46 protein-coding genes and 4 pseudogenes (1 of these 50 only partly in view) are annotated in these 57,671 nt (G+C 63.6%); 21 read left to right on the forward strand and 29 right to left on the reverse strand.

The window, feature by feature from the left end:
* Nucleotides 1–231: the 5' end (the start) of a hypothetical protein gene (locus IFR14_RS15175; protein ID WP_191941579.1), read on the reverse strand. 282 nt of this gene lie to the left of the window's left edge; 231 of the gene's 513 nt are visible here — the first part of the coding sequence; it begins with the start codon at nt 229–231; its stop codon lies beyond the left edge, outside the window.
* Nucleotides 232–346: 115 nt separating this feature from the next.
* Between IFR14_RS15175 and IFR14_RS15180 the strand changes: the two genes are divergently transcribed.
* On the forward strand, nt 347–901 hold the full coding sequence (locus IFR14_RS15180) for a GNAT family N-acetyltransferase (protein ID WP_342365715.1): 555 nt from the start codon (nt 347–349) through the stop codon (nt 899–901).
* Between the two features lie 18 nt (nt 902–919).
* Here IFR14_RS15180 and IFR14_RS15185 read toward each other — a convergent pair whose 3' ends face one another.
* Nucleotides 920–1,621: a suppressor of fused domain protein gene (locus IFR14_RS15185; protein WP_191941581.1), complete on the reverse strand. Its 702-nt coding sequence runs from the start codon at nt 1,619–1,621 to the stop codon at nt 920–922.
* Between the two features lie 158 nt (nt 1,622–1,779).
* Between IFR14_RS15185 and IFR14_RS15190 the strand changes: the two genes are divergently transcribed.
* Entirely contained in the window at nt 1,780–3,429 is a 1,650-nt protein-coding gene (locus IFR14_RS15190) for a PAS domain-containing sensor histidine kinase (RefSeq protein ID WP_191941582.1), read from the forward strand.
* 38 nt (nt 3,430–3,467) lie between these two features.
* Here the strand turns inward: IFR14_RS15190 and IFR14_RS15195 are convergent, their stop codons facing one another.
* Both IFR14_RS15195 and IFR14_RS15200 read right to left on the reverse strand, forming a co-directional pair.
* Entirely contained in the window at nt 3,468–4,436 is a 969-nt protein-coding gene (locus tag IFR14_RS15195; RefSeq protein ID WP_191941583.1) for an aldo/keto reductase, read from the reverse strand.
* 17 nt (nt 4,437–4,453) lie between these two features.
* A pseudogene (locus tag IFR14_RS15200) lies at nt 4,454–5,322 on the reverse strand (helix-turn-helix transcriptional regulator).
* Nucleotides 5,323–5,495: 173 nt separating this feature from the next.
* Here IFR14_RS15200 and IFR14_RS15205 point away from each other — a divergent pair.
* Nucleotides 5,496–6,920, forward strand: a complete 1,425-nt coding sequence (locus IFR14_RS15205) for an MFS transporter (RefSeq protein ID WP_191941584.1) — start codon at nt 5,496–5,498, stop codon at nt 6,918–6,920.
* A 22-nt stretch (nt 6,921–6,942) separates the two neighbouring features.
* Here the strand turns inward: IFR14_RS15205 and IFR14_RS15210 are convergent, their stop codons facing one another.
* Nucleotides 6,943–7,449, reverse strand: a complete 507-nt coding sequence (locus IFR14_RS15210) for a DUF6301 family protein (RefSeq protein WP_191941585.1) — start codon at nt 7,447–7,449, stop codon at nt 6,943–6,945.
* A gap of 722 nt (nt 7,450–8,171) precedes the next feature.
* Nucleotides 8,172–8,762: a hypothetical protein gene (locus IFR14_RS15215; RefSeq protein ID WP_137243528.1), complete on the reverse strand. Its 591-nt coding sequence runs from the start codon at nt 8,760–8,762 to the stop codon at nt 8,172–8,174.
* A 252-nt stretch (nt 8,763–9,014) separates the two neighbouring features.
* Here IFR14_RS15215 and IFR14_RS15220 point away from each other — a divergent pair, with 252 nt between their 5' ends.
* Nucleotides 9,015–9,227, forward strand: coding sequence for a hypothetical protein (locus tag IFR14_RS15220; protein WP_137243529.1), 213 nt, complete (start codon nt 9,015–9,017; stop codon nt 9,225–9,227).
* 290 nt (nt 9,228–9,517) lie between these two features.
* On the opposite strand, the gene IFR14_RS15225 is transcribed toward IFR14_RS15220, so the two are convergent.
* A complete protein-coding gene (locus tag IFR14_RS15225; protein WP_137243530.1) occupies nt 9,518–10,177 on the reverse strand; it encodes a DUF6338 family protein in 660 nt (219 codons plus the stop codon).
* Between the two features lie 60 nt (nt 10,178–10,237).
* Between IFR14_RS15225 and IFR14_RS15230 the strand changes: the two genes are divergently transcribed.
* The 3 genes from IFR14_RS15230 to IFR14_RS15240 all read left to right on the forward strand — a co-directional run bounded on the left by IFR14_RS15230 (nt 10,238) and on the right by IFR14_RS15240 (nt 12,587).
* Nucleotides 10,238–10,471, forward strand: a complete 234-nt coding sequence (locus IFR14_RS15230; protein ID WP_137243531.1) for a hypothetical protein — start codon at nt 10,238–10,240, stop codon at nt 10,469–10,471.
* 414 nt (nt 10,472–10,885) lie between these two features.
* Nucleotides 10,886–11,965 (forward strand): AAA family ATPase, encoded by a 1,080-nt coding sequence (locus tag IFR14_RS15235; protein WP_191941586.1) that lies wholly within the window; start codon nt 10,886–10,888, stop codon nt 11,963–11,965.
* A 73-nt stretch (nt 11,966–12,038) separates the two neighbouring features.
* Nucleotides 12,039–12,587 (forward strand): hypothetical protein, encoded by a 549-nt coding sequence (locus IFR14_RS15240; protein WP_137243533.1) that lies wholly within the window; start codon nt 12,039–12,041, stop codon nt 12,585–12,587.
* Between the two features lie 786 nt (nt 12,588–13,373).
* Here IFR14_RS15240 and IFR14_RS15245 read toward each other — a convergent pair.
* Both IFR14_RS15245 and IFR14_RS15250 read right to left on the reverse strand, forming a co-directional pair.
* On the reverse strand, nt 13,374–13,916 hold the full coding sequence (locus tag IFR14_RS15245; protein ID WP_191941587.1) for a hypothetical protein: 543 nt from the start codon (nt 13,914–13,916) through the stop codon (nt 13,374–13,376).
* Complete coding sequence (locus IFR14_RS15250) at nt 13,906–20,754, reverse strand: PA14 domain-containing protein (protein WP_161578619.1); 6,849 nt, start codon at nt 20,752–20,754, stop codon at nt 13,906–13,908. The genes IFR14_RS15245 and IFR14_RS15250 overlap by 11 nt, the downstream gene beginning before the upstream one ends.
* Before the next feature lie 271 nt (nt 20,755–21,025).
* Between IFR14_RS15250 and IFR14_RS15255 the strand changes: the two genes are divergently transcribed.
* Together IFR14_RS15255 and IFR14_RS15260 are read left to right on the forward strand one after the other, a co-directional pair.
* The gene (locus IFR14_RS15255) at nt 21,026–21,613 is read left to right on the forward strand and encodes a recombinase family protein (RefSeq protein ID WP_137243535.1); all 588 of its coding nucleotides are present in this window, start codon (nt 21,026–21,028) and stop codon (nt 21,611–21,613) included.
* Nucleotides 21,614–21,821: 208 nt separating this feature from the next.
* Nucleotides 21,822–22,592 (forward strand): COG4705 family protein, encoded by a 771-nt coding sequence (locus tag IFR14_RS15260; protein ID WP_137243536.1) that lies wholly within the window; start codon nt 21,822–21,824, stop codon nt 22,590–22,592.
* Between the two features lie 20 nt (nt 22,593–22,612).
* On the opposite strand, the gene IFR14_RS15265 is transcribed toward IFR14_RS15260, so the two are convergent.
* From IFR14_RS15265 to IFR14_RS15280, 4 genes are all read right to left on the reverse strand, one after another.
* A complete protein-coding gene (locus tag IFR14_RS15265; protein WP_137243537.1) occupies nt 22,613–24,025 on the reverse strand; it encodes a sensor histidine kinase in 1,413 nt (470 codons plus the stop codon).
* A gap of 8 nt (nt 24,026–24,033) precedes the next feature.
* On the reverse strand, nt 24,034–24,714 hold the full coding sequence (locus IFR14_RS21445) for a response regulator transcription factor (protein WP_137243538.1): 681 nt from the start codon (nt 24,712–24,714) through the stop codon (nt 24,034–24,036).
* 57 nt (nt 24,715–24,771) lie between these two features.
* Nucleotides 24,772–25,614, reverse strand: coding sequence for a COG4705 family protein (locus tag IFR14_RS15275; protein ID WP_137243539.1), 843 nt, complete (start codon nt 25,612–25,614; stop codon nt 24,772–24,774).
* Nucleotides 25,615–25,719: 105 nt separating this feature from the next.
* Nucleotides 25,720–26,361, reverse strand: coding sequence for a DedA family protein (locus tag IFR14_RS15280; protein ID WP_240044053.1), 642 nt, complete (start codon nt 26,359–26,361; stop codon nt 25,720–25,722).
* Between the two features lie 195 nt (nt 26,362–26,556).
* Between IFR14_RS15280 and IFR14_RS15285 the strand changes: the two genes are divergently transcribed.
* Nucleotides 26,557–26,946 (forward strand): VOC family protein, encoded by a 390-nt coding sequence (locus tag IFR14_RS15285; RefSeq protein ID WP_137243540.1) that lies wholly within the window; start codon nt 26,557–26,559, stop codon nt 26,944–26,946.
* Between the two features lie 60 nt (nt 26,947–27,006).
* Nucleotides 27,007–27,471, forward strand: a complete 465-nt coding sequence (locus IFR14_RS15290) for a phage tail protein (protein WP_137243541.1) — start codon at nt 27,007–27,009, stop codon at nt 27,469–27,471.
* 300 nt (nt 27,472–27,771) lie between these two features.
* Here the strand turns inward: IFR14_RS15290 and IFR14_RS21560 are convergent.
* Nucleotides 27,772–27,855 (reverse strand): annotated as a pseudogene (locus IFR14_RS21560) (hypothetical protein); the annotation flags it as partial.
* Between the two features lie 815 nt (nt 27,856–28,670).
* Between IFR14_RS21560 and IFR14_RS15300 the strand changes: the two are divergent.
* Entirely contained in the window at nt 28,671–29,444 is a 774-nt protein-coding gene (locus IFR14_RS15300) for a hypothetical protein (RefSeq protein WP_137243542.1), read from the forward strand.
* Between the two features lie 409 nt (nt 29,445–29,853).
* Here IFR14_RS15300 and IFR14_RS15305 read toward each other — a convergent pair.
* Nucleotides 29,854–30,746: pseudogene (locus IFR14_RS15305) on the reverse strand (IS5 family transposase); the annotation flags it as partial.
* 764 nt (nt 30,747–31,510) lie between these two features.
* Between IFR14_RS15305 and IFR14_RS15310 the strand changes: the two are divergent.
* Nucleotides 31,511–31,699, forward strand: coding sequence for a hypothetical protein (locus tag IFR14_RS15310; protein WP_137243543.1), 189 nt, complete (start codon nt 31,511–31,513; stop codon nt 31,697–31,699).
* A 1,038-nt stretch (nt 31,700–32,737) separates the two neighbouring features.
* Here IFR14_RS15310 and IFR14_RS15315 read toward each other — a convergent pair.
* From IFR14_RS15315 to IFR14_RS15335, 5 genes and pseudogenes are all read right to left on the reverse strand, one after another.
* A pseudogene (locus IFR14_RS15315) lies at nt 32,738–32,941 on the reverse strand (ATP-binding cassette domain-containing protein); the annotation flags it as partial.
* Nucleotides 32,942–32,955: 14 nt separating this feature from the next.
* The gene (locus IFR14_RS15320) at nt 32,956–33,252 is read right to left on the reverse strand and encodes a type II toxin-antitoxin system RelE/ParE family toxin (protein ID WP_137243544.1); all 297 of its coding nucleotides are present in this window, start codon (nt 33,250–33,252) and stop codon (nt 32,956–32,958) included.
* Nucleotides 33,249–33,482, reverse strand: coding sequence for a type II toxin-antitoxin system ParD family antitoxin (locus IFR14_RS15325; protein WP_137243545.1), 234 nt, complete (start codon nt 33,480–33,482; stop codon nt 33,249–33,251). Before IFR14_RS15325 ends, IFR14_RS15320 begins: the two co-directional genes overlap by 4 nt.
* Before the next feature lie 87 nt (nt 33,483–33,569).
* Nucleotides 33,570–33,749 carry a hypothetical protein gene (locus IFR14_RS15330; RefSeq protein ID WP_137243546.1) on the reverse strand — a complete coding sequence of 60 codons (180 nt, stop codon included), beginning with the start codon at nt 33,747–33,749 and terminating at the stop codon, nt 33,570–33,572.
* A gap of 313 nt (nt 33,750–34,062) precedes the next feature.
* Nucleotides 34,063–34,827, reverse strand: coding sequence for a CPBP family intramembrane glutamic endopeptidase (locus tag IFR14_RS15335; RefSeq protein WP_137243547.1), 765 nt, complete (start codon nt 34,825–34,827; stop codon nt 34,063–34,065).
* Nucleotides 34,828–35,486: 659 nt separating this feature from the next.
* Between IFR14_RS15335 and IFR14_RS20965 the strand changes: the two genes are divergently transcribed.
* From IFR14_RS20965 to IFR14_RS15360, 5 genes are all read left to right on the forward strand, one after another.
* Nucleotides 35,487–36,782 (forward strand): hypothetical protein, encoded by a 1,296-nt coding sequence (locus IFR14_RS20965; RefSeq protein WP_137243548.1) that lies wholly within the window; start codon nt 35,487–35,489, stop codon nt 36,780–36,782.
* Nucleotides 36,782–39,313, forward strand: coding sequence for a DUF7507 domain-containing protein (locus tag IFR14_RS15345; protein ID WP_191941589.1), 2,532 nt, complete (start codon nt 36,782–36,784; stop codon nt 39,311–39,313). Before IFR14_RS20965 ends, IFR14_RS15345 begins: the two co-directional genes overlap by 1 nt.
* 1,241 nt (nt 39,314–40,554) lie before the next feature.
* Nucleotides 40,555–42,999, forward strand: coding sequence for a helix-turn-helix transcriptional regulator (locus IFR14_RS21235; RefSeq protein ID WP_274598632.1), 2,445 nt, complete (start codon nt 40,555–40,557; stop codon nt 42,997–42,999).
* 362 nt (nt 43,000–43,361) lie between these two features.
* Nucleotides 43,362–44,930 (forward strand): SpaH/EbpB family LPXTG-anchored major pilin, encoded by a 1,569-nt coding sequence (locus IFR14_RS15355; protein WP_137243550.1) that lies wholly within the window; start codon nt 43,362–43,364, stop codon nt 44,928–44,930.
* A 165-nt stretch (nt 44,931–45,095) separates the two neighbouring features.
* Nucleotides 45,096–46,013 (forward strand): class C sortase, encoded by a 918-nt coding sequence (locus IFR14_RS15360; RefSeq protein ID WP_161578622.1) that lies wholly within the window; start codon nt 45,096–45,098, stop codon nt 46,011–46,013.
* Between the two features lie 268 nt (nt 46,014–46,281).
* Here IFR14_RS15360 and IFR14_RS15365 read toward each other — a convergent pair whose 3' ends face one another.
* The 6 genes from IFR14_RS15365 to IFR14_RS15390 all read right to left on the reverse strand — a co-directional run bounded on the left by IFR14_RS15365 (nt 46,282) and on the right by IFR14_RS15390 (nt 52,386).
* A complete protein-coding gene (locus tag IFR14_RS15365; RefSeq protein ID WP_137243552.1) occupies nt 46,282–46,761 on the reverse strand; it encodes a hypothetical protein in 480 nt (159 codons plus the stop codon).
* 47 nt (nt 46,762–46,808) lie between these two features.
* On the reverse strand, nt 46,809–48,668 hold the full coding sequence (locus IFR14_RS15370; RefSeq protein ID WP_161578623.1) for a SpaA isopeptide-forming pilin-related protein: 1,860 nt from the start codon (nt 48,666–48,668) through the stop codon (nt 46,809–46,811).
* 998 nt (nt 48,669–49,666) lie between these two features.
* On the reverse strand, nt 49,667–50,392 hold the full coding sequence (locus tag IFR14_RS15375; RefSeq protein WP_137243554.1) for a DsbA family protein: 726 nt from the start codon (nt 50,390–50,392) through the stop codon (nt 49,667–49,669).
* Nucleotides 50,393–50,555: 163 nt separating this feature from the next.
* Nucleotides 50,556–51,113: a PepSY domain-containing protein gene (locus IFR14_RS15380; RefSeq protein ID WP_137243555.1), complete on the reverse strand. Its 558-nt coding sequence runs from the start codon at nt 51,111–51,113 to the stop codon at nt 50,556–50,558.
* Nucleotides 51,106–51,792, reverse strand: a complete 687-nt coding sequence (locus IFR14_RS15385; RefSeq protein ID WP_137243556.1) for a hypothetical protein — start codon at nt 51,790–51,792, stop codon at nt 51,106–51,108. The genes IFR14_RS15380 and IFR14_RS15385 overlap by 8 nt, the downstream gene beginning before the upstream one ends.
* Nucleotides 51,793–51,936: 144 nt before the next feature.
* Nucleotides 51,937–52,386, reverse strand: a complete 450-nt coding sequence (locus IFR14_RS15390) for a hypothetical protein (protein WP_137243557.1) — start codon at nt 52,384–52,386, stop codon at nt 51,937–51,939.
* Nucleotides 52,387–53,143: 757 nt separating this feature from the next.
* Between IFR14_RS15390 and IFR14_RS15395 the strand changes: the two genes are divergently transcribed.
* Nucleotides 53,144–54,112 carry a DUF2599 domain-containing protein gene (locus IFR14_RS15395; protein ID WP_161578624.1) on the forward strand — a complete coding sequence of 323 codons (969 nt, stop codon included), beginning with the start codon at nt 53,144–53,146 and terminating at the stop codon, nt 54,110–54,112.
* Complete coding sequence (locus IFR14_RS15400; RefSeq protein ID WP_137243559.1) at nt 54,112–54,387, forward strand: hypothetical protein; 276 nt, start codon at nt 54,112–54,114, stop codon at nt 54,385–54,387. The genes IFR14_RS15395 and IFR14_RS15400 overlap by 1 nt, the downstream gene beginning before the upstream one ends.
* Nucleotides 54,388–54,689: 302 nt before the next feature.
* Here IFR14_RS15400 and IFR14_RS21565 read toward each other — a convergent pair whose 3' ends face one another.
* The 3 genes from IFR14_RS21565 to IFR14_RS15415 all read right to left on the reverse strand — a co-directional run bounded on the left by IFR14_RS21565 (nt 54,690) and on the right by IFR14_RS15415 (nt 56,721).
* Complete coding sequence (locus IFR14_RS21565; RefSeq protein ID WP_137243560.1) at nt 54,690–54,983, reverse strand: GNAT family N-acetyltransferase; 294 nt, start codon at nt 54,981–54,983, stop codon at nt 54,690–54,692.
* 21 nt (nt 54,984–55,004) lie between these two features.
* Entirely contained in the window at nt 55,005–55,817 is an 813-nt protein-coding gene (locus tag IFR14_RS15410; protein ID WP_137243561.1) for a hypothetical protein, read from the reverse strand.
* A gap of 232 nt (nt 55,818–56,049) precedes the next feature.
* A complete protein-coding gene (locus IFR14_RS15415; protein WP_137243562.1) occupies nt 56,050–56,721 on the reverse strand; it encodes a hypothetical protein in 672 nt (223 codons plus the stop codon).
* A gap of 213 nt (nt 56,722–56,934) precedes the next feature.
* Here IFR14_RS15415 and IFR14_RS15420 point away from each other — a divergent pair, with 213 nt between their 5' ends.
* Complete coding sequence (locus IFR14_RS15420) at nt 56,935–57,285, forward strand: hypothetical protein (protein WP_137243563.1); 351 nt, start codon at nt 56,935–56,937, stop codon at nt 57,283–57,285.
* The last annotated feature ends 386 nt before the right edge of the window (nt 57,286–57,671 follow it).

Raw genomic sequence — 57,671 nt, forward strand, 5'->3', positions numbered from 1 at the left:
GCCGACGGTGCCCGACTTCGCGGTCGCCGCCGCCCGGTTGGCCGCGCAGAACGCCGTGTAGTCGGCGGGCCCATCCGCAACGTCGGCGGTCGCAGTAACGGTGGGGGTCGACGACGGCGTCGCGGAGTCGCGATCCTCGCTGGACGGTGCAGAGCATCCCGCGAGGAGGCCGGCGACGAGGAGGGCGGAGCCCCAGACGAGGGCGAGTCGGCTGCGGTGCGGTGCGGTCATGAACGAGGTCCCCTCAGGCGGTCTGCGAGTCGGCGCCATCCATGTTGCCGTACCCGCGCACGGTCCGGAAGGTCCGCGGCGCGCTCCAGAGCGTGATCTCGTATCGTTGATCGACGTGAGCACCTCCCTTCCCACGACGTTCCCGCAGTCCACCGACCGACTCATCCTCCGCCTGCACGAACCGTCGGACGTCTCCTGGTTGCTCACGGTCTACTCGCGCCCAGACGTCGCCACCTACCTCCTCGACGAGCCGTGGACGGAGGAGGTCGCACGGACGAAGAGTGCCGAGCGGCTTCAGCGCACCGGCCTGGACAGCCCGGCGCGTGCGCTCGCACTCATCGTCGAGCACGAAGGTGCGCCGGTGGGCGAGGTCCTGCTCTGGTACACCGACCATGAGCGGGGCGTCGCCGAGATCGGCTGGGTCCTCGACCCGGCGCACGGCGGAAAGGGGTTCGCGAGCGAGGCCGTCGGTGCTGCACTCGACCTTGCGTTCAGCACCCCGGGAATGCACCGGGTCGCTGCACAGCTGGACGGGCGGAACACGGCGTCGGCGCGACTCGCGGAGCGGGTCGGCATGCGGCACGAGGCCCACCTCCGGCAGAACTGGTGGAGCAAGGGCGAATGGACCGACACGGTGATCTTCGGCCTGTTGGCGAGCGACCGCGGCTGAGGCCGATGGCCCGACTGCTCAGCGGCGATCCGGGTCGGTGATCAACAGCGGGTCGTCGGCCGCCAGACGCTCCAGCACCTCGTCCGTCGTCGACCGCTTCGCCTCCTCGACGTCCGCGTCGGTCAGCGCGACGGCCTGCCAGAAGGCGACCCGCCCGTTCGGGGTCTCGATCGGGGCGACCACCGGGTCGGCGGTGACCGCAAGGGTCGTGAGGGCGCCGTCGGGATCATCGGTCACGCCGTTGGCGAGCCGGATCCGGTCCCCCAGCCACAGCTCCTGCGGCCCACTCCGCACGTACTGCGCGAGGACGATCAGCGCGCGGTACGGCCACTGGGGCGGCGTCTCGTCCGATGGCGACCGGCGCACGCGCATCGTGAGCTCGTACCCGAAGCCGCTCGTCGTCGGATCGTCGGAATCCTTGCCCCACAGCTCGGTGAGCCCGTAGGTGACGTAGAACCAGTGGTCCGGTCCCGGTAGTGCCGAACACCCCTGCAGAGCGGACCCGAAGTGCAGCCCCGGCGAGTAGGCGACGTGGAATTCGCGGGCACCCGGATAGTGCTTCGACACGGCCTGCGTGACGGCGTCCCATCCCCGCTCGTCGAGGTCATCGGGTCCGTCGGGTCCGTCGGGTCCGTCGGGTCCGTCGGGTCCGCCTACCGCAGGCTCGGTCGCGGCGGGCGGCGTCGGTGGCTGCTGGGAGTTGCGTCGGAAGAAGCCCATGCGACGAGTGTAGGCATCGGTCGCTCGGACGCGCCCACGGAGGCGGACGCGTCCGCCGACTGGCCCGTCGGATGAGGCGGATCACGGGTGCCGCTCCTCTGTCGCGACGGCGATACAGTGAACTGGTCCGACACCGGGCGGGACACCTGGGAGGCCCGATGCCACGCTGGATCGAAGGCACGGAGCGCCACCCCCGGCTCGGCCTGCTGAGCCGGAGCCAGGGGCCGCTGGCACTGGGGGTGGGGATCGTCACGGCGATCGTCGGCACCACCAGTCCGGCCGTCCTCCGTGTCACCGAGCTCCAGCTGGCTTGGGCCGTGATGGGACTCGCGCTCGTCGCGACACTCGTGCTTCCGTGGGAACGGATCGCGCGCCCCTGGGCGCTCACCCTCGTCAGCGCCGACCTCGCCGTCGTGGGATTCGTGAACCATGCGGTGTCCCCCGTCCTCGGCGCCTCGATCGTGCTGCTCGCCTTCCCCGTGCTCTGGCTGTCCTACAGCTTCGGACGCCTCGGCGTCGTCCTGGCTCTCGTGGGGAGCGTGCTCGTCATCTGGCTGCCCAGCCTGCTGTATGGCGAGGGTCCCGAGAGCGCGCAGGACCAGAGTGAGCTCGTCGCGCTCACCCTGCTGCTGGTGCTGGTCATCCTCGCCGTCGGCCTGCAGTCGCAACGGTTCGAACGCGCCCAGGCGAGGGTGAGGGCCGAAGGCGAGGCGAAGGTCGAAGCCCTGGAGGGGCAGAACCGGCTGGCCCTGATGCTCCGCACCGTCGCCGACGAGGTGAACGTCGGACTGGTCTTCTTCGACGAACACGGAGACCAGATCCTCAACAACCGACTCGCCGTGGAACTCGCGACGCTGGCCGGCTACGACGCGTCGACCGGGGGCGCCCGCTTCATCTGGGCGGCGGACGGCGTCACCCCGCTGGCGACGGAGGACCAACCGGTCGTGCGGGTCCTCGACGGACAGGACGTCCGCGACTTCTTCTACTGGGTGGGGCCTCCCGGCAAGCAACGAGCCCTCGTCGCGAACGGCCGACCGGTCAGTGGCGCGGACGGCGAACCGAACGGAGCGCTCCTCGTCGGACAGGACGTGACCGAGCTCACCGAAGCCGTCCGGATGCGCACCGAGTCGCTCACGAGCCTCAGCCACGAACTCCGGACACCACTCACGAGCATCCTCGGGTATCTCGACATGCTCGACGACGACACGGACATCGCACCCCGGGTGCAGGCTCAGCTCGCCGTCATCCGCCGGAGCGCCGATCATCTCGGGCGTCTTGCTGAACAGTTCCTCGCAGCGAGCGCACCCCACCTGGAGATCACCGACGAACCCGTCGACCTCAGCGCCATCGTCCTGGAGGCGGCCGACGAGCGACGACGACTCGGCCTACCCGACGGCGTGGAGCTGCGCACGGCTGCCGTGCCGACCCTGCAGCTCGTCGGCGATCGAGCACGCCTCCGGGAGTTGCTCTCGATCATGCTCGACAACGCGGTGACCTACACCCGCGTCGGCGAGATCCTCCTGAGCGTGCGCTCGGACGGCGTGGATGCGATCATCCGCGTCACCGACACGGGGATCGGCATCCCGACGGACGAACTCGCCCGGGTCTTCGAACGGTTCCACCGGGCCGGGAACGTGCGCGAGGAGACGATCCGCGGATCGGGCCTCGGACTCACCATCGCCAGATCCATCGCGCAGGCGCACCGCGGCACGATCGAGGCGTTCGCCACCGGTGATCCTGGGACGACCTTCATCGTCCGTCTACCGCTGGCCCGTCGGAACCGCTCGGTCGATCGACGTCGCCGATGAGGCGCCTCGGTCGCTGAGGCACCCGGGCCGAGCGATACTCACCACCAGAAGGGTGCTTGCGTCACATAGGGGGATTCGAGCCTGGCGACCTCCTCGTCCGTCAGCTGCACGTCCAGCGCGGCGGCGGCATCCGTGAGGTGTGCCGGTTTGGTGGCACCGATGATGGGAGCTGCGACCGTCGGGTTCCGCAGGACCCAGGCCAGTGCGACCTGCGCCATGGGGATGCCCCGCTCGGCGGCGATCTCCTCGACGGCGTCGATGATCGGTCCGTCGGCGTCCGTGTCGAACGCCTTCGCCACCTCGTCGATGTTCGAGCGGTCCGTGGCTGCGCCGCGCGGCCGGGCGAGTCGTCCTTTGCCGTTCGGCGAGTACGGCGTGAGGCCGACTCCGGTGTCCGCGCACATCGGGATCATCTCCCGTTCCTCTTCGCGTTTCAGCAGGTTGTACTGGTTCTCCATCGCGACGAAGGGCGTCAGCCCGTTGACCGCTGCGGCCGTCTGCAGCTTCGCGAACTGCCAGGCGTACATGGAGGAGGCGCCGAGGTAGCGCACCTTCCCCGCGCGGACGATGTCGTCGAGCGCTCGCATCGTCTCCTCGACCGGGGTCTCCTCGTCGAAGCGGTGGACGTAATACACGTCGATGTGGTCGGTCCCGAGTCGTCGCAACGAGGCGTCGACCTGTTCGAGGATGGCCGTTCGGGAGAGTCCCGATCCCCCGGGCCCGTCATGCATCCTCCCCGAGACCTTCGTCGCGAGGACGATGTCCTCACGGCGACTGAACCGCTTGATCGCGCGTCCGACGTACTCCTCGCCGCTGCCCTGTTGATAGACGTTCGCGGTGTCCCAGAACGTGATCCCCAGCTCGACAGCCTGCCGGAAGAACGGCGCTGACGCCGCTTCGTCCAGGGTCCAACGGTGGAGTCCGCGGTTCGGATCGCCGTAGGTCATGCAGCCGAGTGCGAGGCGGCTGACGCGGAGGCCGGTCGCTCCGAGGCGGGTGTACTCCATGCTTGGTGCTCCTTGGGTCAGTGGTGGGGCGAGGGGTGTTCGGAGGTGGCCGCCCAGCTGGCGAGGAGTTTGAGTGACTCCTCGCTCGGTGAGCCGGGTTCGGCACTGTAGATCAGGAAGTTCAGGCCGGGCTGGTCCATCGGCTCCATCGCCTCGTAGATCATGCGGAGCTCGCCGACGACCGGATGACGGAACACCTTCTCGCCGGACGTGTGATGGCGGACGTTGTGCGCGCCCCAACGGACGCGGAACTCCTCGCTGCGCGTGGACAACTCACCCACCAGGTCCTGCAGTGCCCGATCGTGCGGGTTGCGCCCTGCCTCGGTGCGGAGGATCGCGACGTTGATGTCGGCCGAGGTCGACCAGCTCGGGTAGAACGCCTCCGCGAGGTCGCGGTGCAGGAACACGAACCGAGCCAGGTTCACCGGGCGCTCCGGGAGCGCGTAGAGGTCGGCGTACAGCGCGCGGAAGAGCGCGTTCTCCGCAAGGACGTCCATGCGGCCGTTCCGGACGAACGCCGGGCCTGCGGTGATGGAGTCGAGGGCGAGTTGCATACCGGGCCGCACGCCGGCCGGCGCAGACCGTCGGCGTGCCCGGATCGGCGATTCGTTCGCCGCCCGAGCGAGGTCCGTGAGGTGGGAGCGCTCCGCGTCGTCCAACCGCAGCGCGGAGCCGATCGCGTCGAGGACCGCCTCCGACACCCCCGAGAGGTTCCCGCGCTCGAGACGCGAGTAGTACTCGACGCTCACTCCGGCGAGCATCGCGACCTCGGTGCGGCGCAGCCCCGGGACGCGTCGGTTCTTCCGCCAGGCAGCTCCACCTGCTCGGGCGTGAGTCGGTCCCGACGGGTCGTCAGGAACTCGCGCACCTCGTCTCGATTGTCCATGCCGACAACGATATGACGCGGCCTCCGGCGCTGGGGTGTTCCCGCAGGACACCCATCCTCGACCTCGTGGAGGCCGTCCGGGCAGGCACGCAGCGTCTCCCGTGCTCGCGCCGCCCCGAGACGTGCCCTGGCGGAGTATCCCTGCTTCGTCGCCGGTGGTGTGTGATCGAGGGATGCAGATCGACCACGGGAACGCGGCAGCACACCGCGTGTCATCACCGGCCTCGGACGATGGCCTCGCCGGCCGTGCAGGCCGGAAGCCGCGACAACGCCTGACGCTGCTGCTGGCTGCACTCGGGTTCTTCCTGATCACCCTCGACATCCTCATCGTCACCATCGCGCTCACCAGCATCGCGCGAGACCTCGGCGGAACGACGGCATCCCTGCAGTGGGTGATCGACGCCTACACCGTGCTGTTCGCGGCCCTCCTGCTCCTCGCCGGCAACCTCTCGGAGCGGTTTGGCGCGAAGCCGGCGTTCGGCGTCGGCGTCGCCGTCTTCCTCGTCACGTCGATCGCGTGCGCAGTGGCCCCGTCGATCGGTGTCCTCATCGCCGCTCGAGCCCTGCAGGGCGCCGGTGCGGCGTTGATGCTACCGGCGTCCATGGCGCTCATCCGTGAGGCGTTCCCCGGAGGTCGCGAGCGCGCTCGCGCCCTGGGTGTCTGGGCGGTCGGCGGCGCGGTCGCCACCGCACTCGGGCCGGTCCTCGGTGGCGCGTTGACGACGCTCGACTGGCGACTGGTGTTCGCGATCAACCTGCCCGTCTGCATCATGATGCTCCTGCTGCTCCGGACGGTCGCGTCGTCCCCTTCACGGCCCGAGCCGTTCGACTGGGCCGGACAGTTCGTCTGGCTCATCGCGTCGACGGCGCTGGTGTTCGGACTCATCGAGGGCGGGGCGGACGGGTTCGGCAGTCCCGTCGTGGTCGCAAGCCTCGGCGTCGCGCTGGTCGGCATCGTCGGCTTCCTCGTCATCCAGGCCAGGAGCGCGCACCCGATGATGCCGTTGGATCTGTTCCGATCAAGCGGTATGCGCATCGCCCTCGCCGTCGGATTCGCGTTCATGGTGAGCAACTTCGGGACGGTGTTCGTCCTGAGTCTGTTCCTGCAGCAGCAGCTCCGGCTGCCGCCGCTGCTCGCGGGCCTGGTGTTCCTCCCGTCGGCCCTCTTCGCCGTCGTCGGCAACATCGTCAGTGGCACCATCGCCAACCGGTTCGGGGTGCGCGTCCCGATCGTGTCGGGGTTGCTCCTCATGGTGGTCGGGCTCGTCGGCACCGTCGCCACCGCGCACTTGGGGTCGCCGATCTGGGTGGGTGTCTTCGCGTGCTTCACCGCCGCGGGAGGTTCCGTGGCGATGCCGCCGGTGACCTCCGTGGTCCTCGCGAGCGTCCCGGCATCGCGTGCCGGCACCGCGAGTGCGGTGTTCAACACCTTCCGCCAACTCGGCGGTGCGGTCGCCATCGCGGTCTTCGGGGCGCTCCTCACCGGCTCGAGGGGCTTCATCGCCGGGCTGCAACTCAGCCTCGTCATCGCCGCGGGGCTCATCCTCCTCACCGCGATCGCGAGCGTGTTCATCAGGCCGGCGGACGGGTCGTCATGACGCCGCAGTCGACCTGACGGGTTCAGTCAGTGTCGTCATCGATGCCCGGCGTGCGGCCGGGGTCGATGCCCAGCCGCTCCTCGGCCCGCTCCACGTCGGCGAACCGCTGCCCTTCGACGACGAGCAGCACCTTCTTGGGCACCGTCTTGAGCCAGATCCTGCCGCCGTTCGCCAGTTCCCAGTGAGGGTCTCCGCCCTGGGATCCGGCGGGCTGACCAAGGTGCGCACTCAGCGCCGACTGCAGCTCCTGAGCGGCACTCCGCAGCGCGCCGGGGTCGTCGCTCTTGTCGGAGACAGCGATCACGACTTGGGCGATCGCTTCATCTGCGACGAGCGAACGAACGGTCGGCAGGTTCACGGGATACCCGGAACGGTGCTGCACACCGCTCGACGTCTCCAGTTTGAGCTGCCACCCGAGACCCTCCGCGAGCGCCTTGAAGTCGTCGCGACCCAGCGGCCATGACACCAACTCGAAGGCTTTGCTGACGGCATCGATCTGTGCGTCCGTGGCTCTGGCGAGTGCACCCATCCGGTCATCCTACGGCTGTCGCCGCACCGGATTCGGCGGCGGCGGACGAGACGCCCCGAAAACCAGAACAGCCGCTGACCTGGGTGTTCCAGGGCAACGGCCGGGTGGTGCTGATGGAGCCGCCCAAGGGAATCGAACCCTTGACCTTCTCATTACGAGTGAGGGCGATGGGGTCCGTGGCGATCCGCGGTGGTCCTCTGATCAGGGAATTTCCACGCCACGGTTCGTTGAAGTTTGCCACACCGGTCCCGCGTTGCTGTCATCTGTACTTCGCGAATGAGAACGCCGTCGCCACCCTGCTCCCCTGCGCTCGTCGGGTGGAACATTGCCCCCTGCCGTCATCAATCCGGCTCCCGGGCGAAACCCACCCTCTGCGGTTTCGAGCAGCTCGGGTTTCGACAACGAGTTCTGCGCACCCGACACAAGCGGAATCTCGCCACATCGCCGGACCGACTGGCGGGTGGTCAGAAACGATCGTTTCCGGCGGCCGCCTGTTTCCCGACAATTTGGCTCGATGTTGACGGATAGTCAGCACAAACGGGTGGCCCAAGCAGATGCACTTGGGGGCCTGTCGAGTATGAGCCGGGCGACGCTCTACTGAAACTAGACCACCATCGCCAGTAGCACCCGGTTCCCTAACTTCTCGGGCAGCTCGACACGCGGAATCCGGAGACACCCGCGCGCAGTCCATTGACACCGCAACCAGCTCGTCCTCGGAGCGCCTATTCTTCGTCGGAATCGAATCCAAGGTCACGCCAACGTCGGAACGGGGGCCATTCCGGCTCATGAGGTGTGACAGCTCTCCAGGCTTGAATGACGCCCGCGGTCACAAGACTGATCTCATCCGCCAACCGATGGACGTCCTGAACCGTCATTGGTTGGTCTTCGAGACTTCGCCTCTGGCGATCCCGCGAGACCCAGAAGATTCGACCGACGTTCGAGTCCCCCCACAGTCGGGGCAGCGGCTTCTCGGCGTATCGAGCCTTGCTCCAGGTGCCGTGGATGACCCTGTTTCGTGCGTTGCGCAATTCGCTTGCCCGACCGAGATACCCGCGTAAGGCTTCATGAAAGTCAGCGGAGTACCGGTCCTTCTGAGGATCTGCTGTCTCATCGAGAAGGACGCGGCACATCTGGATGAGCCACTCAGTGCTCTGTCCGGCCACGAACACCCAGGTTTCGACATTGCCAGTCAGGTGTTCGGCTAGCTCGCTTAGCATTGCATCGAGAAGAGCACTGGCGTGAGCGACCCGCCCTATGGCCCCGTAGAGCTCATCGGGAAGTGTCGAGTTCCATACGATCGCATCCGGTTCCATGAAGGGAGGGTAGCGGGATCCATCGCCGCCATGCGCGCTGGTCACTCCTACTGTCGCCTACGTGCCCCCTCACCGCAGGCGACAGGCGCTCGAATGGGTGAGGAACGACAGTGTGCAGCCGCCACCGCCACCAGCAAGGTCCTCAGCAGCTCGCGATCGTCCGCGGCTGCGAAGACGGTCACCGATAGCGCTCTTGCACAGAAGGACAAGAGCAAAGAGCAAGAAACTAAGCCGGCCGTCTACGCTGCGGGTATGAGCACCGAAGAACGCTTCGACGAGATCTACGTCGGCGGAGTCCACCTGTCCGACGTCATCAAGGGCGATGTGCCTGACGTCCAGCAGCAGCTGATGAACGCGATCGCGAACGGCGAGGAGTGGGTGAACATCAGCGTCGGCCCCGACGTGCGGTACGTGGTGCGCATCACCCCGAGCACAGACATCGTCGTCCGCTACCGCGACATCTGAGGCCCGGTCGCAAAGGCAGTGACCGCGAACCCGACGCAACGTGGCTCAACCAGAGTTTACGAGCGAGCGCGGCCCCGTGTGACTAGCGCCGGCGACCAGAACCGACCTAATTCTTGGGAGAAGATACTCCGGAAGGGCCAGCCGGAGGCTTGCCGGAAGAAGGCGTGGGCGATCCAGCACCGCTACCTGTAACAGATCGAGGGCGCGCTCCCTCATTCGCACGATGCGGCCGGCTACCCTTCGAAACGGGATCTGAGCCTTGCTTGTCATTCTTGGGCATCGTTTGTTCCTCACTCCTCAGCGTCGTGCAGCCATTCAACTAGATAGGCGTCGGTAACAGCCACCCACACGCCCGCCCCACTCGGAACCGGGCCCTCGAATTCCCCCCGCTTACTCATGACATATTGCTTCTCTATGAAGATGTCTCGTGGCTCGGGGTAGGTACTGAAATACGAGTCGTTGCCGAACCGGCCGCCGACCCACGTCTCGTCATCCAGACGGACCCGCACCCAGGTCGCGTCCGTCGTCGTCGTGGCCAAGTCCCATGCGGTAGGAGTGCCCTCGTAGCGCGAGTCTGTCAGTCTCGCGCGCAAACTCCGAGCCGCCCTGTGAAGAGGTCTGAGTATCTTTCCGTCGCCGTAAATCACCCACGATGAGATCGCGGGTATGACAATTCCCATTGCGATGAACAGCCAGGCAGCACCTGCGACATCGCCAGGAGTGATGGTTGCCTCAGACTGCAGACGCTGCAGGACGGAAGGTCCGAGAATCGCCGTGTAGATGGAGTCAAAGATCACGCTGACGACGAACGCGAAAAAGAGACGACCGCCCACGGTTCGGTCAACGTCTCGGAACCCTCGAAACTGCGACCGAACGAGGATGAAGATGACACCAGGAACAATCAAAGCCAGGTAGGAGAGGATGCCGAAGCCGTCTGTAGGCAAGGTCATTAGCTGCCACCTTTTCTGTCGTTCATTCCGACAGGATAACGATCAACGCAGGGCCAGAACATGGCCAATGGCACCGCCGTAGAAGGCTGCAAGCTCGACGTCCGCGCAGTGCAGTTCAACGCCCTCGCGCTCATCGGCCTGTTGTCATCCGTCGCCCCGGACGGAACACGAATCGGTCAGATTCAGTGCCGCAGCGGAGAGAGCTGGCCGCACCTGACCGAAATCGAGGACTTCTTCAACCACGTCCACATTGACTTCGCCTACACCGGTCAACCACTCAACATCACCAGCTGAGCGGAGACACCAGACGACTGAACCTTGCTCGAGCTGCGGCTTTTCGGCGCCAGTGTCCGCTGCGGCAACCCACCGGGGGTGTTCCTGCTGATGACGTCGCCTCTGGTGTGCTCCATGCACGTGTTCCGCAACCGACCGCCGACAGTCCGATCAATCGGGTGACTCTTGGCGTTATAGACGGCGCGGTGGTTACGAAGGAGCAGCTCAAGTGCCAAATCGCGCCCGCCAACAGCTCCCCGTGCTCCCCGATCGGTAGGGACAGCAAGCGAGCACCTTCTCTGGATGCTCGAGCAGCTCCACGCAGGCCACGGCAGCCTGGCACTCCTGGTCGGTGAGCAATGCAGGGCGCAGGCGCATCAATGGTAGGGACGTCCCTGCTGGCCGTTTCTGCTGCCGACTGACATAGTCAAGATTGTGACCGTAGCCAAAAAAGTAGTCCTGTTCAATCACAAGGGCGGCGTCAGCAAGACCACGACGACTTTCAACCTGGGTTGGAAGCTTGCCGAACAAGGTAAGACCGTCGTGATGGTAGATGCTGACCCCCAGTGCAACTTGACGGGGATGGTCTTGGGGTACAAGCAGGCTTCTGAGCTGGAGGACTTCTACCGCCTGCAGGGTGCGTCTGCAGCCACCATCCGCTCAGGACTCATGCCGGCCTTCGAAGCACTCCCGAAGTCAATCGATCCCGTCGATCTGGTGCCGATTGAAGCCCGGCCTGGTCTACATCTGCTCGCAGGCGATCTGAGACTGTCGGAATACGAAAACACCCTGGGGATCGCGCAGGAACTGAGTAGCGCCATACAAGCGCTCAAAAACTTGCCCGGGAGCTTGAACTACCTGATCGACGTAACAGCCGAGACAGTGGATGCTGACGTGGTCCTGATTGATGTGAGCCCCGGGCTGGGGCCCGTGAATCAGAACTTGGTTTCGACTGCCGATTACGCCATTATTCCGTCTGCTCCCGACTTCTTCTCAGTAATCGCTGTTGACTCACTCTCTCGTGTCCTCCCCAAGTGGATCAACTGGGCGCGCGACGCTGCTTCCCTGCCAGTGCTGCAGGAGGCCTCATACCCCTTCCCGGCACCGAACCTTCGGATCCTAGGCACTATCATCCAGAAGTTCCGCCCCAGAGCGGGCCAGCCTGCTGCGTCCTTCCAGGCCTGGATAGACGAGCTGAACGAAGCAGTCGAGACCAAGCTCGTCCCCCCGCTGGAGAGGGAGGGGCTCCTGCTGCCGTGGGAGATGTACGAGCAGTTCGACGTCAGTCGGAACCTCTCGCTCGCGCAGATTGCGGAGTTCAACAGCCTCATCGCGAAGTCTCAGGAGTCGCTGACACCTATCTACGCGCTTTCAACAGAACAGCTCGGTGGAAAGGGCGCTGTTCGCGAGAACTGGGAGGATTCCAGGGACAGCTTCAATGAACAGTTTGAGGCACTCGCGACTCGGATAACGGGACTGATGCAGCTCGACGACAGCGCCGACAGTGCCGGCTAGCGAGCTGGCGGCCTTCGAGACGAACCTACAACGCGCGCTTGATCTGTCGGCAACCGCTGGATCGCTCCGCAACATGGTCACACCGGCAGTCGACTTGTCTGACCTCTACCGCGCTGCCTACATGCAGGGTGTCAGCGCATTCGACCACTTCATTCATGAGGAGGTTCGCGTCAGAATGCTGGAGTGGCACGGCCGTCCACAATCGACTTGGCCAGCCGGATTCGCGACCTTCAAAATTCCCATCTCGAGCACCCACCAGGCTGGCCGGTCCGTGCCTGACGCTGCCGTACGATTCGAAGCGGAGATCCGCTCCCAGCACGGCCATTTGTCCTTCCAACACCCCGACAAGGTCGCCGCGGCTTGCCGACTAGTGAGCAACACAGAGATCTGGCAAACGATCGCCACGGCTCTCGGAACCAAGAAGCAGGGCAAACTTTCGCCAAGTCAGGTGGCGAAAAAGGACTGGGGCCTGATCATCGACCGCCGGAATCTCATCGTTCATGAGGCGGATCTAGATCCGACGCCCCCGCGCAGTCGACGGTATCCAATCGATAAAGAAATGACTGACGAAGCTCTCCAGAAGATCGGCCTAGTGACCCGTCTCATCGCAGCTTCTCTTTGACATTCCCTCTCGTAGTGCTCGCGGCGGCGTTGATCCATCTCGCCGGTCTGTGGCCTCGGTGGCCTGGTAGCCGTGGTGACGTCTTCTACCTATTCCTCATCCTGGTGGAGGCTGCGGCCGCGATGCTCATCCTGGTGTTCGTTCTCCAGACGAGAAAACGGTCGGCTCAAGGGTTTCCCCGCCTGTGGACAACTCGCCTGACATCTAGCCGATAATATACCTTATTTCATTAGGCCTGTTGAGTTCGTCGCAGCTTAGGCATTCATGTCGATCACACTGACGTTGCGTCGACGTCATGGACACCTCGCTTGCGAACAATGGCTGGGTGCGCGTTGTGGAGCCACCTGGCGCCCTGAGAAGAACGTGATCGAGTGCTAGAGCGCTGCCCAGCAGTACATGTGTTCGCCGCGATCACGAGCGGTTTAAGCAAGGGTGCGCCACTCGTGGAGCATTGACAGCAGCTTAACAGCGTCACCGTTACCCCAAAATTCTGCGGTCACGTCCTGTTCTCCGCCGATGTCGTTTGTCGCTGCGCGAAAGAGCTCGCCGGCTGCCGAGATCCGTGCCGCACCGACAGCCGCCTCGGTTTCCTGGGTTGTCACATTTTGGGACACGTTCGTGGCGTAGGACGTCGCCACCTGGGCGAGCTCGGCGCAATCCTCTCCCGCAACGACGCTCGGGCTCGCGCACCCGGCCGCGAGAGCGAACACGAGGCCGCCAAGGCTGAGGGTGCCGAGGACGAGATGTGGGCGCGGACCGCCGCAACAGATCAGAGCTCGAGCGCGGTCAGGAGGTGCTCGAAACGAGAACACATGAGCGAACATAGTCAATCTGACCTTCGACCGCGGTCCGTAAATCAGGTTCGAGGCTGCCCAATAGGACGACGATCAAGTCGTCCCCACTCTGCCCCTCTGAAGTGAACGGCTTGACCACGAACGTGCCTCGATGAGATTGAGTTAGCATCAGCGCTTCACTATCATCCCGTGGGATTTGACTTCGAGTGAGACCCCAGAACCTTGTGCGGCGAACATAGAGGCCATACCGAGCTAGAAAAAGAAGAACGGCAATGACCTGCCCGACAGTTTCTCTCAGCGTTTCGCCAGACCACTCTGATTGAAATTCCTCTACATACAGACTCGCTAGATCATCGCCGACAGCCCACAGAACTCCCGCGCGAACATCCCATGCGCCATCGTTTGGTTTCATTTTTAGAATTAAAGAGTCAAACTCTTCTTCAATAGAGTACGACAGCCCAAAGCACGACTCCGCCCAGGAGCCTATCTGCTCTAGAGCATGCCAAACTGACGCATATGAGAATTCATTTTCCATTTTGATAGAAAGATTTTAGCCGCCCACGGAACAAATCGAAATGGGGATCTTTGGGAGTGCGGACCCTGAACTGCAGCCAAGTCCCAGGGGCATAAGAGTTGTTATTCGCACTCCACCCAGCGGCATATCTTGTTCCTTTCTTGTTGAAAATGCCAGGCCTTGCTCCGCCCGTACGAGTACTTCCGAACAGAGTACTCTTCGGTCCAAGGAATGGCACGCGAGCCATTGCGGGGCCAATAATCTTGTCCGTGACAACTCTCCGGACGGCGGAGTTCCCGAATGCCGTGCTGGCGCTGCGAACTGCCGTGCTGGCGCTGCCAACTACCTTGCTAGCAGCAGAGCTGACCTTAACCGCAGCTGAAGCGACTCTCGCCACCGTGAGAACAACGCGTGCCGCTGCCACGGCGACGTTGAGTCCAGGAACGAACATTAGCGCGATGGAAGCAACGTCCGCGACCAGCCACCAGTCGATCTCGAATTGTCCGTTTAGGTCGAATCGGTTGATCGGGTCTGTCGGATAGACGTAAGCGTTGTCGACGCCTCCCTCGACCGGGTCTACAGAGAGGAACCGTCCGAGCGCAGCAACGTACTGTCGGGCACCCATCTCGATCGTTGCAATCGAACCAAGTCGTTCTGACAGTTTCTGGTGTTTCCCGACCCATCCGTAGTCTGCCTCGCCTCCGATTGCCCCTGGTCCGACGTCATTTGAGACATTCGTGCCGATCGCTCGAGTGACCGGGTCGACTGTTTGCCCGAATGGGTCGTACCGGTACAGGTCGAGTACTTCGCCGTCACCGTTCGCGTTGACAAGGACGTCGCCGTGAATGTTTGGGTACAGCCAGTTCTGGGGACCACCCATCGGCTGCTGCACAATGACGTTCCCTGGAAGGCTTGTCGTAGTGAGCGTCAGGTTGTTCGCGCCGTCGAGAATGAGGTCAGGGGTATCTCCGGCTCCGGTGAAGGACAACCGTTGGATCCGGTCTGGCTCGTTGGGGAGACTGACCGTCCGCGCGACGATGCGGTCAAGCGCGTCTCTGAGGTAAGTCACCTTTCCGAACCCTGCGATTTCGGTTGACAGGTGGCGGCCTGCTGAGTCGTAGACGAGCGCTTGCGGTCCGAGAGTGGTCGTATTGCCCTGAGCGTCATAGGCGATTTCGCCAACACCGAGACCATCCGATACCGGGTCTGCTCCGGCGGCGGGAGAGCTGACAGTGCTTCCCATCAGTCTGTCGGCCCCGTCGTAGCAATAGGCGGTGACTGAAGTGGCTGTCGGGCGCACATCCGTCATGGTGGTCCGGTTGCCGTTGAGCCCCGCGCCCGCTGACGATCCGCCCGCGCATCCTGACGTGGTGCCGAAGCCATAGGAGAGTTGATGTCCGGGGATGGTCGCGTTGATGAGCCTGGCTGCGGTATCGAAACCGTAGGTTGAGATCTCCTTCGTCGAACCCGCCGTCATGGTGTTCTGAACAGTTCGCCCGGACTGAGATCTGACGACCTCGTCTGTGACGTTCGGTTGGTTCGGGAAGGACCAGCGCAAACTCGACGTGGCACCCAGCGCGTCCTGGCCAATGGCCAGCGAGGACCCGTTCCCGAATCCACTCGACGGGTAGTCGACCGCGATCAGCGCGCCTCGCAAGGAAACATCAGCAAGTGCGGCGTGTCCGTAAGTCACCTCGGCAGCCAAAAGCCCCTCGACTGTCACCGTCGTGGTGCGCCCTTCCTCGTCGTAGCCGAAGGTCGTCGAGGCTGCCGTTCCACCAGGTGGTGTCGTCGTCAATGCAGTGAGTTGACCGAGAATGTCGTACTGCGCAGTCGCGACAGTGCCCCAGACATCTACGTACTGGGTGACGTTCCCACTGAGATCTGTCGTGGTCGTCACACGACCACTCGCGTCCTGCGTCCAGGTCGTCAGAGGACTGGCAGTCGCGGAGCCGTCTGCGGTATATGCGGACGTTACGGTTCGTGCTGGGCTCGTCGCATTCGCGGGGTAGTCGAGAGTTGCGGTGCGGCCTCTGGCGTCGAATGTTGTGCAGGTCCAAGCAGTATCACCGGTGCGTTTGCTGCCGACGCCGCGCCCGAAGAGGTCGTACACGTACTGCGTCGTGAGCTTCGAGTTCGTGCTGTTGGTCGCTTCGGCTGTGCTCTTGAGGAAACCGTATTGGGGCGTCGATGCGGGTAGACCGCAAACACTCCCTCCGTGGGCCTGTTGGAGCGTCTCGGTGTTTCCGTAGTAAGCGGAAGTGCTGCCGCCAACAGCGGCTGTCATGCCCGCTGCAGTGGCCGCCGGCAGCCGTTGGCTCGTACGACGGAGGTAGCTGGTGGGAGCTTCGTGCTCGTAGGAGGTCGTGAGGTTCAAACCGCCCGGGTCTACGGTCGATGAATCGATGAGCCCCAGCCAGGGCGAGGAGCTCTGGAACTTGGTCGTCGTGGATGGCGCCGCAGCTCCGGGCACTGAGGCTGGAGCCTGATCGATGGTCGAGGTCGTGGTGAGGATTCCGTAGTCCGGCTTGAGTTGTGCGCCGGGGATGTGTGCGCGCGGTTCTCCTGGTGGTGTCCAGAAGAGCTCGAGGCTGGCCGGACCGGTGTCCTCGAAGTATTCGACGCGGATTCGAGCGGTCTGTCCCGCGATAACGTTGACGATTCCTTCTGCTGACCAACGCACCGCATGACTCGACCAGTCCTCAGTAACGAGGACGTCGTCGATATAGACCCGTGTTCCGTCGTCGGCGTAGGTCTGGAGCTTGTACTGGCCTGCCTTCGGGAAGGTGACGGTGCCGGTGAGGCGCATGGAGACACCATCGACGGCGGCACCAGTGGGGCTCCTCTGCTCCCAGTCTTTCGCGATGCTCCCGCCAGCTCCAAGGATCCCGAGTGTCATCGCAGTGGGTACGCCCGTGAGCGAACGGTTCGGGAAGAGCACTGCCGCGAGACTGACGAGGCCTTCGTCATATCGTTTGATGGTGTGTGGTGTGGTTGTGGCGCAGTCGGCCGACGGCGTGCGGTCGGAGAGGAAGCATCCGGCAGGTGCGGGACCGAAGGTGTCCGTTAGACGGTCCTGCCCGTCATAGAGGTTCGTGGTCGTTTTGCCCTGAGGACTCGTTGTCGAAAGGACCTGGTCTTTTTCGTTCCAGAGGGTGGTCGTTGTCAGTCCCGTGGCGCTGATGTTGTTGGTTTGTCGCCATGAGCTGTCGTATTGGACAGTCCGCGCATGCCCTGGCGCTGGTGCCGCGGTCGGCGGGGTGAAGCCGGCTCGGTCGATGTGGCTCTGTCCTGCCTCATACGAGTAGCTGGTCCAGGGTCGATTTGCCTCTGTGAGGCCGTCGGGCGCCGCCTGGGTGACAACGGAGGCTCTCCCGGCAGCGTCGTAGGTGATGGTGGTGCGGGCTGCTGGTGGGCTGATGATTCCGTTGGCTGTAGCCCAGTCGTTCTCGAGTGCATCGCGGATCGCTGCAACGCGGCGGTTGGAGTCGTATCCAAACGTGACTGTTTCGTTGCCGGGATCGAGGATCGCGGCAAGCCGCCCGCTGCTGTCATAGAGCAAGCGAGTCGTGTCGTTCGTCCCTGCGACGTGTCCCGGGTAGATGATGCGGCAAAGCATCCCGGCCGGGACCGCTGTGTATCCGGCTGGGACCGGGCATGCGGAGCCGGTGACATCAGAGTCGGTTGGAGCGAGCCCAACCGATGCTGCGCTGTCGCCCGAATACGCGAATCGGACTTCGCGCGAGTAGGTCTTGGGGTTCGAGCCGGCGTTCTCGGAGATCCGGTCGGAGATCCGATCGACTTGACCGGTTCCAGTTCGGTAGCTCGTCACCGTGGACGCAGGCTTCTTCATGTCGGCCGGGCTGGTCGACGAGGAGACCTTACCGTCTGCGCCGAACGTGTACACCACGCCACCCTCTTCGGTGAATGACACGGAGTTGTTGAGGTTGAGCGCCATGACGCCGTACTCCCCCACCGGGGGTTCGTACCCACCGTTGGAGGTCTTCGTGTACGCGTGCGTACCACCGGTCACATCTGTGAGAGTGATCGAGCCTTCTTGCACTCGCACACTGGCGTAGTCGCCGGAACCGCTTGAGAGCACTGTCGACGAACCCCAGCCGTCAGGGAGCACCTCGACCGTCTTCGTGAACCACGATGCCGGCACCGGGAAGGGTGTCCCAGTTGTCCCGAGCTTGGCCCACAGCTCAACCTGGGCGGTACCGGTGTTGTCGAAGTACTCCATCCGGAAAGGCACCGGCGCTGCAGTCAGTGTCTTCGCGGAACCCCATACAGTCGCGCCGGCCGAGTGGGTGTCGGTGTACTTGTCGATAACTTTCGTATCACCAACCCAGGTGGCGACACCGTTATCGTGCATCGCTCCGAATGTGTAGGAACCGGCCTCGGAAGGCGTGATGAAGCCAGTCCAGCGGGCGAGGAATCGGTCCACGGGAACAGCGGGGCCCGGGGATCCTGCGTCCCATCGGAACGAGACTTGCGGATCAGTTCTTACGAGCACGGGCTCCCGGCCAGCAAACGTCCACGACTGTGTCGCGCCCGGTTCAGGGTTGGCGTCGAAGTACTCGCCCTTCAGGCCCCGGTTGGAGGACTTCTGCGAGTTGTAGGTGAATGCCATACCGATCGGTCCGCCAAGCGTGTTGACGGTGGGCGAGGTGAAGCTCATGTTCACGTTGCCGTTGGCCAGGTTCACTGTGACAGGACCTGCCGTGTCGGTGGGCGATGGGCCCGGATCTCCGACGCGCTGGTTCACGGTGAATCGTCCGACCCACGAGGTGACGGATTCTGAGTACTGGTCTTTCGTGAGGACCGTCCATGAGTAGGCGGTACCGTCCTGCAGGTACCCGGCTGGTGCTGTCCAGGTCAGACCCGTCTGCCATCCGGAGCTCACGACTGCGCCGGTCTTCGCGTCGGTGCCGGAGGCAACTCGGAACCAATATTGCAGCGGACGGTTCTGCGGGTTGGCGGGCGCCGCAACAGCGAATGTGGGCGATGTCGTGACGACAACAGAGCGATCCGCGGGCGATGCGGTCGACAGAGAGGTCCCAGGGGTGTCGTTGGTAGTGAAGGACCAGATGGGCGAGCTTTTGCTGTTGTTCACTCCCCAGACACCGTTGTACTCATCGGCGACGAACCCACGCCAGTAATACCGGGTACCGGGTTGTAGTTTTGGCGACGGCATCTTCGCTGTATCGGCGGTGATCCAGCCAGTCTCCCAAAGTGGGCTGACGTCTGGGTTCGGGTTCAAGCTCACACGGAAGTAGTAGCGGAGCGAGGTACCAGCGGCGGGCGTGCCCGTAATCTTGAACGTCGGCGTCAAGGTCGTGTTGGTTGCAGCGTTACCAGGAGAGGGCGCGACGATGGAGCCGAACGCCGCGTACTCCTTCCACCAAACGAACATGGATGCATCCACATGTTTGTAGGTGAACGTGTTGCTCTCATCGCCAACGAACATGAGGTACGAACCAGATACGCGGTCGTTGACCCATTGCGCCACGCGGCTGCTGAGACGATCGTCCTGTGCCCAACCTGCACTGTCGGTGACGTGGAAGCCACCGAGGTGTTCACCAGCAGCTGTGTAGTTGAATGCTGTGGCGTGATAGATGTTGTTCTGGCGAGCAGTTACGGTGCTGTCATCGCTGATTGATGTTGCGTAGATCTCCGCCCGCAGGACTTGCTTGCCGAAGAACTGCTCGTAGTTGAAATGCGCGATCGTGCGCCAGATACCGTTGGTGTTCGTATTGCCCATCTGGATGCCGTAGTTGACATTGGTCTGACCGTTTGTCTTGTACGACCTTGTGTCGTTCTGCGGCACCCAGGTGTCGGGGTCAACCATGACCGGATAGACCCGCTTCAGATCGTTTAGCCATGCGCCACTGGCTTCAAGTGTGATCCACCAGGCGTTCTCGCGCTGGTCGAGCTGCACGTCCAGCGCCGTCTGATTGTCCGCCTGCTTTCCACCGGCGCCAGCCGAATCCCACATCGTCGGAGGCTGCATGACGAAATCGACGTTATCCTCGGCGTCAAGGAACTCAACACCGCCAAGCGCATCCATACGGAGCGAACCATCGGTATCGACCTTCCAGGTCCACGACGTCCGACCATCCACCCCTGGCTTCTGCGACAGCCGGAAGAGCTCCTTCACGCCAGAGTTCTCCACCTCGTACACGAGGTCTGTGTTCGGGAACACGTCCTGGTACTCGAGCTGATTCTTCGTCTCGGACCACGGGGCCGCATCGCGCACGAGTTTGCTGGCAGCCGCGTCCACCAGAGTGAAACCAACATCTGAACCATTGCGAGAAATCTGCAGGAGGTTCTCGTCGCTTGCGGTCTCGGCAAAGACTGGATTCAGAGGGTGCTGATCAACTTCACCACCGCCGACACCGAACCAGGACAACAAGCCCGTTGTCGTCACGTCCGTGTTGATCGGCTTCCACTCACCGTTCACGTCCACGCTGACTGGCTCGCGCGCCATCTCCGTCACCCGCCGCCCATCACCAGCGTCATACGTCAGCGAGAACTCATCGCGATCGACCACATCGGCGGTCTCTGCGTCGAAGTCGTCCGTCTGCAGAGTCTCGGAGTCCACCTCAGCCTGTCCGCCCGCAGGCGCTGGGACGTCGGCCACCTCGGCATCAGGCTCACCGGAAAAGTCGGCTTCCGGTGGCGCCTCCCCCAGCTGCGCCTCGGGTTCCTCGGAGTCCTCCGGCGGAGCGATGACTGCGGTCGGATCGTCAGACTCATCGGCCGCCGCCGACGTGTACTGGACGAACGACCCAAGGAGCACGAACGTGACGATCATGCTGAGGGCAGCGAAAAACAGCGGGCGGAATCGAAGCGCCACGGGCATCCTTCAGGTAGGGAAACCTCGTAACGTACGAAGCTGAAAAAAACCTAGTAGATACACCGGCTTTGTCACAAGAAAAAATTCACACCGACCAAGCACTGTCTTGAGAACCTACAGGTTTACAAGACACGTGGTGCGTCGACGTCCGTGCCGAACTCAGGTCCGGAAAGCTGCAGGTTTCACCGGCGGGCGCCCGTCTCGGAAACTCGTCTCACAGAGCGGTGTGTCTCATTGAGGGTCGCGTGGGTTTCTGAGACATGCTGGTGCCATGAGGCAGATCGGGTACACCAGAGTCAGCACCGCTGGCCAGGACGCACAGCTGCAGCTCGACGCGCTCCTCGCCGCCGGCGTCCAGAAACGCGACGTGTTCGCAGACGTGACCTCTGGCAGCAAGACCGCGATTGAACGTCCCGGCATGACGAAGCTGCTCGAGTACGCCGAGGCCGGCGACACCGTGATCGTGTGGCGCATCGACCGGCTCGGGCGCTCCCTCATCGACGTCCTCAACACCGTCGAGCTCCTGCGGGGCCGCGGGATCCACGTGCGATCCCTCTCCGATGGGATCGATCCCGCGACGTCGACCGGCCGGCTGATGCTCCATATGCTCGCCACCCTGGCCGAGTACGAGCGCGAGCTCATCGTCGAACGCGTCAACGCCGGCATCGCCGCAGCACGCGAATCCGGCACCCGCTTCGGGCGCCCACCCGTGAACCCCGACATCATCGCCGAGAAGCTCGCCATCGTTGCCGAAGCCCGCGATCGCGGCCGCACAGCAGCAGAAGCCGCCGCACTCGTCGGCTGGAGCAGAGCAACGCTCTATCGACACCAGACCGGCGCTACGGCACGAACACACTGACGGTCCGGGGCAGGACGCCCGCGGCAACCTGAAACGCTTCCCAGATCGGAGCCGGTCGTCATGGTGCCGGCGGACCTCATCGTGGCTGGGGCTGGTTGCTCGCCTGGCTTGCCGACACCGAGCGGGATGGCGCTGGCTGAGAGTGCTCTCAGAGCTCCGCGCTCGCTTTCCGTGTCATCTCTCCGGACGCCAGTGCAGGCTGCACTTCATGACTGTTCCACCTGGGCCCGCGTTGTCCGTCGCGTCGAAGGTGCCCGAGGTCACGGCGGTCTTTTGGGTGCTGAAGCTCCTGACCACGGGGTTGGGTGAGACTGCGTCCGACTGGATGGTCGTGCACCTCGATCCGGTACCGGTCGTCCTGGGCACCGCGGTGGTGTTCGGCGTATGCCTGACAATCCAGCTGCGGGCGCCGCGGTATTCGGTGTGGCGGTACTGGTTGTTGGTGGGCATGATCGGGGTGTTCGGGACGATGGTCGCCGATGTCGCGCACATCGTCGTCGGGGTGCCGTACATCGTCTCGACGGCGGCGTTCGCCGTGGCACTCGCCGTGGTGCTGGGCGTGTGGTGGCGATTCGAGGGCACGTTGTCGATCCACTCGATCACGAGTCGCCGGCGGGAGGTGTTCTACTGGGCGACGGTGTGCGCGACCTTTGCGCTCGGCACTGCCGTCGGTGACCTCGCCGCTCACGACCTCGGTCTCGGCTACGGCGGGTCCGCCATCCTCTTCGGCGTACTGTTCCTGCTACCGGGTCTGGCATACCGGTTCTTGGGTTGGTCGGCGGTCGCGATGTTCTGGGCGTCGTATATCGTCACGAGACCGCTCGGCGCGTCGATTGCGGACGGGCTCGCGGTGGTGCCGTCGCGAGGCGGGCTGGGTTTCGGAACGGGTCCGGTGACGCTGGTCGCTCTCGCCCTCGCGATTGGACTCGTCGCCGTGTTGGCGCGACGTGACGCTCGGAACCTGATGCCCGCCGGATGAGTATCAGGCTGCGCATCGGGTCAGCTGTCAGGCGATGGCGCCGCCTGAACGGCAGGCAGGCCGATGCGGATCGTGAGCCCGTCGCCCGGCCGGTTGTCCAGCTCGATGGTGCCGTCGGCGTTCCGAACGAGCGCGGCGACGATCGCGAGTCCGAGACCGGTTCCCTGGCCGCCGGTTCGGGAGGCATCCTGGCGGGTGAAGCGGTCGAGCGCGAACGGCTCGAACGCCGGATCCATCCCGCCGCCGGTGTCGGTCACGACGAGCCATGCGACCGCTTCTTGAACGGTCAGTCGAACGTCGATCACCCCGCCGTCACCGACGGCGCGCAGTGCATTGTTCAGCAGATTGTCCACGATGCGTCCGAACGACTCGGCGCCGATCGGGAAGCCACCACTGTCATCTGTCCCGTCGCCGGACGCCAGGAGTTCCGGCCCGTCGTACAGAATCGAGATCGCCGTGTCCTGTGCGCGGAACCGAGCACGGTCGGTCGCGTCATCGGCTTCACGACCGAGGGCTCCGATCGAGCTTCGAACACCGTCGTGGGCAGCTTCAATCGCCGAAAGTTCCAGCAGGGAGGTCACGAGGGCCGCCAGGCGGGTGACGTTTCGTCTGGCACCGTCGACGTCTCGCACCATCTGTTCCACCGAAGACGCCTCAGCGACCGCGACCTGCAGTTGGGCGTTCAGCAACGCGATCGGCGTGCGGAGCTCGTGGCTGGCGTCAGAGACGAATTGCCGTTCCCGGCGGGCGGAGTCGCGCAGCCGCTCGATGAGCTCATTCAACGTGCGGGCGAGGTCCGAGATCTCGTCGCGAGCCTCGCCGACCGCGAGGAGATCCGAGGACGACCCAGCGCTGAGGGCATCAGCACTCCGGCGAAGGCGACGGACTGGGCCGAGGGACAGACTCGTGAGCGCCCAGGCGGTCCCGGCAGCACCGACGGCGATCACCGCGAGGCCCGTGAACAGCAGCGTTCGCATCTGCGCGAGCACGGTCGTCTCCTCCTGCGCGTCTCGGGCGGCCACCACAACCCAGTCCCCACCTGCGACTGCGACCGTCGTCGACAAGACGATGAAGGACGCATCTCCCACCCGGACGTCGTGCGCCTGCCCGGATCCGCCCACATCCGGCAGCTTGTCGGCCAGCGAAGCCGGCAGTGTGTTGATGGGCGTCGAACCGTCGGGAGCTAGGACGGCGACGAGTTGTGACGGCCCTGGCGCGTCGAAGGAGTCGTCCGGTTCCGTCTGCAGGGCGACGACGTAGGGGGCGCTGTCGCTTGAGAGGACCGAGCTGGTGCCGTCACGGACGATGCGTTCGATCTGCGCGTTCAGGACGATGCCCGCGGCGACTGCGATGAGGATCGCGATGAGGAGACTGCCCCCGGCGATCCTCATCCGGATGCCGAGACGGTCGATCAGCCTGCGGGTCGTCGCCACGGGGACCCTCACGAACCCTTCGAGGCGACGAGCCGGAAGCCGACGCCGCGGGTGGTCACGATGCGCACGCCCGCCCCGCTCTGCTCGAGCTTCCGCCGCAAGTAGCTCACGTACTGGTCGACGATGTTCGGGTCGATGTGCGCACTCGTCTCCCAGACCTCCGCGAGGATGTCCGCGCGGGTCACGGTGTCATCGACACGAAGCGCGAGGACACGGAGCACGTCGAACTCCGTGCGGCTCAGCGGGATCTCCCGATCGCCCAGCCGGGCGCGATGGCGTGCGAGATCGACCGTCAGGTCGCCGAGCAGGATACGGGCGGGTGCGTGCAGCGCGTCGCGGCGGCGGACGGCTCTGATGCGCGCGGACAGTTCGGCCAGGTCGAACGGTTTGACCATGTAATCGTCAGCACCGGCGTCGAGCCCCCGCACCCGATCGTCGACGGCGTGCCGAGCGGTCAGGAGGATGATCGCGATCGTGGGATCCAGCTCTTTCAACCGGCGGCTGAGCTCGAACCCCGACATCCCCGGAAGCATCACGTCGACGACCGCGAGCTCGAACCCCGTGTCCGTCGCGAGTCCGATGGCGTCGATACCGTCGTGTGACTCGACGACCTCGTGGCCGTCGGACGCCAGCCCGCGAGCAAGCAGTTCCGTCATCTCGTGCTCATCGTCGACGACGAGGATCCTCACGACCTGCCCCCTCCCGCCTGTTGCCGGCGATGCCCGCCCGGCCCCCGTTTCCACATCCTAGGACGCAGCGTGTCGCCGGGCGCCGGCTACCGCTGAGACGACCGACGGATCGGACGCCACAAGCTGTCGACGCTGACGCGCGAGCTGCACTGTCATGAAGACGACGAGGGCGATGATGACGATGCCGAACACCGCGCTCGTGGCGGTCGTCCCGAGCCCCAGCCCGCCGTCCGCGACCGGTTGGGAGGCGAGATCGCCGAGTGAAGCACCGAGCGGGCGGGTGAGGACGTAGGCGATCCAGAAACACACCACGGCGTTGGCATGGAAGACGACATACGCGATGGCGACGGCCGCGATGACCGCGGCGAACAGGACCGCGGCGAGCACGTAGCCGAGGCCGAGCGCCTCCGACAGGAAGTCTCCCGCCGCAGTACCGAGCGCGAAAGTGAACAGGATCGCCAACCAGTAGAACGCCTCGCGCCGGCGGGTCACGATGGAGTGGATCGACAGGGTCCGCTCGCGCCGGAACCACACCGTGAAGGTCGCCCCGAGCAGGACGGCGAAGCCGAGCGTCGAAGCCCACAGCGGCACCCCCACGACGTCGGTGAGGTTGTCGGTGATGAGGGTGCCGACGACGCTGATCAACACGACGGTGATCCAGTAGACCGTCGGCACGTAGCGGCGCGTCCGGAACTGGACGGCGAGGGCGATGAGGAACAGTGCGCCCGTCACGATCGACGTCGCCGTCAGTCCGAAGCCGAGCGTGTCGTTGAAGTAGTCGGCCGCGGTCTCGCCGACGGTAGTGGAGAACACTTTGATCACCCAGAAGGCCAAGGTGATCTGGGGGACCTTGCTGAGCAGCAAGTCACTGACGCGAGTGGATTCGAGTGTCGAGGTCATGCCTCAACGCTCCCGCTCCACCCTGCAGCCGGCCTGACGTTGACGACCCGCATTCGTGAGGGTGCTCACAGAATGCGCGGCGCCCGCGCGTCCCGGACGGCCGGTTCAGCGGTCCGTGCGTCCCGCGCGACGACTCCGGATCACGCTGACGATGATCGACAGAATGGAGATGACAACGATGCCGCCGAGGATCAGGTCGATGTATTGCGACACGAAGTCCGCCACGCCGGGGATCTGTCCAAGGAAGAACCCAGCGAGAATCAGCAGGGTCGGCCAGGCGATGCCGCCGACAATGTTGAAGAGCAGGAACCGCGGATAGTGCATCCGGGCCGTGCCGGCGGCGACCGGTGCGACGGTGCGGACCACGGGGACGAACCTCGCGATCGTCACCGTCGCCGAACCGTATCGGTCGAAAAATCCGTTCGTGCGCTCGAGGGTGGCCCGACTGATGAGTCCCGCGGCCTTCCGCTCGAAGACCCGAGGGCCGAGCCGCCTCCCGATGAGGTACCCGAGCTGATCCCCTGCGACCGCCGACACGGCGACCGCGAGAATGACGACTGCGACGGGCACGTCGATCACGCCGGAGAACGTCAGCACCCCCGTGAAGAAGAGCAGGGTGTCGCCGGGAAGCACGAACCCGATCAGCAGTCCCGTCTCGACGAAGATGATCAGACACACGACGGCAAGCGCCCACCCGCCACTGCTCTGGATGATGGACTGAGGGTCGAAGAGACCGGTGTGGATCATCTCCCGAGCCTCGCACGCCAAGCGGCGCTGCGCCCTCGAACGCGGACTGACGCCCTGAGAGTTCTGACAGAACCGACGCCAACGCGCCCCCACCAGACCTGCCGGTGACACACCCGCTTGTCGAAACACGTGCCGGCCGAGCACACTGGAGCACGACGGGCATTCGAACCCGTGATCGTCGCGAAGGAGTGCCCGGTGCAGTGGAGTCTCGAAGTCGTTCCCGTCAGCGTCGCCGACGTCGATCAGGCGAAGGACTTCTACGCCCAGCAGGTCGGATTCCACTTGGACCTCGACGTCCGAATCAGTGACGAGCTCCGCATCGTGCAACTCACACCGCCCGGCTCAGGTAGCAGCATCCAACTCAAGACCGGTGAGACCCGGCTGGAGGGCTTGCAGCTCGTCGTCGACGACATCGATCAGGCACGCGCCGAGTTGGCCGACCGCGGTGTCGACGTGAGTCCAGTGACACACTTCGAAGACGGCGTCCGCCTCGAGGGCCGAGGTGGCGACTGGAACTCATTCGTCTTCTTCGCCGACCCCGGCGGGAACGCCTGGGTGATCCAGGAACGCCCCCAAACCAGCTGACGGCCACCGCGTGTGCATTTCGCCCTACAGTCGGATGGGTCGGTAACCGAGGAGGAACCAATGTCGTACGTCGTCGATTTCGTCACGGTGTCGGAGGTCGGGCTCGAGTCGTCGCCGGTGGCTGCGGCACTGGCCGGACTGCGGGCCAACGAGGCCCGCTACTTCAAGAACAAGTACGACCACGTCTTCACCGTCAGCCCCGCGAGCCAAGTGCCGGAGATCATCGAACGAGTGCACCGCATCTTGCAGGACGAGCGCAGCCTGACGATCGAATCCAGACCGCTCGAAGCCACCAGGTTCGAGGTGGAGGGCATCGACATGTCCTATGTGTTTTACGAGTCCGGACTCTCCATCAACGTCATGTACACGATCGAGGACGGTGGGAAACGCGCCGTCGGGTTCAAGCTCTCCGACGGTATGGACGTGCCTGCCGAACTCGAGTCGAGGTTCAAGTTCGCCCGCCAGAAGTCGAAACTCGCCGGCACCATCCGCGGCACGTATTTCGTGATCAAGAGCGTGTACTGAGGATCGACCCGCGGCGGTTGAACCCTCACCGGTTGTTCGCGCGTCAGTGCCGCAGTCATGGCTACGCTGGCGACAATGACCATGATGACGGCCTGCCGCAGGTGCGAACGATGCTAACGGGCAGCGACCAAACGCATTCGGAGCGGAGCCGTACGCGGCCCGGAACCGATCGATTTCGTTGCTCGCCTTCGATTGTCCAGACGTCGATGTGGCAGACGGTGAGGGTGCGGCCGGCGGCACGACATCGGCCACAGCTTCGAGGTACTGCCCTGCAGCAGGTGCGAGCAGGTTGATCTTGTACTCAACGGTCAGCACTTCCGAGCCCTGGTCCATCAGCGTGAGGGCAGCGTAACCTCCGGCGCTGTCCGCGATCGCGCTCGTCACACCGGCGTGGACGTAGCCGTGCTCTCATTTCTGGTCGACATCGGACCGCATCAACCTGTGGATAACTCACCGGGAATATGCCCGATAATATTAATTATGTCAGTTTGCTTGTTGTAAGGCGGCAAGTCTGGACACTCTTTCACTGTCCCGTACCCGCGCTCATGAGCTCAGAGAGGCTCGTGGATCCTTGCGTCGATCTCGTGCGCCTCGGCCTCAGCGGCGAGCTCCTTCACCGCTACTTCCGATTAGACCGCCCGCTTGCGCTCCGGCGCCCCCAGGTGCAGCACCGGTGGCAGGTGCTTCAGCTCCACTGGCCTGGCCGGCACCTTCCCGAGAAACACTCGGCGCAACCGCCGCGGTCGCATCCCTGCCAACATGGCGATGTCTCGGGCTAGCCAGCCTCCCTACTCAGTTGATGCGTAAATCCGCGTATCCATCTCCAAAAAGTCCACACACCCACGAAACCGTCACACCAATGATGGGTCACCTCCCTCGGGCGCGACTTCCGACGTCGGTAACAGGTCGCGAAGCCATGTGCATTGCCGTCGCTCAGGTCAGTCTCATCGTCGCACCCGTCGACGCCGAACCGGACCGCGTTACCAAACCTCAGCCCCAGGGTGGCGGCCACTCCCCGACCTACCGAGCGCCCCCGTGGCCCATGCGCCCCCGCGACCGCACGGCGGCGGTATGACGTCCCGGAACAGCCCGTGTGGACTCACTTCCTCGAGCCGAGATCACACGACCTGCGACCCAGATCCAGCACCCGAACAGCTTCTGGCCTTGTCCCTCCACGGCGTTCAAGATACATTCGCGGAATGGATCCCATCGACTGCCTCCCCCCGACTGGATCGGATGCAGGCATCTGGCCACTCATCGCCGTGCTGCTGGTCGGTGTCGGTCTCGGGCTGCTCCTGATAATGCGCGGCCGACGCAGAACGACTACTCTCGTGCTCATTCTGGCGCTGGTCGGAGGCGGTGCTGCATTCATCACGCTCGATGCGAGTCCAGCCCAAGCGGACAGCTGCATCCCCACTACGGCACCGACCATGACGCCCACAACCACGCCCCCAACGACCGTTCCGACTCCACCAGCCGTCACGGCAGACTTCGCCGTCGCATTCGACCCCTTCACACTCCCTCCTCGCGGAGGCGGCGAGGAAGTCCTCACCGACTACACCGAATCGGTCCCCGTCACCCTCACGAACGTCACGACAGGGACAGCGGCGGCCCCCGTGTCGATTACCGTCACTGGCACTCCCGGCACCTATTGGACAGTAACGGGCGTTCTCAATAGCGACGGCACCGGACCGGCAACCGGCATCACCGTGGCCGCCGCCGGCCCAGGAACAGCCACGCTGACCGTCGACCCGGCCCCCGCTGCCTCTACAGCGATCTCCTTCCAACTCCAACTCACCTACGATGTCACCACCTGGGACTCCAACTTCCAGACTCAACCGGACGACTCGGAAGTCCGCCTCGCCCGACCGGAAAGTACGATCACCCTCCAACTCACCGGGCAATCCCCTGGAGGCGGGCACACAGCGACCGCAAACCTTCCCGGCTACGTGAACGTCGTCCCTGCGCCCTGAGACGTGTCTCCCATAGGCTGCGTGGGGCGGTTCTGATGGGAAGATTCGTGCTGTGCGATGTGCGTTGACTGCCGATCATGAGATTCCAGATCGGGCCCCCTGGTGATTGTTCCCGGCGACGCCGTTTAAATCGGAGACCGGGACACGGAACGACCCGCTTTCGTGTTCGTGACAGCAGCCCAGGGCACGGGATGGATTCCCACGCGTCACCTCGATATCGACGGCGCGGGCGGTACCGCTCGTGCCGGATACAACACCACCGCGCTACCGGCCAGGCTAGGAGAAGACGTCGACATCCTCGTGGATAACTCAAAAAGCGGCTGGCCCTGGTGCAGGAACGCTGACGGACGTGAAGGATGGATTCCTCACCGCGTGCTCGCCGTTGCGTGATCAATCGCCATGCACCTGGCCAGGTCAGGACGGCGCAGAGGGTAATCCCAGCACGGTAGGTGATCGCGAGTTTGTCGAACCGTGTGGCGATACCGCGTCATTGCTTGGCGAACCGCTCGACGGCGTTGCGACCCTTGTAGAGCTCGGCATCGAGGCCGGGTGGTACCCCGCCCGTGCTGCCTCGCCGATTGCGGGCGGCAGCTTGGTCGCGTTTGTCGTGGATCACGGCCTGGATCCCGCGATGGCGCAGTCAATGGCGGATTACGCCGGTCGCGTAGGCGCGGTCAGCGAGTAAGGCATCCAGGCGGGTGCGTGGCCGTCCACGACCAAGTCGGGGAACGTGGATCGCTGCCAGCAACGCGCCCAGCACACCACCGGCACTGCGCTGCCCGCCGGCGACGATCGCGAGCGGTCGGCCATGTCCGTCGACGGCCTGATGGATCTTCGTGGTCAGCCTGCCGCGGGAGCGGCCGATGCCATGACCAGGCGGTTCAACCTCGCGCCAGGGCAGATCCCTCTGATTCGATCCCACCCCCTGTGTCTTGCTCGGGGCGAGTCGTGTTCGTCGCATGCTCGGGCGCACGCGCGATCGTCTCGTCGATCGACACCGCCCAGCCGATCTCCCCGGCGGCATCGGCCTTAGCGGGGAACCGTGTCGGCACGCGATTCCAGGTGCCATCGCCAGCATACCGGCGACGTCTCTTCCACACCGTCTGCCATGCGCCGAACCGATCGTGCGGCCGATCACGCCACGGGACACCGGTCCGGAACCGCTAGACGATACCCTCCACGGCCCGCCGATTTTCACCGAAAGGGTGACCACGCAGCCCCGTGGTCGAGGGCAAAAAGCGGCTCGATCCTGGCCCACTGATCGTCTGCGAACACTCGATACCGCGAACCCGCCGACCTCACCCCCTCAGGCTGCTGTGAACCTCACGATCCATCTTGGAGAGATGCCCTCGACACCCGCCCTTCGTGGGCGTAGCAACCAGCTCGAGCAGGACGCTTCCGCCCACATGCCGGCCACCGCGTCTCGAAGACGGCCACGTGTGCGAACGGCCGGCCCACGACATCGCTACGCGCAAACCCGCCCTCAAACAGGCCACTCCCCCACGCATACCGCAAGGCCCACCCGCACCCATCGACGTCGGGCTGCGACGGTCCCCGCGAGTGCGATCGTCGATCCGGACGGCAGCAGATCGGTCAGGAACACGGAAACCTCGGACCCGAAACACTCGACCAGCCGGTCCGGATGCACGCTTCCCGCAACATCCATACCCAGCAGCCGCACCCGTTCCTCCACTCCCCGGTCAGCTGCACGACGAAAGTGTCCCCGTCGACGACCCGAACCACCTCAGCCGGGACGCCATCCGAGTGACGCACACGCGCAGTGGGACCGGCTCATGAACGCAAAACCATGTCGCTTGCCGTGCCCCCACCCATGCGGTTCGGCTAGACGCCGGGTTCAGTTGCCGCCGCCTCCCATTTCTGCCCAATCCACCACCAGCGGCCCCCGCAACAGGGCTGTCCGGACATACCCTCACCGCGACACCCATCACACCGACCACCGAGAGGAACGCCAACGACCGCACGCCACCCGCGCCCAACCGGCGCGCTCTGCACCGCAGCAGCAACAAAAGAACCGCCCCGCCAACCACACCGAAGGGAACCACCCTATGAGCACCAGCACGCCAGCCAACGCGACCCCCCGCTCGTTCGCCTGGATGGAGGCGCTGCGTGACCGCTACCTGGCCGCGTGTACCACCCATCCCGTCGTCGGACCCCTGGACCAGGCGCAACAGCTCGAACGCGACAACGCCGACTACTGGACCCACCGTCTCACGCAGAGGAACCCTAAAGCATGAGCCGCGGCCTGGACACACCTGGCCGGTGAAGGTCCCCGACATCGGCACCCGGCCCGACCTCACCCACGAACCTCCGCAGCTCTGAACGGCCCCGTCGGCCGGCCCCCACCATCACAAGAGGAACACCACCATGAACTCCGACCTACCACCTCGCTCCGAGCAGCGACACCCCATCCAGCTCGACACCCCCATCCGCCGCATACAACCGCCGGCAGTCACCCCACAACCCGGTGACGACCCATACCAGGACTACCTGGCCTGGCTCGACACCACCGGAAACCCCTCCTTCATCGACCGCACCCAACCGCTCCCCGAACACACGCAAAGGAACCACTCATGACCCGCCCGAACCTCCCAGACGACCCCACAGACCCGGCCCCCACACCGAACTCTGTGGCGACCGTTCCGGTCTCCGCCAGGCCCCAATCCCGGTGGGCAGCCGTTCTGGCTTGGATGCGCCGACACACCCTCGGCAAGATCCTCGCTGTTGTCGTGGCCGCCGCCGTGCTCATCACAGCGGTGGTCATCACGAACGCCGAGGTCGGAGGAACATACGACAGTGCCCTGACCTCAGCACGAGGCGCGGTGAAAGCGCTCGGGCAGGCTGAGATCCACAACAACGCCCAGAAGATCGCCCTCGACGCGGAGCTCACCAGGACACAAGACACCAGCGCCGCCGTCGCGACGATCGTCGCCGGCGCCTCCGCCTACTTCGACACCAGTGCTGCTGCTGACCTCGAGCAAGCCCGACTGGCCCTCGACGCGGCCGTGACCGCGGTGAAAACCCCACCAGCTGAGGGACAACCGGCCGCATCAACCACCCTAGAACCGGCGTCCGTGGACCGGATTTTGCCGAAGGACCCAACCCTGCAGCAGCTCACCGCGTTCCGCAAAGCCCTCGTCAGCGCCACCCTGACCGTTGAGGCGGACACTGACCGGAAGGACACCGCGATCGACACCCTTGTCCAGGCCCGCGAGGACCTCCGGGGCCCGCTGCGGAACCTCGCGAACACGGTCGTGACCGTGAACGCACCAGCCGTCGAGGTTGTTCAATGGCTCGTCCAACAGCACATAGTTCGTGTCTTGTGCGAGCGCCATCGCAACGTAGGCTCGCTGTCGCTGCCCACCAGAGAGTTCGTCCAGGTACCGGTTCTGGAGCGGCACGAGGGTAAGGAATTCCATCGCTGCGCGGATTGCCGCCTCGTCGGGGGAGTTCAACCATCCGCGTGATTTTGTGAATCTGCGTCGGTCGTCATTCACAGATGGTGGGCTGGGTCCATCCGCTGGTGGAGAACGCGGATGACGTCCACGCCGCCGACCTCGTCGTTCACACGGTAGAACACGACATGACTGACGACACTGTAGCTCGAATACCCCGAGCGGACCTCGTCACGCCCACGGCCACGTCGAGGGTCGTCTGCGATGCGTTCGATCGCGGCTCGGAGCTCACCGATGTAGGTCTCGGCCTGCTGGGCGTCCCAGCGCTCGGCGGTGTAGTCCCAGATCAAGGAGAGGTCGAGCTGTGCGGCCGGAGTGAGCCTGTAGCCGGTCATGCCTTCTTTGCTGCGACGAAGGTATCGAAGTCGAAGGGCTGAGCTTCTCCACTGGCTTCGCCGTCCGACAGTGCGGAGCGCAGAGCAGCCAGGTGGGTCTCCTGGTCCTCGAGCAGACGCAGACCGGCACGGACAACGTCACTCGCCGAGCGATACCGACCGGAGGACACCTCCCGGGAGAGCAGGCTCGTGAAATGGTCATCCAGGCTGATCGAAGTGTTCTGGGCCATGCAGCAATAGTACCAAGAATTGGTATTCATGGGAAGGCTGTTCGCTGGTCGCTCCACTCGACCGGAAGACCGCCCTCAGCGCCCGAGCTACACCACCATTCTCGCGAGAACGATATTGCGGTCACCGACGGGCATGACGGGCCGGCCCACCAGCCGGTGCACGCGGCGAGCGATGCAATCGGTCGGTTCGAATGCGGCCACGAGCGTGAATTGCCCATAAATGGTGTCGCGACGAGTACGCACGCCCTCGAGCATGAGCTCCACCATTCCCAACGCCGTCCGCCTGCGACGGGGCATCCCGCACCGAGCAGGTGGTCTACAGCTATGACGCTGACGCCGGATACGCACTCGATGGTGCGCACTGCGCTGTCGCGGATCGAGGGGCCGGGCCCTCCTAGGAATAACACTGACCGCCGGGATGCCTTCACGACGGTCAGCTCCACCCACCCTACTCGCCAGACGCTGACCGCTCATCCCGCCGACTGATGTGGGCCACGTGTTCGCCGCCGGGACCGCGGTCGAAGGACGATCCGCCTGCTTGATGAACGAGGCGCCCCGTCTGCAAGTAGACGGAGCTGCGCTACTGGGCGCCGAGCAGGTGCACAATGACCACAGCGAGCGGTCCGCCGAGGACGAAGTTGTTCACACCGTGCATGAGCAGCACGACCCAGATGTTCCGAATCCAGAGATAGATCAGGTTCATGAGCAGACCGGCGCCCGCGAAACTGAGCGTGAGGAGCCAGTCTCCACCGAAGTTGTTGACATGGATAGCACCGAACACGAGCGCGTTCCCGACCACAAGGGACACCGCGAGGAAGCGCCTGTGCCACACCGGGAACTTGAGCAGGAGCGTGTGCCGGAACGTGAAGTCTTCGATGAGAGCCGTAACCACTGGCGAACATGATGCGAAAAGCAAGACGAGGAACGAGACTGTCTCAGCTGGTTCCGGCTGAGCCGGCGTGATGTCGCTAGCACTGTGCCCCAGAGACCGCAGGAGCGTGCCGAGGATGGTCGTGACGACCTGCAGGGCCATGAAGCCGAGAATGACCAGGCCAGTCGCGCGCCATTTCACTCGCGCGAACGCACGCCAGTGGCGCGCGAGGAGCTCACGATTCGCAATGACGAGCACCGAGAACAACACGATCCGCAGCGTGGTGTCTGAGATGACTTGTACGGCCAGGTCATTGGTGAGGGCGGACGTCGACCAGGCCAGAAGGAAGACAGTCGGGATGGCCGCGAGTGCGATCCAGTCTCGCCCGTGCCAGGTGAACGTCCGCGGATACTCCTCCGCTCGGATAGCTCGCAGAAACGTTGACTTCGTTGCGCCGTCGTCGTATCTCATCATGGTCCTTCCTTCAGCTGGTCTGTCAGCGGAACACGTGCACGCCGAACGACGAGCTCGTTCGGATCATCAACCGGCAGTATGACCAGATCACATCTGACAGCAGCACAGCGATAGTCCGGCCCAAACCCGTGGCGATGCAGAGCAATTCGGCACAGGTTTGAGTGGTCGATCGACACATCCCTCGGTCACCCGACGACGCATCACGCACGCGCGGCCACGGAGGCGAACGCCAGGCCACGGCGCGGCTCCTTGCAACCCGCCGGCGGGCGGAGTCCTCTGCGCCAAGGACGACGCGGTGTCCCACACCCGCATCCCGAATTCCTCCCCAGCGACATGGTCGGTCCACTCAATATTTCTCCCCTGGCCCAGAGGAAGAAGTTCACGCGCGACGGTCGTGACATCGAAGATCACGTTCCCGCGGACCTCGTCGCCTCCACCGCCTTGCGCGCAACAGGGACGCATAACCACTTAGAACGGGCAAAACAACCACTCTGAGTGCAACCAACAACACTCAGGACCCGTTCGGCGGGCCAAGACTTAGTAGAGCCGTCGGGGAAATGGTGGTGGGCGTTCTGTGCATTGATCAGTTCCCGGACGAGTGTGTCCGTGGGCGCCGGGAACTTCGACCAGGCGCATGTCTGATTGAGGTCTGGAAGAACATGAAGTCCAAGCAACACAACCGTTTGTTCCGAACGCTCCCGGCGGCCTTCGCTGCCGCGATTCTCGGAGCCATCGTTCTGGCCCCGACCGCGGCGACCGCCGCGGAAACTGATGCGCTGGTGATCACGAGCCGGGCCGGGAGCCTCGAGGCCTTCGCTGGGCTCAACGGCACCGTCAGTACATCGATACGCAATGCGTCCGGCGCTGACCTCGCTGACATCTTCGTCAGCTATGAGCCGACTGTCCTGGACTCGGGGATGACGCTGCCGGGCGTTGGCGAAACCTACTTCGACCCTTCGTGTGCACAAGTCGCCGGCGCCGGGACCACTGTCGTGTGCGGCCCGCTCACCATTCCAAGCGGTCAGTCCGCCAACCACAATCTTGCCTATAACCTGCCAAGTGACTTCCTCCTCGTTCATGGGGACGGACCGACCCTGTTCGGGACGACCGCTACGGTCTCGTCCGCAGCAGCGGGGTATACGTCTGCCGGCTACGTCGATCAGCAGCGTGTCCGTTCGGACATCTACCTGCAGACCACGGTGAACGTGGTCGACGAAGGGGCGGCGCCCGCAAACAGGCCGACAGCGCCACGGAATCCGCAGTTCAGCGCAACGCCGTCGCAGAACAAGGACATCCACATTGTTGTGACGCAGGGCGGACACAGCGATATCCGCGACGTTCGCCTGCGATTCGCCCTGTCTGACGGGCTCTCCCTCCGCTTTGTCCCCAACCAGTGCACCGTCGAAGGCTCCGCGGTGGATTGTGTATGGCCGCGTGCGAACGCCGGCACGTTTGCCACCTTCGTCATTCCCGTTCGCATCTCCCCCACAGCACGTCCTGGAGAGGTCATTCCATTGCTCGATCCAGCCGCGACCGTGCACAGCAGCAACGAGCCAGCCACTGTCTCTGGCGTTTGGACAGCAGCCGTTGTCGGCGGACCATTCAGCGTTCTGATATCCGCACCGACGGACCCCGTCAACCCGGCAGCACCGGTCGACCCCGCAGCACCGGTCGACCCCGCAGTACCCGTCGACCCCGCAGTACCCGTCGGCCCCGCAGCGCCGCTCGACCCCGCAGTACCGGTCGACCCCGCAGTGCCGGTCGGCCCGGTGGCTGTAGATGCAACGGCGGCGACGTCCCTCGCTCTAGCGAAGACTGGTCTGGACGCGATGATGCTGCTGACTCTTGTCGGAGTCGGTGTGCTGTCTCTCGCCGCAGGGCTCACGCTGGTGATGCGGCGGCGGCGCGCGGCGCGCCCTGCACACACGCCGAGCTCTGCTGAGAGGACCTTCTGATGCGCGCCTACACCCGAACACTGACAGCCCTTGCTGCCGCGGCAACGCTGTTCCTTTCTCTGTCGCCCGTGAGTGGCGCCAACGCCCTCAGCAGCCCCGACACCACCTTCTCGGACCTCGCTCTCCGGGGGTGCGTAGCTCAGGCCCTCGGCATCGACGCGCGCGAGCCGATCAGCTCCGAGCAAGCAGCATCTCTCCGAGAACTCAAGTGCAACGGGCACCGAATTGCCTCGCTTGAAGGCATCGAGGCACTCTCGGGCTTGAGCAAGCTCAGTTTCACTGGCGCGCCGCTGACGGCTGGCCTTGCCCCATTGAGTGGCCTGCCAGAGCTGGCATCGGTGAGCGTGACCGACGCGCAACCGCTCGACCTCACCAGTCTCGCGAGCCTGCCGATGCTCACCTCACTCTCCGTCAACCGCTCAGAAGTCCTCGACCTCACGGCACTTTCTGGGATGACGCAACTTACCGAGGTGCGACTCAACTCCGTCAAAAACAACCACATCGAACCGCTCGCAGGTCTACTCAACCTCACCACCCTGCAGTTGAACAACAACGGGATCTCCGATCTGGCTCCGTTGCAGGATCTGCGGGAACTGCAATTCTTCGAAGCGACCGCAAACCAGATCTCGGATCTCTCACCGATGTCAGGATGGACCAAGCTGCAACACGTGAATCTCCGCACCAACCAGATCACGGACGTCACTCCGCTACGAGCTCTCACGCAGCTGCGCACCATCAACCTGGAGTCCAACACGATCGCTGACGTGACGTCATGGAGCAGTCTCACCGGCGTCACCTATCTCTCCCTGGACCACAACAACATCGTCGATCTGGATTCGTTCGTCCCCATGGTCGGCTTGGAGACGCTCACGCTGAGCAACAACCGTGTTGAAGACGTCGCCCCACTCCGCGACCTCATCTTCATCGATCACCTCGACCTGTCCCGGAACCAGATTGTCTCCATCGAACCGATCCGAAACCTGTCGGCCCCGAACTATGTTCTCCTGAACGGACAACGCCTCACCCTTCCCGTCATCCTCACGGGCCACACCCAGCACAACCCGGTGCAGTTCCTCGACGGCAGCCCCCTCCCCGTTTCATCTTCGAGCGCGCGGTACGACGAGAGCACTGCCAGCTGGACGTTCGACACTGCTGGCCAGAACACGCTCACTTGGACCTCTCCTGACCTGGGCATCGGGAGCTACTCGGTGTTCTCCGGCACCATCACCCAGGAATCCGTCACGGAATCCGCATCGCTCACACTCACCAAAACAGGTGCCCTCACAAACCCGACAGTAGGACCGACAGCCGGGCAGCAAGCACACTACGCGTTCGAGCTCACCAACGCTGGAAACACGACGCTGACTCAAGCAACCATTGACGATCCGATGCCAAATCTGTCCACGATCTCCTACTCCTGGCCTGGGACCCCTGGTCAGCTGCTCCCCGGCGAGTCCGCCACCGCCACCGCCACGTACACGCTTCAGCAATCAGACGTCGATTCCGGCTCCCTCACGAACGTCGCAACTGCTGCCGCAACAACCGAAGGCGGGACGCCGGTTGCTTCCGATCCGGCGACTGCAACGATCACCCTCGATGAAGAAGCCACACTGACACTCACGAAAACAGCCGACAGCTCGAAGATTTCCGACCTCGCCAAGCCCGGAGACCTCATCTCCTACACGCTGGGCGTGGAAAACACCGGCAACGTCACGGTGACCAACGTGGCAATCGTCGACCCGCTGCAAGGGTTGTCCGCCATCTCGATCAGTTGGCCTGGTCCTGCGGGCGAGCTACGCCCCGGAGAATCCGCATCGGGTCAGGCCGTATACGCCATCACGCAGGCAGACATCGACGCAGGTGCGGTCGACAACAGCGCATGGGCGACCGGCGAAAGTCTGGCAGGCACACCCGCACAGTCGAACACCGCGTCCGTTCACACCCCCCTGCCGACTCAGGCAAGCCTCAGCCTCGTGAAGACAGCAGACGACGCAGCACTCCAAACGCCCACCCAGCCAGGCGACACGATCCGCTACCAGATCGAAGGATCAAACACCGGCACGGTGACCCTCCACGACATCATCGTCGCGGACGAGCTCGAAGGCCTCACCCCGCTGTCGTTCGACTGGCCGGGAACACCAGGCGAGCTCGCTCCTGGTGAATCCGTGTTCGTGTCGACAAGCTACAACATCCAGCCCAGCGACCTCGAATCATTGATCGTCGTGAACACCGCTATCGGCACGGCCACCTCCGCCAGCGGAACATTGCTCGAGGAGCGCGCGACGGTCACGACCACCCTCCACCAGCCCGATGCGGTCCCGCCTGTTCACCCTGACGATCCGGCTGCCGTAACACCACCCGGAAGCCCGGCAAGCGCCGATCCCACTGAATCATCGGCATCACCCGCGACCGGCCTGCTCGCGCTCACGGGTAGCACGCCAATCATTCCGCTGACGATCGCGACGGGTGTCCTCTTGCTCGGCTTCCTGCTGCGTGCACGTCGTTCCCGGAGTGCCACTTCGCCCGAATAGCCAAGCGACAATCGCCGCCCCGATGCTCACCTCGAGCACCGGGGCGTTCGCGTGGAGCGGAAGTAGGCCTGTGGCGTGGTCCATCGGCTCGGGTTGGGTGACGCACCTGAAACCTGCTCGGGGACGGTACGAGCATCGACGTCCCGGAGCCACGCATGCAACCTCCTCCTGGCCGCCTTCCCACAATCGGACCCGACCCGCTGACAGTCCTGCTGATCGGCATCGTGCTGACCGCGGCCGGCTTGATCTTCGTGCTCCGTCAGCGGCGCAACCGCGCGGCGGCCAGCGGCCCAGGTCGTTGTCTCGTCGCAGGTGGAACGATGGGCTTGGCGCTCACCACGTCCGCTTCCGCGGCCACCACGCGCGCTTGCGCCCCGGCTTTGTCCCCGACATCTGACCTGGTCGTGGGGGCGCTGCACTGGTCCGGACGGCCTCCGGTTCGCGGGAGCTTCACCGAGCTCGCACCTGGTTCACTCAGCAACGCAACGCTCCGTGACGATCCCCTTCTCGCGGTGACGATCCCGAACCAGCCACACGGTCACCGGGCCGTGAACCACAGCTAGGTCTTGCAACCTGACGAGAGCAACATCCGCCCAGACCGACCAGGATCATCACTCACTGCCCGCGTTGAACCAGACGCCGACAACCCGGAAGATCGACGACGAGCACGGCGTTCCCGGCTACTCCTCCCTCATCCTCCGCCGTGACTTGCACCTCACTCTGGCCTGCCCCGAGGAAAACGAGCGTCCAATCGACACTCACGCGGTGAGCTTGCACCACCCTAATGTGTGTGATTAGGGCACCCAGGGCTGGGGCTTCTCTACCCACATCGGCTCGGCGCAGCGCATTGTGGAACACGTGCTCTTCGCAGGTCATCGACTCAACACCACGGTAGGTTTCGGGCCCGCCTCGGTTTTCCGGCATGCAACCGGATAGTCGCGGCCTGTAAGACACGCCATGCCTCTTACCCATCTGGGCGGCATGGCACGGGCGGCGCCCTCTTTTCGGGTAGAGATGGTGCCGCCCCTTCAACTTCACACGCTGCTCGCGAATCCTTCCCCGGCGTCGCGAGTGGGGCGCGCTCTTCGATCGCGTCTGGCTCAGGTGCATCTGAGCTGCGCCCTGGAGGCACTCACCTGACTGTCTCCAGGGCGCTCAATGGAAGACCATCGTCAGCGTCCGCTGGTAGGTTGACATCCACACGAATCGAGCGGACCTCGCCAGCGGAGATGAAGGCGCCCATGTACCTGTTCAAAACGGTAACCCGCGACGTCGTCGAGCATGTCACCAGCGGCCGCAATGTGCTGCTGTTCGGGCCCCTCGGAAGCGGGAAAAGCTCAGTCCTTCGCGAAGTGACCGCGGCGCTTGAAGCACGAGGGGGACGTGTCCTGAGCGCACAGGGAGACCTGGGCGGGCGGCAACTCGGTGGGCAGATCCTTGAGCAGCTGGGATTGCTGCGCCGCTCATCTGACCGGAGCCCTGCGGCGATGTTCACCTCGGCACGACATGCCCTCCTCCAGCAAAACGACGCCGTCCTGGTGATCGATGACTACGAACAGGCAGACCCGCTATCGGTACACTTTCTGAGCTCTGTCACGTCACGGGTGAGGACGGTCCGGTCTTATACCTCGGGCGCGCTCGCGTCCCCCTCCTGGCCAGAGGTATCGATCGACCTCGAACCTCTGGACTTCGAGCAGGTCAGAGTCCTCCTCCACGAAGAACTGGAAAGTCCCGCCTCACTCGCCCTCACCGCGCGGGTGATGAGCAAATCCGGCGGGTTGCCGGAACTCGTTCGTGCGATCGCCGGGAGCAGCCGACTCGAAGGACTCATCGTGCTCGAGAATGGCGTATGGCATCTGTCCTCCTCGTCGCTGTGGAGCACCCACCTACGCTCGTTCGCCCAGCGACACTTGCACGAATTGAACGACGAAGAAACTGCACTGCTCTACCAAATTGCTCAGGGAGAGCAGACTCATGAACCGATAGCTGCTCTTGCCAGCCGACCCCCTCTGCGCTCCCTGCTGCGCCGTCAGCTCGTGCGAATGGCACCAACCAATCAGTCAGAGCCGGTCCTATACGTGTGGCCGCCGATCGTCGCCGACCTCCTCCGCCGGGAAATGCTTCCAGGTTCAAATGTCCCGGCACGTCCGACTTCCGACGCGTCAGCACCCATGGAACAGACGCTGACGGGGCGGATCTTCCAGCAGGACGCAGACGAGCTTGCGCCGCTCATGCTCCAATCCTGGGAAAAGGAGCGCACGCCGGCGCTCGCCCATGCTTATCTGCGAAAAGCAACGGGCAGCCGTTTTCAGCGCGCCGCGATCGAGCGGGTGTTCCACGAAACGGTCACGTCCGGGGTCGACCCACTGGACGCATTCCTGTTCGAATTTCAACACGCGCAATGGGTGGCGCTCGACCTCGGGGATCTCCGCGGCGCGTTGGCCGTTCTGAGAGCGTACGGCGAACAACCGTCGGCTCTGCGCCCAGCCGCCCAAGCCGCCGCGGTCCTGTTGACCGTCTTCCTCGACCGCATCCCGGAAGACTATGGCGACGGGCTCTCCGTCGAACACGACGTGACCGGCCTGACAGGGATTGTGCGGTCCATGATCTTGCTGTTTTCAGGGAAAATCGATCGGGCGCGAGACGCGGCACCGACCGCGGCTGATCAGCTGTTCTCGCCAGCCTTTCATGGCTACATTCTCCCCCTCATCAGTCTCTATGAGGGAAACCTCGAGCTGGCCGCGGAACGTGCCGACGCCTCGCGCGCCTCCGCACTCATTGCGCACGATCGACTCCATTATCTGGGTGCGTCCTACGCACTCGCGTTCACTTACGCGGGTGGCGGCCAGATAGCGTCACTGGATGCGGTGATCGGCGATGCACTGAGCACCGCGAAGGCCACGATGTTGCTCCGCCCGTTCTTCGGGGCAACGTTAGGAATCGCAGCCGTCAACGAGGCGTTCCGGACGGGCACATCAGATAGTTCAGCGGCACTCATCGCCGAGGTCGAATATTACGTTCCTCGCCCAGGTCCGTTGTATGGGATGGGAAGTGACGTCCCCGCCATCGTCGCACATCATGTTCTTGATCCGGTGTCCTTCGACCGCGACATGGCGAACGCCATTCGTCGACGTCGAGAACTCGGCTACTTCGCCGCAGCAGCCAGCCTGACCGTTGTCGCCGGCTGTGTCTATGCCGGCCCGCTCGTCTCCGCAGAAGCGACGCTTCTCGGCCAGCGCGTGCAACTCCCCCTCTACGCTCGGGCGCTCAACCTGATCCCTGCGCTTGCCCGTTCAGATTTCGCCGCAGTCCACGACATTCTGGTTGCCCCGGCAGCGGGAGATATCACGTTGCTGGAACAGATCGTGGGATCTGAGTTGCGTCGGGCTCAACGCAGCGGGGACGACGATATCGTCAGCGCGTTGCAGGGCCCCCTAGCGGAACTCCAGCGCAGGGCCACCGGCTCCTTCCAGCCGATCCGTTCGAGTCGAAGCGCTCTGAAAGTCGCAGAACTCACTCCTCGCGAACGACAGATCGCCAGTTTGGTTGCCGACCTCAAGAACGCCGAGATCGCTGAACAGCTCAACATCAGTGTCCGGACGGTGGAGAACCACATTGCCAGCGCTCTGCGCAAGACCGGCACGGCAGATCGCGTGGCACTGTCCAGACTCGTGCTGAGCAGGTAAAACCAGCCGGCCGGTACCGCGATCGGTCGCCATCGCGTGCATTGTGGACGCGGCGAAGCATTCGCTCGCTACAGGCACCTATCTCACGCTACCTGACCCCCACTTGGCGTGCTCGGCTTGCTCATTTTCGCGCTCTGCCCGCCGACAGTCGCGGCGAGCCCGCGAGCATAACACCGGCGGTTGGCAACCAAACTGCCATCACAACCATCTCGATACCGGGTGTGCTCGGGCTGAGGTGCGACCGGCAGCACGGAACTGGGCCTGTCGCAGCGCGGCCGGCCACGTCGGCCGTTGGGTGATGTCGATGGCTCCGCGGTGGGCCGGCGCTGGTTCCTTGCCATCCATCCAACATTGGAGCAAACATGACAAATCCTGCACAACGCAGGCTGCTGAGGGCAGCTGCCGCCACACTGGTCGGCGGTGCGCTGGCCCTGGGCAGCGTGGGCAGCGCGTACGCAGCGACGAGTTCGACAATCGACGCCACCCAGTCGGGATCGCTGACGATCCACAAATACGAGCAACCAAAGAGCCCCACGGATCTTCCGCACGACGGTCGGGAGCTCTCAGCTGCTGATCTGACGGAGCTCACACCGCTTCCCGGCGTTGAATTCACAGCGACGAAGGTGGCCGGCGTAGACCTCACTACCAACGCCGGATGGGAGTCGGCGCAGGCCATGACGACAACCACGGCCGCTTCCGCTGTCAGCACCGCACCCGCAGACATCCACCGGGGAGTCACCGCCGCGGACGGGACGCTCTCCCTCACCGGGTTGGACCTTGGGCTGTACTACGTGACGGAATCCAAAGCCCCAGCTGGCGTGGTCCCGAGCGCACCATTCCTCGTGACGCTGCCGCTGACCAACCCGCTCGATCAGTCGAGCTGGATGTACGACGTGCATGTGTACCCGAAGAACTTCGCGGCACACACAGAGAAGAGCGTCTCTGACAGCAGCACTGTCGCCGTGGGAGATGACGTCACCTGGACCGTTCGCTCGATCCTGCCGATCGACGGCACGGACGGTTACCAACTTACCGACACGCTCGACAAGCGCCTGACGTTCAAGTCGGCAGACGTCTCGATCAACGGCACCAAGCTTGACGCCGCGGACTACACCTCCTCATCTGTCGTGAGCAGTGTCACGGGGCGCGCGACTGTCCTCGTGAAGCTGACCGACCTTGGCCTCGCGAAGGCAAACCTTCCGGCGAACAAGGGGACCGCTATCGAGTTCGCGTTGGTCACCACGATTAAGGAGCTCGGTGACATCAAGAACGTCGCCGAGATCTACGACAACGCCGACGACATCACGAACAAGACGCCTTCGGGATACACGCCCGGCCACCCGGACGAAGAGAACCCGACGCCCCAGCCGAACGACCCGACCGATCCGAACAACCCGTTCGACCCGATCCCGGGAGACGATGCTCCGGTCACGAAGTTCGGCGAACTGACGATCAACAAGATCAGCGCTGCGGATTCCAAGGTCCTCAGCGGCGCGAAGTTCCAGGTGTACACGAGCCTTGACGCGGCCAAGGCTCAGGATCCTGCCGGCCTCGTCACCATCGGTAGTGAATCCGTGTGGACGTCCGATGCGAAGGGACGTGTTTCCATCGCCGGCCTGCGTTACTCGAACTGGGAGAACAACGCGGCAATCGCCGACCAGAACGCCTGGAAGCACTACTGGCTCGTCGAGACGGCAGCTCCTGCAGGCTTTGAGCTGCTCGCCGAACCCGTTCAGTTCGACATCACGAGCAACGACGCAACAGTCGTCGACCTTGACGTGAAGAACGTTCCCGGCAATGGCGGATTCTTCCTCCCCATCACCGGTGGCGCCGGTGGTTCGTTGCTGATGGGCGCGGGCGTGCTCCTCGTTGTGGGTGCCGTCGTGCTCACGATCCGCAACCGCCGTGCTGACGCAAAGGTCGCACAGTAGCCACATCCCCAGTACGAGGTCGGTCTGGCGCTCACGTGCCAGGCCGACCTCTCTCTGTAGTAGCGATCCATCCTGCCCCCGGAAACTCACCCGCTCGACGAGGTATCTCCCATGAAACACTCCCCCGCGAGCCGCCGGAGACACGCGTCTCGTTCCCGTTCCTCGATGAGGGCGATATTTCGCCGCATACCGGTCACGATCATTGCTCTGGCTGGGGTCGGACTTCTGCTCTACCCTGACGCGGCAAACTGGTTCGCAGCTCGAGCACACGCCACGAGTACCAACAGCTACGCCGAGAAACTCGACGACCTGTCAGCATCGGAACGAGCGGAATCGCTCGAGCGAGCGAGGACCTACAACACCCGAATCGGTGTTCAAACGCTTACGGACCCGTACACCGATGTGGCTGAAGTCGCAGCGACCTCGGATGAGTACCTGGATCAGCTCCATGTTCCAGGAAGCGATGTGATGGCCCGGATCCGGATACCCGCGATCGACATCAGCTTGCCGATCCGTCATGGCACCTCCGATGACAGCCTCCTTGAAGGTGTCGGTCACCTGCAAGGGTCGTCGCTACCGGTGGGAGGGACGAGCACCAACGCCGTGCTCACCGGACACAGTGGCCTGCCCGGCGCCGCGCTCTTCACCCCCCTGCATGACCTGGACGAAGGAGACCTGATCTTCATTGACGTGTTGGGTGAAACGCTCGCCTATCAGGCGTTCGATTTCGCGACGGTCGTTCCCACGGAAACCGATCGGTTGCGGATCGTCAACGGTGAGGACTACCTCACACTCATCACCTGCACACCTATCGGGGTCAATAGTCACCGCATCATCATTCGAGCCTCGCGCGTGGATCTCCCGGACGATACTCGACCCGAGGACACGGTCGCGCCCGACGAAATACCGTTCCCGTGGTGGGTGATCATGCTCAGTGCTGTGAGTGTTACCGCGGGGCTGTACCTGATGTGGCCCGCGATCGCGCGTGGTCGTCTCGCGCGTCGTGGTCGGCTCGCGCGTCGACACACGTTCGTCGAGGTCGACGGCCGAAGCCGCAGCAGACGCCGCCACCTGCTCAGTTAGCCTCGCTACACTGCTGGCCGTGCAACGCTCCTATAGGAGGTTGTCGCGCTGGTTGATTCGTTGCGGAAGTGGTCGGATGGTCTGCGATTGCCGGGTTCCACCTGCGGGATAGGCGGCGCGATAGGACATCGAGGACGCTCTCGGCGGTTTGGCCGATTCGTGCCACCGTAGGTGGTACGGCATGACGCGAAACAGATCGTGGATCATCCTCGGGCGGAGGCGGCTGGATCGCACGAAATCAGGCCGTACGGCGTGCTGATCACACGGCCTACTCTGCGTCGTCGACGATCGACAGGCCAACGAAGTGCATCTGTGGACGACCGTAGTAACAGGTCTGCAGGAGCACGTCGCCAGGTATTCCAACGAGCGCATCTGACGTGACTCCGTATTTGGCTGTGTCCCGGGTGCCCGCCACCCGGTACTGGCGGATGATCCCGTCAACCTCGACGTTGACCAGCTGCCCGATCTCCCACGACAGCACGATGTCTCCCCCGCAATAATTATGTGCCGCCCACAGCGGTGGAACGTCATCCCGGTGTCCGTCCACCATCTCCGAGAAGGTGCCGTCGCAACGATCGAGCAGCGTTTCTGCGCCGGACTGACCGAGCGTGACCGTTGGGATGGCATCACCGGCGAGCGAGCGCGCAACCGTGATCTTGATGTCCCCATACGTTCGTTCCACGGTTTGAGGATCCACAACAGCGATTCCGACGGTGATGAGTCCTGTCCCGATGAGGGCGACGCCCAACGTCGCGAGCGTTCTGCGCCATGCCCTTGAGGCCCAAGACGGTCTCGTCAACGAACGCCGGGCATCTCATCGTGGTGTTCCTTGCCTCGTCGACCCAACCTCCGAGAGACGAACGCAGCACAGAGCGCAAGACTGAGCAGAGTTACTCCCCCCGCGATAAGTGTCCCCGTTCCGGCACCTCCCGTGGCTGGCATGTCGAAGCGAGGGCTGTCAGTCACAACCAGCGCCCCGCTTTCGATGGTCACTTGCGAGTTCAGGGCAGGGTTTGCCAGTTCGAGCGCTCCGCCGGCGGCGACGGTGAAGGGAACTGCTTGCGCAAGGAGGACATGTCCGTCTGGCGCTTTCGATTCACGGATCCAGTAGGCACCGGGGGTGATGCCGAGTACTTCAAATGACCCGGTGGTGCCGGGCACCGCAGAGACGGTGATTCCGTTCAGCGGTTCGCCTGGTACGCCGTCGACATCGGTCAGGATCTCGAATCCGGCTCCGTCCAGTGGGGTGACCTGCCCGTTGACGGTGCCGCGCTTGAGAATCTCCATCCGTGCCGAGACGACGGTGTCGGTCTGGCAAACCGGCGCGGGAGCGGCGCCAGCCTCGCAGGTGGCAGGAGGTGTATCGCCGGTGCCGGCGACGACGTTGTGGAGAACACTGTTCCACGCGTGGTCCGCGACGGTTGCTGTGTAGGTCACCTTTGCCGGGTACCCGGCGATGAGGGTGAAGGGGGGCGTCGTAAGAACCGGTTTGCCGGGAACCGGGTCGGGGATGTTCTTGGTGACTGTCCGAGTGCCCGTGGGGACAAACCACAGGTAGGTTCTCTCTTCGTAGGTCAGCGTCGCGGAACCGGCAACAAACGCGGCGTTGTTCAACACGTTCGTGAGGTCATCGGTGAGGACAACGTTGCCGGTGTCCTCGGTGGAGCGTGCTGTGACGGTGTACGAGACGTTCTCCCCCGGTGAAACGTAGGTTCCGCCCCCAGCCACGGATGCGGCCTTGTCGATGCTCCAGACGGGCCCCTTCGCGATTGCTGTTGTCGTCGTTGACACGTTGTTGGTGTTGTTCGGGTCGCTGTCGATGCCAATCACCGTTGCGGTGTTCTCGACGGACGTACTTTGCGGGGCTGTGACCGTTCCTCGAATGATGATCGGTTCAGCAGAAGCACCAGCCTCGAGAACGACGGGGACCGCTGCGGCACGGTCCCCACCGGCAAGCACAGGGCGGTCCGGGTCGGTCTCGTCAATCGACCACCCGGTCGGCGCGGCACTGCAGGAGAGATTCGGGCCGTCAAGACGGCAGCCCTCAGGACCGGACACCAGCACAGGATCGACGACCGTGGCTGGTATCGCGTCACGGACGATGTATCCGTGCGAGGCCTGATTTGCTGAGTTGTTCGTGACATTCATCGACCATTCGATCTCATCACCGGTGCGTACGGTTGTCGGCGCCGACTTCACAACCGAGAGATCAACAGGCGAGGCCAGAAGACTCACCCCGACGAGCGGCCTCCCCACTTTGACTGCGAAGTTGTCATACGCCAGCGGACCGATGACGACCATCGCTGCATACGAGACCGTGAGCGTGACCGAATGAACGAGACCCGAGATCTGGACGACCGGGATGTTGTGCGAGGTTCCTTTCCTCTGACCGAGCAGCGGAGTGTATGTGAATGCGTTGTCAACGAACCGAACGTCCGTTCCCGGGACGGCCGCTGGATTTTCTGCGTACGTCGTCATGGCTGTGGTGTACGCGGTTGGTGATTCGCCGTTGATCGCGGAGATTCGGGTCTCGCTCCACGATGCGATCGCGCCGAGCTCTGGCAGTGTGTCTTCCGTCGTGGACAGGGAAAGGTCATAAATAGCCAAGCCTGGATTGAGCACCGGCTTGTCGTACGTGATCGTGACGGTGTTCACATCGCCGCATTCGAAACGCTTCCCTACCGCCAGCCACTCGTCCCGTGATCTAGTCCAACTGGCCGGGGGTTCAAGGCAGGCCGCTGTCAGTGGGTCGTCCGCTGTGGTCTGCGCAGAAGGCCCGCCAAGCGGGAACAGCTCGAACGATTGGGCGTAGGGGTTGGGGTTGGACTTCAACCGAAGTTGTCCTTGACCTCCCACCTGCGCACGGGCTGCCCGGTTTCCGAGCTGCATCTCAGCCATTGTGGCGTCAACGAAACTCGATGAACTGACATACGAACTCGAGTTCCCGAGAACAAGAGCAGACGAACCGGCCCCGGCCGCAGAACTGGTCGGCACGAGTCCGAGCGACAGCGTCACCACGAGTAGCGTCACGGATGCACACCACTTCGTCACGCCAGACAACGAATGGTTGCTCGACCGAGCTGTGGCAGGCCCCAACAAGCGCATGGCATCTCCAGAGAATCGACAAGGGAACAGGTACCAGTATCGGGAGCACGTCACTCGTCTCCGTGCACGCGTTGCTTCTGCCTGCCATGACGCACAACAACTCAGGGGGCAATGGGGCAATGGCTAGGTGCTGGCATGCAGCATCGTGGGTGCGTGCACCCGATGAGATCGGCTCCTGAAGGCCTCGACCGACAGGTTGGGGTTCGTGCTCGGCCAATTGTCGGAGGCGTCGAGCACCACCGGGCACGGCGAAGTGCAAGGAGGCGTCGCGATGCGATGCGATCCGAATCCGGGAGGGCGTCTGACGCTCGGTTCGGTGGGAGACAGGACGATAGCCGAAACACACTGCGGGGAGGAGGCGCTCAATCCCGGTCCTTGGTCCAATCCGGCAGCGGGCACGGTGTGAGCCGCGGTCTCGTTCGAAGGCTCCGACCGACAAGCACGGTCAACACCGGGGCACAACCACGTGCACTGCAAACCTGCGGTCGGGCCATCTCGGCTGTTGCTGCGCACGTCACAGCCTGCGGGAGGGGACGCTGGCATTGGCTTTATTGCGTCAGGGAAGCCTGGTAGAACTGTGCAAAGTGTTCAGCGTCGTCGCTGTTTCCGGAGTAGAGATGTCCGTTGACGATGGTGGTGGGAACCGCGGTCAGGGCTAGTGCTTCGCTGGTCGGGAGCGGACCCTGTAGGGCCTGGGCGGTGATGTCCCGCACCCAGGCATGATAGGTGCGGAGCGTGGTTGCGTCGCTCAACGAGACATTGAGCTGGGCGGCAATGCTCATGAGCTCCTGATCGGAGAGACCAGGAGTGTTCTCTGCGGGCTGGTTGGCGAAGACGGCAGAGAGGTAGCCGGGGAGAGCAGAGGGATGGGATGCCGCGACATCGACGATGCTGGCTGCTGCGCGAGTGGAGTAGTTGGTGCCAACCGAGAGCCGGTCAAGGAGCGCCACTGGGTGGATCCGCAGCGTTGCGCGCCCGTCGTCGACCTCGTCGAACAACAGCTGTCCATTACCGGCTTCGAAGATCTTGCAATACGGGCACAGCGGGTCCAGGTAGAGGTCGATGACTGTCGCGCCCGAACCGAGGCTGATGTACCCACCGTCGAACTCCACCGCGCCGACAACACCCGTCAGCGAAGACGTAGGGTATGAGTCCTCCTCCTCGGATGGCATGGCTTCGCTGCCGACACAGCCGCTGAGGATGATCGCACTGATGAGCGCTGCGGGGAAGACTGCACCCCGGCGTCGCCGCGGACTGAGTTGAAAGAACGCCATAAACTGCTCCTCAGGGTATGTCTGGATACTGTGGTTCTCAGGGCTGACCCCTCGTGCAGGGGCTCACGGTCGTGGACGATATGAGTGAACCAGCGAGCCGATGGGTTTGTAGCTGCCCGGTATCGTCTGCCGGACATCTGCGGATCCGTGATCGTTGCGGTGGCTAGTCATCAACGTCTGTGACTGCTCCGGTTTCACCGTCAACAGTGACGGTGATTTGTTGGCGCCCCGTCTCGAAGTCGATTTTCCAGCTTAAGAGAGCGCCTTCGTTTCGAAGATCGATGTTTGTGACGTGGACTGCTCCGCCGACCGATCGGCTGGCCTCTTCGACTGCCTGAGCTGCGGACCAGGAGAGTCCCGGGCCGGTCGCGTCACGATTCGTGTTGAGCCACAGGTCGCTGCGGTTGATCTGTGCTTTCGCGCTGACGAATGACTGCAACGTTTGTCGGAAGTCGTCATCTGCGAACCAGTTGGAGTCGGAGGAACTCGATGAGTGTGCTTCGAGATACTCACGGTATTGCTCCCGCGCGGCGAAGAACACCTCGAGATCGGATGCTGGATTCGTCGACGGTGTGGCCTCGCTGGCGGAAGTAGCGGGCGTGCTTGGGTCTGCGGCTCCGATCGGTGCGCCCGTTCCGGGCGCGGTGCACGCCGATGTCGACGCGATAACGCTCCCGACGACGAGCGCAAGCGACATCCGCCAGATGCGTTCTTTAGTCATCGAGTCTCATCTCCACAATCTGAAAGTTGGTGTCAAGGCGTAATTTGTGAACAAATCCGTCCACGAGTTCGATCCGATAGGGAGCATGTGAGGAAGCGTCCAGCTCCAATTCGGTCAAGTAACTGCCGGGGTATGCCGCCAGTGCAGCAAGAACGGCTGAGTTGATGTCCTCGATGCGCCAGGTGCCCGGGAACCTTCGGTCGTCGGAGCGTTCGGTCTCGATGATGGTGGCCTTGTCGTCGACCACGCGAACCTTGCTTTCCAGACCATCCGCCGTCTCGAAGTGAACGTGCCACGCGCCAACAGGTTCAGCCTCCACGGACCTCAGATCGCTCACATCGCCTCCGACGGCCACGTTGGCCAGGCGGATGACCTCCAACAGCTGTTCAGCGCTGTCCGTACCCTGTGGGCCGGCCGTCCGCGGCGGGTCGTTCGAATCGGGTCGGCCCGGCGTTTCAACGGTTGGACCGCTCGCAGCTGAAGGCGAGCGATCCACGAGACGGGAGCTCGCATCGGTCCTGGGCGTGGACTGGTTGCCATTGACGTTGCCGATCAACAGGCCAACGATCACGGAAGCGAGGACGACCAATGCTGCCAGGAGCGCCAGGGTGAACCAACGCCAACGACGTTTTTCCGGTCGAGGTGACCTGTCCAGATCTATCTGTTGAGAGGGCTTCACGGGGTTCAACTCGGAGTATTCGCTTTCTCAGGCGGGCCGCTGCCGCGGCGGTGGTTCTGGAATCTGGTGGCGTGTTGAGCGTCTCGCCGACCACCCATTGCTTAAAAAACGGACGCTCACGCCGATAGGACCCGGCTCGCCAGGTCACGCAACGTTTTGTCTGGTGCTCGCCGTCGGTGCCGGCGACTCACGGGCAATGACGCGGGCGAGTAAGTTCGGTCCTGATCGACTGTCCCGCACCGTGAAATGGCCGATGTGTAGACGCGTACCGGTGCGTTTAATCTCTCCGACGATCAGGTCCTCTCGTGCAGAGACGACGACAAGGCGATCGCCCTCCTGCACATTTCTGGGATCCGAGAGGGAACGATCAGCCCCCCGGTCGTCCTCGCGTGAAGACTCAGGCAGGTCGGGAACTCGTGCTGCGACCGCGGAGCTCGTCGCGGTTGTCGTGACGGCGGTACCCAGTTTTCGGCCGGCGAAGCGAGCCAGAACTTGCCATTCACCAGCCGCGATAGGAAGGTCGATGGCCCGGTGTACCGAGGTTCCTGTAGCGATGAGGTCTCGAGTGATTCCGGCGATGATCTGGTGAATCACGATGGTTGTCCTTGCGGGTAGTTGGGTTGACTCGGCACTCCGGGAAGACGACGAGGCGAGCTGGCCGCGCCGAGATATCACGCTCCCCGATGGGTCGCATCGTGGATGCTGGATGCTCGGGCCTGCTAGGACAAGTTTCGAACTGGGAGTCTGTGCTCGTTCTGACTTGACACCGTTTTGAGTACTAATCCGCATGAAAACCAGTGATCGGTGGGGTGCCATGCGTGGCTGAGGATCACCATTCAGGGGAGGGCGCGGGGCGCGACAGCGCTACCCGGCTGACGCGGAACCTCTCGATGACCTGACACGCACGATCGATCTGATCGAACTTCGCCCGCGGTGCACTTCTCACTGGGTACGTGCGATGGAGGGCGTGACATCCATCGTTGCTCAAGGAGCGTAGATGCACCTTCGCAATCATCCCCGAAGACCGGGCACAGCGCGCATGGGCGACACCAAAACGGGGCGGCTCGGAAGCCGCCCCGCCTGTGGATAACTACCCGCCTGACATGCGCGTATAACGTTCAACTATGTCAGTAGTCCTGTTTTCGTGACCCGCCGCTCGGTGTGCCATTCCCGCCACATGGCGGGTGTTCATTCCGCTGATCGTCCAAGAGGCTTCCAGCAGTGGCGTCGAGGAGCGTCACGACATCGCAGATTTCATCGGCAACTTCACTGAGGCCTGATTCCGTTCGGCCGGGGGTCGCGGATGCAGACCTTTGAGAGCGACCATGACTGCACTATCGAGGGGGAATACTTGCGCACCACCATGAAACTCGTTGCTACCGTTGGAGCCGCGCTTCTGGCCGCGGGATTGGCTGTTCCTGCTCATGCCGCAGAATCCGAACCTGACCCGTTGGCTGCCATCGCTGCGGCAGCCCCGGAGGTATTGACCGGCGTCGCGGACGCTTCGGTTGACCTTTCCGATAAGTCAGCAGTCGAAGCAAGCACCTCCGAAGCCTCCGCTACCCTTCCAACTGAGGCGGCCGACGGAGTAACACTGACCGATTCTGGAGGCACCGAGATCACTGTGGGCTTGCCGAACGCCACGAATGCGGAGAGCGCCATCGCCGAGGCAGATGGGATCGTGTCCTACGACAACAACGACGGCTCGACAACCGTCCCCGTGCTGAAAGAAGATGCCTCGGTGCAGATCACTACCGTGATTGACGGCGCCAACGCTCCGACCCGCTACGCCTACCCGCTGCAGGTACCCGCGGACGCGACAGTCACCCTGGACCCGACGAGCGGCGCTGTCGTGATCGCCGACGCAGAAGGCAAATTCCTCGCTGGAGTGGCGTCAGCTTGGGCAAAGGACGCGAACGGCACCGACATCGCTACGCACTACGAGCTCGACGGGACCACCCTCACTCAGGTGGTTGAACACGCAGAAGGTAACGCATACCCGATTGTCGCCGACCCGTGGCTCGGCATCGCCCTGGTCGACCGCACGAAATGGTCTGGCAAAACGCTGCAGGTCTATCCGTCATCCTGGGCACGAGTGAACCCATGGGCAAGCGCCGGCGTGGCCGCACGGTGGGCAGGATGGGACGAAGTCCTCAACAAGACACCGGGCAGCCGGGAGAATACCCCGTCAATGCGAGACCAGTACTACTGCCACTTCGATTTCGTTCGATTCCGCGCACCCAACAAGGTGAGCTGGAACCTCGACCTCGGCCGACCTGCGTACGACTACTGGACGCTGATCCAAAGGCAGTGCAACTGATGCGTGCCCTCGCCGGCGGGGCCGCTATCGCCTCTGCAGCCGGGGTACTCACAGCCGTTGGCACACTCATTTACCTCGGGATAACCCTCGGAGACCGCGGCCTAACAGCTGACGCCAACGGAACATCGGGCTACACCACAGCCACCGAGACCACCTTGCTCATCGGCAGCTTCATCGCGATCCCACTCCTGGTCGTTCTCGGAGCGACAAGCCTGGTGTTCTGGATCGCCCGGTACCGGGCCGACCGAACCAGCAACTCGATTACAACGCCCTAAACCAGGGCTGACGCCAACGCACAAACTCGAAGCAACTCACAGGGCCCCGGCCAGTTGGCCGAGGCCCTGTCTGCTGCAAGCGATCGCCGTCGGCAGCACCCGCCCATGCGCTTCATCGGAAGCTACATCCCCGCGTCTGGCTATTCAGTCCTCCGTCCGAGGTCTTCTCAGAAACCTACAGTTTTCCGAGACGCCCTGTCGCCTGTGTCGTATCGAAACCGACTTACGGGACGATCGGTTCGCTCGAAACTTATCGATTGCGGGACGTCGACTAGACCCGCGGTGGCGAGAGCGATGCGCGATCAGGAGACGTCGCGGAAGCGGTACATGCCATCCTCAAGTCCTTCGTCTGCCCACCCGATTGCCTCAAAGAATGCGCGCGCGCCCAGATTCGACGGATCAACAAACGCCACCCAACCCCGAGCCGGTGGGTGCCGAGGCCACGCGGTGGCTGCTGCGAGGACGGTCCGCCCCAGTCCTCGTCGGCGGGCGTGAGGTGTTACAGCAATATCCGTGATGACATGAGCGTCCCCGCTCGGATGCCCGTGCTCGACTAGCCCGCGGTTTGGCGTGTGTGCTCCGTCTGGCAAGACCACCGTTCAGCGCGTGTCTTTCCGTCAGACAGTTGCCGGGCGCCGTGGAGCGCGTTTGAGGATCGACGAGTCGGGTTGGAAGCCATCAGTAATCCAGTTACGCAGCGACTCGGTCGCCCATTCCTGCTCCAATGGGGATACGCAGTACTTCTCGACATCCGGGTGCTCGGCGATGTTTGGACACAGCACGAATCCGGCCAGACGAAGTAACAGAACCATGGCTGGATCCTTCACGAGGTCAATGGCCGCACGGAACGATCGTGCGAGAGCTTTCGTGAGGATCAGTTTGACCGCCTTCGTGAGCAGGAGGTCGTCCGCGAGCGATGCGGCCACGGACTCGGCGATGTCCTCTGCGACGTCATCGGCGAGTTCGTCCAGTTCCCCGATTAGCTTAAGGACCTCGACGCACAACGAGCACAGGAGGTGCAGATAATTGACGGCATCGGTGACCGCCTTGGCTTCTGCATAATCAAGTTCTGCCTTCGCGATCTCGGCGACGAGCGGTTCGACGATCGCTTTCAGCACATCACGGGCGTCCCGTTGCCGGTCCAGCTCGGTGGCGAAGATGAATTCATTGATCACATAGGTGACGGCGAAGTCGGTGCAGGCCTCGCCGATCAGTTCTTTCGCGGCAAGGGCCTCTCGAGCGGCCTTCTTTGCCCCACGGACCTGCGTCTGTGAATACCGCCGACGCTTTTCCGGCGCCCACACTAGCGCACGTGCCCGCTCGGTATGCGGACCACCGTGAAAGTAGCCGTCACAGATGCACTCGCACTGTTCAGCCGTCGTGCGAACCGCATCCGCGCACGTCACACTGTGCCCAGAATCGCGCCCCATGATTCCCCCTACGCGTTCGGGCCGCCCCCCGGCCCGTCCTCGCACTCTACCGGCGACGTTGGCGCGTGCCGAGCGGGACAACCCGACGTTCGGCATCGATGTACCGCCGCATCGCCCCACGCAGCGCTTCAGCATTGTCGACGCTGAACCGGATCGCCTCGCCCCTCCCCCTATGTCACACCCGCTCGAGCTCCATCAGGTGGCGGTTTAGCTCGTCCGGTCGCCCTCGTTCTCAGCAGCTTCCCTCGGTGAGCACACCAGCAGTTGACCAGGTGATTTTCGGGAGAATCTGGCGTGCACCGGCGGCGAACATTCCGACGTCGCAGGTCTGCGGCACGAAGTCGGAAGTGACTTTCACGGTGAAATTCACATAGGCAGCCGCTCGCGGCGAGTATGAACCGATGTTGATACCACCGTCGAGGATTGAATCGTCGTCGAGGAGCAGGCCCTCCGGGTTCGCCGTGTTCGCAACGTAGGTTGTCGCGGCGACGAGTTCCACACCGCGAGGCATCCACCCCTCGATACTGACGTCTTCGACGATTTCGTCAGTGAAGTTGCCATACCGCACCAACACGTCGAATGTCTTCGAGTCGTCCAGCGGAAGCCTCTCCGACCAACACGAGGCCCCGTGCGCGGAGACGCGGATTTCGACTATTTGACGGCCAGCCTCCGCCGCGCTCCACTCTTCCTCGCCCCACTCTGTCGAACAGGATGAGGTGGCACTTGGGGCCGGAGTCGGGGTCAGAGTCAACGTCGCTTCGAACTCTCTCCGCCGATCGTTCGCGAGCTCCGCGAAGAATGAGCTCGCAACGCTGACAATGATGGGCAAGAGGATCAATGTGGCGATGGCAGCCAGCGTTGCCTTCACCACTTTTGCGCGCCGGCTGCTGTTGGGGCCACTCATGCGCTCATCGTAGGGCTCCGTCAAGATGCGGGGGTAGGTGTCACCCCCTCAATCTCGCACGAATACACTTGCACAGACACAGCTGTCACGCTGTTCCCCTAGACCATCGTCGCTGCCACCGCGGCGAACGGGTAGAGGCTGGTGGCGAGTGAACGGGTCGACTCTAGGGAGAGCCCTGCGGTCCAGGCAAGGTCAGTGCACTACCGTCGATGTATGGCTACCGTCTCCGATATTCTCCGCATTAACACGCTCGCCCTCCGCTTCGCTGCCGCCGAGATACGGATGACTCCGAGCCAGGTAGTCACACTGGCCGAAGGCTCGATTATCGAGAGCATGCTCGAAGTTGCGAAAGACAAGCACGTCGATGACCCCGGGCTGAACCGCTTCGACGCTGACACCAAGCGGCAGCTGGATGAACAGCTCGCGTCTTGGGCAAACGTCTTTGATGCCGATAAGTACGGCTTGGGCTGGAACGATCGACAGAGCGGTTGGGTTGCCTTGGCCTGGGGTATTAGTGAGCTCGTTCAAGACGATGCCGGGAGCCAGCAGCTTCGCTGGAAATAAGCATGGTGCGATCACGCCCTATCTCCGCCCGCTGAAAACGCCAGCTGGACACACGAAAGAGGTGCAGCTGCTCGAACGTGCCGGTGGTGCGCTCACCAATTGTCGATCGGGATCTGGGCCGACGGAACGAGATCCGTGAGTGCCCGGCACCGAAAACGGCTCCTGGCCAACAGGCGGGGGCGTAACAGACCAGGAGCCAGCGACAGACATGGGTCTCTCGCGAGTTCAGCGTACTGACTGCAGCCGGAGTCTCCACTACCGGAATCCGCGCCCAAGCTACGCGATTTTCCGGAGCTCAAAGGTGCTCGCGGATCCGCCTATCGATCTCGAGGCCCTCTGCCTCGAGTAGGAGCTGCCCGACCGCTGCGTCCGCGAAGACCGACTGC

It is taken from the genome of Plantibacter sp. CFBP 8775 (assembly GCF_014839505.1).
Taxonomy (GTDB): domain Bacteria; phylum Actinomycetota; class Actinomycetes; order Actinomycetales; family Microbacteriaceae; genus Plantibacter; species Plantibacter auratus.

Excerpts from the sequence above, each read along its gene's own strand:
- IFR14_RS15420 (WP_137243563.1), top strand. The coding sequence starts at position 56,935 with ATGGCTACCGTCTCCGATATTCTCCGCATTAACACGCTCGCCCTCCGC.
- IFR14_RS15360 (WP_161578622.1), top strand. The coding sequence starts at position 45,096 with ATGAGGGCGATATTTCGCCGCATACCGGTCACGATCATTGCTCTGGCT.
- IFR14_RS21235 (WP_274598632.1), top strand. The coding sequence starts at position 40,555 with ATGTACCTGTTCAAAACGGTAACCCGCGACGTCGTCGAGCATGTCACC.
- IFR14_RS15415 (WP_137243562.1), bottom strand. The coding sequence starts at position 56,721 with ATGAGTGGCCCCAACAGCAGCCGGCGCGCAAAAGTGGTGAAGGCAACG.
- IFR14_RS15345 (WP_191941589.1), top strand. The coding sequence starts at position 36,782 with ATGCGCGCCTACACCCGAACACTGACAGCCCTTGCTGCCGCGGCAACG.
- IFR14_RS15245 (WP_191941587.1), bottom strand. The coding sequence starts at position 13,916 with ATGGAAAATGAATTCTCATATGCGTCAGTTTGGCATGCTCTAGAGCAG.
- IFR14_RS15205 (WP_191941584.1), top strand. The coding sequence starts at position 5,496 with ATGCAGATCGACCACGGGAACGCGGCAGCACACCGCGTGTCATCACCG.
- IFR14_RS15290 (WP_137243541.1), top strand. The coding sequence starts at position 27,007 with ATGTCGTACGTCGTCGATTTCGTCACGGTGTCGGAGGTCGGGCTCGAG.
- IFR14_RS15380 (WP_137243555.1), bottom strand. The coding sequence starts at position 51,113 with ATGACTAAAGAACGCATCTGGCGGATGTCGCTTGCGCTCGTCGTCGGG.
- IFR14_RS15255 (WP_137243535.1), top strand. The coding sequence starts at position 21,026 with ATGAGGCAGATCGGGTACACCAGAGTCAGCACCGCTGGCCAGGACGCA.
- IFR14_RS15330 (WP_137243546.1), bottom strand. The coding sequence starts at position 33,749 with ATGGTGGAGCTCATGCTCGAGGGCGTGCGTACTCGTCGCGACACCATT.
- IFR14_RS15260 (WP_137243536.1), top strand. The coding sequence starts at position 21,822 with ATGACTGTTCCACCTGGGCCCGCGTTGTCCGTCGCGTCGAAGGTGCCC.
- IFR14_RS15220 (WP_137243529.1), top strand. The coding sequence starts at position 9,015 with ATGAGCACCGAAGAACGCTTCGACGAGATCTACGTCGGCGGAGTCCAC.
- IFR14_RS15225 (WP_137243530.1), bottom strand. The coding sequence starts at position 10,177 with ATGACCTTGCCTACAGACGGCTTCGGCATCCTCTCCTACCTGGCTTTG.
- IFR14_RS15300 (WP_137243542.1), top strand. The coding sequence starts at position 28,671 with ATGGATCCCATCGACTGCCTCCCCCCGACTGGATCGGATGCAGGCATC.
- IFR14_RS15375 (WP_137243554.1), bottom strand. The coding sequence starts at position 50,392 with ATGGCGTTCTTTCAACTCAGTCCGCGGCGACGCCGGGGTGCAGTCTTC.
- IFR14_RS15230 (WP_137243531.1), top strand. The coding sequence starts at position 10,238 with ATGGCCAATGGCACCGCCGTAGAAGGCTGCAAGCTCGACGTCCGCGCA.
- IFR14_RS15310 (WP_137243543.1), top strand. The coding sequence starts at position 31,511 with ATGAGCACCAGCACGCCAGCCAACGCGACCCCCCGCTCGTTCGCCTGG.
- IFR14_RS15400 (WP_137243559.1), top strand. The coding sequence starts at position 54,112 with ATGCGTGCCCTCGCCGGCGGGGCCGCTATCGCCTCTGCAGCCGGGGTA.
- IFR14_RS15185 (WP_191941581.1), bottom strand. The coding sequence starts at position 1,621 with ATGGGCTTCTTCCGACGCAACTCCCAGCAGCCACCGACGCCGCCCGCC.
- IFR14_RS15215 (WP_137243528.1), bottom strand. The coding sequence starts at position 8,762 with ATGGAACCGGATGCGATCGTATGGAACTCGACACTTCCCGATGAGCTC.
- IFR14_RS15240 (WP_137243533.1), top strand. The coding sequence starts at position 12,039 with ATGGTCACACCGGCAGTCGACTTGTCTGACCTCTACCGCGCTGCCTAC.
- IFR14_RS15210 (WP_191941585.1), bottom strand. The coding sequence starts at position 7,449 with ATGGGTGCACTCGCCAGAGCCACGGACGCACAGATCGATGCCGTCAGC.
- IFR14_RS15195 (WP_191941583.1), bottom strand. The coding sequence starts at position 4,436 with ATGGAGTACACCCGCCTCGGAGCGACCGGCCTCCGCGTCAGCCGCCTC.
- IFR14_RS15410 (WP_137243561.1), bottom strand. The coding sequence starts at position 55,817 with ATGGGGCGCGATTCTGGGCACAGTGTGACGTGCGCGGATGCGGTTCGC.
- IFR14_RS15275 (WP_137243539.1), bottom strand. The coding sequence starts at position 25,614 with ATGACCTCGACACTCGAATCCACTCGCGTCAGTGACTTGCTGCTCAGC.
- IFR14_RS20965 (WP_137243548.1), top strand. The coding sequence starts at position 35,487 with ATGAAGTCCAAGCAACACAACCGTTTGTTCCGAACGCTCCCGGCGGCC.
- IFR14_RS15355 (WP_137243550.1), top strand. The coding sequence starts at position 43,362 with ATGACAAATCCTGCACAACGCAGGCTGCTGAGGGCAGCTGCCGCCACA.
- IFR14_RS15280 (WP_240044053.1), bottom strand. The coding sequence starts at position 26,361 with ATGATCCACACCGGTCTCTTCGACCCTCAGTCCATCATCCAGAGCAGT.
- IFR14_RS15335 (WP_137243547.1), bottom strand. The coding sequence starts at position 34,827 with ATGATGAGATACGACGACGGCGCAACGAAGTCAACGTTTCTGCGAGCT.
- IFR14_RS15325 (WP_137243545.1), bottom strand. The coding sequence starts at position 33,482 with ATGGCCCAGAACACTTCGATCAGCCTGGATGACCATTTCACGAGCCTG.
- IFR14_RS15320 (WP_137243544.1), bottom strand. The coding sequence starts at position 33,252 with ATGACCGGCTACAGGCTCACTCCGGCCGCACAGCTCGACCTCTCCTTG.
- IFR14_RS15190 (WP_191941582.1), top strand. The coding sequence starts at position 1,780 with ATGCCACGCTGGATCGAAGGCACGGAGCGCCACCCCCGGCTCGGCCTG.